This is a genomic window from Pseudomonadota bacterium, from assembly GCA_039033415.1.
GTDB lineage: Bacteria > Pseudomonadota > Gammaproteobacteria > Xanthomonadales > SZUA-38 > JANQOZ01.
In genome coordinates this window covers 1-42,535 of sequence record JBCCCR010000043.1, presented here as the reverse complement: position 1 = coordinate 42,535, position 42,535 = coordinate 1, and the positions used below count along the sequence as shown (strand labels likewise).

At 59.6% G+C, this 42,535-nt stretch carries 35 protein-coding genes, 1 tRNA gene and 2 pseudogenes; 15 read left to right on the top strand and 23 right to left on the bottom strand.

What is annotated here, in order from left to right:
- Positions 1-440: 440 nt before the first annotated feature.
- The 3 genes and pseudogenes from AAF358_25065 (at position 441) to AAF358_25055 (ending at position 2,624) form a co-directional block, all read left to right on the top strand.
- Positions 441-1,307, top strand: coding sequence for a phage integrase N-terminal domain-containing protein (locus AAF358_25065; protein MEM7708844.1), 867 nt, complete (start codon positions 441-443; stop codon positions 1,305-1,307).
- Positions 1,225-1,464 (top strand): annotated as a pseudogene (locus AAF358_25060) (helix-turn-helix domain-containing protein). The gene AAF358_25065 and the pseudogene AAF358_25060 overlap by 83 nt, the downstream one beginning before the upstream one ends.
- Before the next feature lie 62 nt (positions 1,465-1,526).
- Positions 1,527-2,624, top strand: a complete 1,098-nt coding sequence (locus AAF358_25055; protein MEM7708843.1) for a site-specific integrase — start codon at positions 1,527-1,529, stop codon at positions 2,622-2,624.
- Positions 2,625-2,664: 40 nt separating this feature from the next.
- Here the strand turns inward: AAF358_25055 and AAF358_25050 are convergent.
- Positions 2,665-2,740, bottom strand: a tRNA-Thr gene (locus tag AAF358_25050).
- A gap of 131 nt (positions 2,741-2,871) precedes the next feature.
- On the opposite strand from AAF358_25050, the gene AAF358_25045 reads away from it, so the two are divergent.
- On the top strand, positions 2,872-3,654 hold the full coding sequence (locus tag AAF358_25045; GenBank protein MEM7708842.1) for an SH3 domain-containing protein: 783 nt from the start codon (positions 2,872-2,874) through the stop codon (positions 3,652-3,654).
- Here AAF358_25045 and AAF358_25040 read toward each other — a convergent pair.
- From AAF358_25040 to murJ, 5 genes are all read right to left on the bottom strand, one after another.
- On the bottom strand, positions 3,623-5,302 hold the full coding sequence (locus AAF358_25040; GenBank protein ID MEM7708841.1) for a diguanylate cyclase: 1,680 nt from the start codon (positions 5,300-5,302) through the stop codon (positions 3,623-3,625). The genes AAF358_25045 and AAF358_25040 overlap by 32 nt on opposite strands.
- 175 nt (positions 5,303-5,477) lie before the next feature.
- Positions 5,478-5,969 (bottom strand): signal peptidase II, encoded by a 492-nt coding sequence (gene lspA, locus AAF358_25035; protein MEM7708840.1) that lies wholly within the window; start codon positions 5,967-5,969, stop codon positions 5,478-5,480.
- Positions 5,966-8,740, bottom strand: a complete 2,775-nt coding sequence (gene ileS / locus AAF358_25030) for an isoleucine--tRNA ligase (protein ID MEM7708839.1) — start codon at positions 8,738-8,740, stop codon at positions 5,966-5,968. Before ileS ends, lspA begins: the two co-directional genes overlap by 4 nt.
- 63 nt (positions 8,741-8,803) lie before the next feature.
- Positions 8,804-9,718, bottom strand: a complete 915-nt coding sequence (locus tag AAF358_25025; GenBank protein ID MEM7708838.1) for a bifunctional riboflavin kinase/FAD synthetase — start codon at positions 9,716-9,718, stop codon at positions 8,804-8,806.
- A 63-nt stretch (positions 9,719-9,781) separates the two neighbouring features.
- Positions 9,782-11,344, bottom strand: coding sequence for a murein biosynthesis integral membrane protein MurJ (gene murJ / locus AAF358_25020; protein MEM7708837.1), 1,563 nt, complete (start codon positions 11,342-11,344; stop codon positions 9,782-9,784).
- Positions 11,345-11,439: 95 nt separating this feature from the next.
- Between murJ and rpsT the strand changes: the two genes are divergently transcribed.
- Positions 11,440-11,703, top strand: a complete 264-nt coding sequence (rpsT, locus tag AAF358_25015) for a 30S ribosomal protein S20 (protein MEM7708836.1) — start codon at positions 11,440-11,442, stop codon at positions 11,701-11,703.
- Here the strand turns inward: rpsT and obgE are convergent.
- The 3 genes from obgE to rplU form a co-directional block, all read right to left on the bottom strand.
- Entirely contained in the window at positions 11,688-12,812 is a 1,125-nt protein-coding gene (gene obgE, locus AAF358_25010) for a GTPase ObgE (GenBank protein ID MEM7708835.1), read from the bottom strand. The genes rpsT and obgE overlap by 16 nt on opposite strands.
- 135 nt (positions 12,813-12,947) lie before the next feature.
- Positions 12,948-13,211, bottom strand: coding sequence for a 50S ribosomal protein L27 (gene rpmA / locus AAF358_25005; GenBank protein MEM7708834.1), 264 nt, complete (start codon positions 13,209-13,211; stop codon positions 12,948-12,950).
- Between the two features lie 3 nt (positions 13,212-13,214).
- Positions 13,215-13,868, bottom strand: a complete 654-nt coding sequence (rplU, locus tag AAF358_25000; GenBank protein ID MEM7708833.1) for a 50S ribosomal protein L21 — start codon at positions 13,866-13,868, stop codon at positions 13,215-13,217.
- Between the two features lie 167 nt (positions 13,869-14,035).
- On the opposite strand from rplU, the pseudogene uvrA reads away from it, so the two are divergent.
- Positions 14,036-16,849, top strand: a pseudogene (uvrA, locus tag AAF358_24995) (excinuclease ABC subunit UvrA).
- A 60-nt stretch (positions 16,850-16,909) separates the two neighbouring features.
- On the opposite strand, the gene AAF358_24990 reads toward uvrA, so the two are convergent.
- A complete protein-coding gene (locus AAF358_24990) occupies positions 16,910-17,359 on the bottom strand; it encodes a hypothetical protein (GenBank protein MEM7708832.1) in 450 nt (149 codons plus the stop codon).
- A 164-nt stretch (positions 17,360-17,523) separates the two neighbouring features.
- Here AAF358_24990 and AAF358_24985 point away from each other — a divergent pair, with 164 nt between their 5' ends.
- The 3 genes from AAF358_24985 to AAF358_24975 are packed head-to-tail and all read left to right on the top strand — an operon-like array spanning position 17,524 to position 22,889.
- Positions 17,524-18,624, top strand: coding sequence for an FIST C-terminal domain-containing protein (locus tag AAF358_24985; GenBank protein ID MEM7708831.1), 1,101 nt, complete (start codon positions 17,524-17,526; stop codon positions 18,622-18,624).
- Positions 18,617-21,085, top strand: coding sequence for a PAS domain-containing protein (locus AAF358_24980; protein ID MEM7708830.1), 2,469 nt, complete (start codon positions 18,617-18,619; stop codon positions 21,083-21,085). Before AAF358_24985 ends, AAF358_24980 begins: the two co-directional genes overlap by 8 nt.
- Before the next feature lie 10 nt (positions 21,086-21,095).
- Entirely contained in the window at positions 21,096-22,889 is a 1,794-nt protein-coding gene (locus AAF358_24975; protein ID MEM7708829.1) for an ABC transporter ATP-binding protein/permease, read from the top strand.
- On the opposite strand, the gene AAF358_24970 is transcribed toward AAF358_24975, so the two are convergent.
- Complete coding sequence (locus AAF358_24970; GenBank protein ID MEM7708828.1) at positions 22,881-23,618, bottom strand: RNA methyltransferase; 738 nt, start codon at positions 23,616-23,618, stop codon at positions 22,881-22,883. The genes AAF358_24975 and AAF358_24970 overlap by 9 nt on opposite strands.
- Before the next feature lie 87 nt (positions 23,619-23,705).
- Between AAF358_24970 and AAF358_24965 the strand changes: the two genes are divergently transcribed.
- On the top strand, positions 23,706-24,527 hold the full coding sequence (locus tag AAF358_24965; protein MEM7708827.1) for an inositol monophosphatase family protein: 822 nt from the start codon (positions 23,706-23,708) through the stop codon (positions 24,525-24,527).
- Here the strand turns inward: AAF358_24965 and secF are convergent.
- The 10 genes from secF to recD all read right to left on the bottom strand — a co-directional run bounded on the left by secF (position 24,513) and on the right by recD (position 35,164).
- A complete protein-coding gene (secF, locus tag AAF358_24960; protein MEM7708826.1) occupies positions 24,513-25,448 on the bottom strand; it encodes a protein translocase subunit SecF in 936 nt (311 codons plus the stop codon). The two genes, AAF358_24965 and secF, sit on opposite strands and share 15 nt — an antisense overlap.
- Before the next feature lie 9 nt (positions 25,449-25,457).
- Positions 25,458-27,317 carry a protein translocase subunit SecD gene (gene secD, locus AAF358_24955; protein MEM7708825.1) on the bottom strand — a complete coding sequence of 620 codons (1,860 nt, stop codon included), beginning with the start codon at positions 27,315-27,317 and terminating at the stop codon, positions 25,458-25,460.
- A 32-nt stretch (positions 27,318-27,349) separates the two neighbouring features.
- Positions 27,350-27,679, bottom strand: coding sequence for a preprotein translocase subunit YajC (yajC, locus tag AAF358_24950; GenBank protein MEM7708824.1), 330 nt, complete (start codon positions 27,677-27,679; stop codon positions 27,350-27,352).
- Positions 27,680-27,772: 93 nt separating this feature from the next.
- The gene (gene tgt / locus AAF358_24945) at positions 27,773-28,873 is read right to left on the bottom strand and encodes a tRNA guanosine(34) transglycosylase Tgt (GenBank protein ID MEM7708823.1); all 1,101 of its coding nucleotides are present in this window, start codon (positions 28,871-28,873) and stop codon (positions 27,773-27,775) included.
- On the bottom strand, positions 28,870-29,883 hold the full coding sequence (gene queA, locus AAF358_24940; protein MEM7708822.1) for a tRNA preQ1(34) S-adenosylmethionine ribosyltransferase-isomerase QueA: 1,014 nt from the start codon (positions 29,881-29,883) through the stop codon (positions 28,870-28,872). The genes tgt and queA overlap by 4 nt, the downstream gene beginning before the upstream one ends.
- Before the next feature lie 63 nt (positions 29,884-29,946).
- Entirely contained in the window at positions 29,947-30,546 is a 600-nt protein-coding gene (locus AAF358_24935; GenBank protein MEM7708821.1) for a response regulator transcription factor, read from the bottom strand.
- The gene (locus AAF358_24930) at positions 30,543-31,703 is read right to left on the bottom strand and encodes a sensor histidine kinase (GenBank protein ID MEM7708820.1); all 1,161 of its coding nucleotides are present in this window, start codon (positions 31,701-31,703) and stop codon (positions 30,543-30,545) included. The genes AAF358_24935 and AAF358_24930 overlap by 4 nt, the downstream gene beginning before the upstream one ends.
- Positions 31,700-32,470, bottom strand: coding sequence for an ABC transporter permease (locus AAF358_24925; protein ID MEM7708819.1), 771 nt, complete (start codon positions 32,468-32,470; stop codon positions 31,700-31,702). The genes AAF358_24930 and AAF358_24925 overlap by 4 nt, the downstream gene beginning before the upstream one ends.
- Positions 32,470-33,378, bottom strand: a complete 909-nt coding sequence (locus tag AAF358_24920) for an ABC transporter ATP-binding protein (protein ID MEM7708818.1) — start codon at positions 33,376-33,378, stop codon at positions 32,470-32,472. The genes AAF358_24925 and AAF358_24920 overlap by 1 nt, the downstream gene beginning before the upstream one ends.
- A 94-nt stretch (positions 33,379-33,472) precedes the next feature.
- Positions 33,473-35,164 (bottom strand): exodeoxyribonuclease V subunit alpha, encoded by a 1,692-nt coding sequence (recD, locus tag AAF358_24915; protein ID MEM7708817.1) that lies wholly within the window; start codon positions 35,162-35,164, stop codon positions 33,473-33,475.
- A gap of 330 nt (positions 35,165-35,494) precedes the next feature.
- Here recD and AAF358_24910 point away from each other — a divergent pair, with 330 nt between their 5' ends.
- From AAF358_24910 to AAF358_24900, 3 genes are all read left to right on the top strand, one after another.
- On the top strand, positions 35,495-36,307 hold the full coding sequence (locus tag AAF358_24910) for an EAL domain-containing protein (protein MEM7708816.1): 813 nt from the start codon (positions 35,495-35,497) through the stop codon (positions 36,305-36,307).
- 19 nt (positions 36,308-36,326) lie between these two features.
- A complete protein-coding gene (locus AAF358_24905) occupies positions 36,327-37,238 on the top strand; it encodes a hypothetical protein (GenBank protein MEM7708815.1) in 912 nt (303 codons plus the stop codon).
- Positions 37,239-37,446: 208 nt separating this feature from the next.
- Positions 37,447-38,064, top strand: a complete 618-nt coding sequence (locus AAF358_24900) for a hypothetical protein (GenBank protein MEM7708814.1) — start codon at positions 37,447-37,449, stop codon at positions 38,062-38,064.
- Between the two features lie 147 nt (positions 38,065-38,211).
- Here the strand turns inward: AAF358_24900 and AAF358_24895 are convergent, their stop codons facing one another.
- Positions 38,212-39,954, bottom strand: coding sequence for an ABC transporter substrate-binding protein (locus AAF358_24895; GenBank protein MEM7708813.1), 1,743 nt, complete (start codon positions 39,952-39,954; stop codon positions 38,212-38,214).
- Between the two features lie 104 nt (positions 39,955-40,058).
- Here AAF358_24895 and AAF358_24890 point away from each other — a divergent pair, with 104 nt between their 5' ends.
- Both AAF358_24890 and AAF358_24885 read left to right on the top strand, forming a co-directional pair.
- Entirely contained in the window at positions 40,059-40,943 is an 885-nt protein-coding gene (locus AAF358_24890) for a DUF6502 family protein (GenBank protein ID MEM7708812.1), read from the top strand.
- Positions 40,940-41,497 carry a hypothetical protein gene (locus AAF358_24885; protein ID MEM7708811.1) on the top strand — a complete coding sequence of 186 codons (558 nt, stop codon included), beginning with the start codon at positions 40,940-40,942 and terminating at the stop codon, positions 41,495-41,497. The genes AAF358_24890 and AAF358_24885 overlap by 4 nt, the downstream gene beginning before the upstream one ends.
- A 20-nt stretch (positions 41,498-41,517) precedes the next feature.
- Here the strand turns inward: AAF358_24885 and AAF358_24880 are convergent.
- A partial coding sequence (locus AAF358_24880; protein MEM7708810.1) for a hypothetical protein occupies positions 41,518-42,535 on the bottom strand: 1,018 nt, incomplete at its 5' end.

Here is a 42,535-nt window from a genome sequence, read left to right as displayed (position 1 = left end):
TGTCCCACAACCGTGGCTACTTCGGCTAAGTGGCAACCCGGGCAGCTCGCTGCCTTCGCCGGTCTCCGGCTGACGCCCTTTTTTGGCGTTCTACTTCGGTGGTGCTTATTCCACCTAAAGGCTCTTCAGAGCGCTTTCTACATTCACGAGAGGAGGTTTTATGTCTCGTTTTCTTTGATGCGGCGGTTTTCCGCCTTTGGCTCGTCCTTGGACGATTTTTTTCAATTCACGATAGGAGGTGATCTTCGTCGTTCTCACCGGGGCCGTAAGGCCAACTGGTAGCCCGATCCTCAGCGCCACAGCGCTAACGATCGGAAGCTAATTGGGCTTCAGGCCTGGGGACTGGTGTCCCGTGACCTTTACCGAGAAAACTCTCGGACTGCGTATCGCTCTCAGGTGCGTAGTGGTCATCCAAACTCACCAAACTGAGATGACGCACCATGAAAGACCTGAACTACCAGCTAAAGCGGTTATGCCGGCAAAACAAAGACGGCAGCTATTCAACACAGGCCAACCGGTCACGGATGTTGGACCAGATGGCCCATCAGCTTCACGAGCTGGGCTATCGGCGTATGGGTGCTCAATCGATCAAGCCGAAGCATATCAGCGCCCTGACTGACCTGTGGAAAGAACAGGGGCTGAGCATTGGCTCCCAGAAAAACCGGCTTTCCGCGCTGAGATGGTGGGCTGGAAAGGTCGGGAAAGGCCACATCATCGCCAGAGACAACGCGGAATATGGCATTGAGACAAGAAGCGCAATCCCAGCAGAGTCCAAAGCGCAGACGCTGACGCCAAGTCAGATCAACGGAGTCGACGATCCGTACATTCGGCTCAGTCTGAGACTCCAGCAGGAATTTGGGCTTAGGCGCGAGGAGGCGATCAAGTTTCGGCCCAGCTACGCGACCCAGAAAGAAGCGATAGAGCTCAAGGCCAGCTGGACCAAGGGTGGAAGATCAAGAACGATACCAATCCTGACCGAAAGACAGCGAGTGCTCCTTAGTGACATTGAGCAGCTGGTCGGGAGCGGCGCACTGATCCCGCCCAATCTGAACTACGTTGAACAACTCAGGAAGTACGAGCGGCACACCAACAATGCTGAACTGAAGAATCTTCACGGGCTGCGCCATGGCTACGCTCAACGACGCTACGAACAGCTTACGGGCTGGAAATGCCCTGCAGCGGGAGGTCCCGATCGCCACCAGCTAACCCGAGAAGCCAAGCACCTTGACCGAAAGGCTCGGCTCACGATCAGCTCGGAGCTCGGTCACGCGCGGGAGCAGATCAGCGCGACTTACCTTGGCCGATAGAGAAGCCTCCGTCCCCTGCCCCACGATCGGAGCCAGCGAAGCTGCTCGGCTCCTGCGTTGTTGCCCCGAGACCGTCAAGCGCCGTGCTCGCGGTGGCCAGCTCCGCGGTCGTCGGGTCGGTCGGTCATGGGTATTTCTGAGATCGGACGTTTTGAACTACGTGCGGGGCTATACTGGTGCTGAGCGGTCGCCGCACCGATCATCAAGGAGAATGCAATCATGCAAATCTACCGACGTGGTAACAGCGGCAATTGGCAAGTCAGCTTCACCGCGCCAAACGGCAAAAGAGTACGCGTCAGTTCTGGGACTGCCGACAAACGGCAAGCCCAGGAATACGCGGACAACCTGAAAGCAGAGACATGGCGCATCCATAAACTGGGCGAACGTCCCCGCCGGTCCTGGAAGGAGGCCGTCGTCCGATTCATCGACGAAACCAGCCACAAGCGGACCCATGGCGATGACAAAGCCAAACTCCGCTGGCTGGACCGCTATTTCGGCCAGCTCTTGCTCGATGAGATTTCGGCGGATGTGATCAGCCAGGTTCGAGGGGACCTCCTTTCAGGCAACGGACCCAAGGCCGGCAAGAGTCACGGCAACACCAACAAGTACCTGGCCCTGGTTCGGTCGTTGTTGAGAAAGGCGGAACGGGAGTGGGAGTGGCTGGAGCGAGCCCCGATGGTGAAACTCACGACCACGCCTCACCGCAGCGAGTCCTTTCGCTGGCTCACTCAGTCCGACGCCCAATCGGTGTTGGGTTCGCTGGAAGCCGAAGGGCTGCTTCATACGGCAGAGATGATGCGTTTCACGTTGGCCACTGGACTGCGCGAAAGCAACGTCACGGGGCTCACCTGGAATCGTGTCGACCTCAGCCGTCGAGCAGCCTGGGTCGATGCGAATGCGTCAAAGTCGGGTCGCGCCCTGTCGGTGCCGCTGAACGATGACGCGCTGGTGGTGCTGCGCAAGCGACGGTTCGAGCATCCTACCCACGTGTTTTCGTTTAACGGGCGGCCCATTCAACGGGCCAACACCCGGGCGTGGAAGCAGGTGCTCAAGAACCTCGGCATGCGGCCACAGCCCGGCTGGCATCCGGAGAACTTCCGATGGCACGACCTTCGCCATACATGGGCCAGCTGGCACGTGATGGCCGGGACACCGCTGGAGGTGCTTCAGCGGCTCGGTGGATGGGCCAGCCTGGACATGGTGTTGCGGTACGCCCACCTGGCGCCGGGGCACATCGCGCCCTACGCGAACAATATTTCGAGCCGAAAATCGGCACAAAATTGGCACAAAACCGAGCAGGAGGCCTCGGCAGTTTAAGCTTTAGCGTGCGTAAACCACTGAATCAGAAAGATTAAAATGGTGCCGGAGCGCAGACTCGAACTGCGGACCTACGCATTACGAATGCGTTGCTCTACCAACTGAGCTACACCGGCAACCGGCGGGACGCGCATTATATTCTTGAGGCCTGGCTGTCACAAGCCGTTACACTTTCGGCGGATGACGATGCCCGGGCATGCGCGTATTCTTGCTCCCTATGGAATGGGCCCCAAAAAGCGGATTAGCGGTGGTTTTGGCTGCGGCCGGTTTGTGCGCTAGCTGCGCCCTGCCCCAGCAGCAGGCGGCAGAAACACCGGAGCCTGAGATTGCCGCTGTCGACGAGCCCGCCATTGACGTGGCGGCGCTGCAGGCCGATAACGCGCTGCTGCGGGAGCAGTCCAACAGCCAGGCTTTTGAGATCCGACAGCTCAAAGAGGAGCTGGCGGCAACCGAACTACGGCTGATTGCGGCCAGCGCGCAGGTGCAGCGCCTCAAGGTGCAGGTGGAGGAATCGCGGATTGCGGCTGATGACGCCATCGCTGAGGTGGTACGAACCCAGGCTCGCCTACGCGGCAACGTCAGCCGGGCTGACGCCGCTTCGAACATTGCCGAAGCCGAGGTGCTGCTGGCCGAGTTTTCCGACAACTCCACGCCGCAGCTGGAGAAGATCCGTGAGCAGCTTTCTGCTGCAGCCATCCAGTTTGAGGCCGGGAATTTCGGCGGCGCCATGTACCTCAGCAATCAGGCCAAGCGAGGGCTCTCCGGCGCCAAAAACCTGGTTGAGGCGCTGAGCCCGGTGCCCAACGAGGAGTCTTTTGGTGATCTGGTGCAGCTCTGGATCACGAAGGACAGCAATCTGCGCCAGGGTCCTGGCCTGGACCATCCGTCAATCACGGTGCTGGAGGAAGGGACCGAGGTTCAGGGCTACTCTTACAGCGGTGCCTGGGTTCGAGTACGCGTCGACGAGATGCTGGAAGGCTGGGTGTTCCAGCCGCTGCTCAGCCAGACGAATCCATCTCCGCAGGAATAACCTTGAGTCCGGGGCTGGTGGCAATCGCGGTGCGATTTCTGCCCTGATCTTTGGCCTCGTACAGCGCGGCGTCAGCTCGCCGAATTAACAGATCGCCGGTCCTGCCGTGTTCGGGGAACGCGGCAACGCCGATACTGGCCGTCAAGTGCAGCTCGTTCTGATCAAAGTGCAGCGGCGTTGAGGCCACCGCCAGGCGCAGCCGTTCCGCCAGCTCGAAAGCGTGCTTGGCGTCCACCTTGGGCAGCAGCACAACAAACTCTTCGCCACCGTAGCGAGCGGCGTAGTCGCTCTTCCGCAAGGTGTCCCGGATGTGCTCAGCGATCTGCCGGATCGCCTGATCACCGGCGACGTGCCCGTACTGGTCATTCAGCGCCTTGAAATGGTCGAGGTCGATCATCAGGATCGCAAATGGCAGCCGCGCGTCTGCGCTGGCTTTCACCAGCCGCTCCAGACGATCGTTCAGGTGCTGACGGTTATACAGCCCCGTCAGCGAATCGGTATTGGACAGCACCTTCAGGCTGCGGTTTTGGGCCCGCAGCTTCTGGCTCGCGTTCTCGACCTGCTTCCGCCCCGCCTCGAGCCGCTCCACCATGTTGTTGAAGACGCGCGTGAGATAGGCGATTTCGTCTTTGCCGCGAACCTTGATGCGCACGTTAAGGTCTCCGCTGGCAACCTGCGTAGCGCCCTGAGTCAGGCGCCGCAGCGGCGCCAGGGTGCGGGTTGAGAAGATGTAAGCAATTCCAGCCATAGCCAGCATCAAAGACGTGCTGATGATTATGGTGAGCTGTCGGAAGCTTCGGATCTCCGCATAGGCTTCGATCGAGTCTCGCTCCGCCAGCACTGCCCAGGGTGTGCTCGGCAGTTCGCTCATCCGCGCGACAACCTCCGTACCGTCCTGATGCCAGAAGTTCACCGTATTGCCGCCGCGAAGACGGGCCAGCAGCGACTCGCCGAGCAGGTCATTGTCATGAACCGCCGAATCTTCGTTGTGGGCAATCACTCGGCGCTGGTCGTCCAGCAGGCAGATCGACTCACCGGTTGCGGCGCTGATGCGGTTCAGCAGGTTTGTCAGCTGACGCACCCTCACGCGGCTGGTTATGAATCCCAGCCGCTCACCGGCGTAGTCCGTCATGTGGTAGCCAACCAGCAGAGAGCTGGGCGGTCCCGGTTGGAATGGAGTTTCCAGATCGTCCAGCACACTCGCCTTCAGCCAGCTCGGCGGCAGCTCCAGCGCCGTGCTCTCGGTGGACACCACCAGCTCGCCGTTCGGCCGGTAAATCGCCAGCCCGAGCACGTCCGGAGAACGTCGCATGACCGAGTCGAGGTAGGTCACAATCGCCTTACGAGAATCCGGTTCAGCGTCCATCGCCCCGGCGATGTTGCTGACAATCGGCGTTGCGCCGCTGTATATCTGCAGCGCCTGCCGACGCTGCTCTAGCCATTTGCTGGCCTCACGCGCGGCATTCTCGGCCGTCATCTGCAGGCCCTGGCTGATCTTGTCCTGCTGCAGCGTCAGGCTGTTGTTGTAGTGGAGCAGCCCGAGCACCACAGACGGCACGAGCGTCGCCATCAAGGCGAAGATCGAAACCTTCGCCTTGATGCTGCGCAGCATCTGGAATTTTGCCGTTGTGGGAGCAGGTTGGCTCACGGTTTTATTGTTTTGACCCCTATGACTGTCGGCAGTCTACCCGACTGAAAAAGAAACCAAGAGAGATTCCCGTCGCAAATTATTGTTTTTTATAGCGAATCGTGAACTATTTCACACAATTACAACATTTGGCGGAAAATATTCCCACAATTTGAGTGCAAATGCCCGCAAAAATTCAGTCCGACTGCTGGTTTTCCGGAGCGTTGCGGAAGCCCCATACCACCAGAAAGACGGCAGCAACGGTGATCGCGGAGTCTGCGATGTTGAAAGCAGGCCAATGCCACTGGCGGTAGTAGACGTCGATAAAGTCGATGACGTAGCCCAGGCGGATGCGGTCGATGACGTTGCCCAAGGCACCGCCGACAATCAGCGCGAGGGGCACGGCGGTGCGCCAGTCAGAGCGCGGGGTGCGCGATAGCCAGACCAGCAGCACTGCGCTGATCACCACCGCCAGCCCGGTAAAGAGCCAACGCTGCGCCCCGCCCGGCACGTTCAGGAAGCTGAAGGCCGCGCCAAAGTTATATAGCAGCGTCCAGTTCAGCCCGGGAAACACCGGAATGCTCTCGAAGCGCTCCAGGCTGTCGACCGCAATCCACTTGGTCAGCTGATCGAGGGCAATAATCACCCCCGACAGCCAAAGCCAGGGCAACGCGCCGCCCGGTTTCATGCAAAGTGCCGGGTTTCGCCCTGGCCGACGACGTTGACCAGGCAGCGACCACACAGATTGGGATGCGCCAATGACATCCCGATGTCTGCGCGCCGATGCCAGCAACGCTCACACTTCTCGTAGCTGCTGCGCGACACGGTCAAAGCGATTTCCTGCTCGTCCACCGTCGCCGTGAGGGCGTCATCAGGCTTGTCCTCAAGCGGGAACAAGCCAGCGCCGGAGGTGATCAAGACAAACCGCAGCTCGTTGTCGATAGGCAGCAGCTTTTGATAGAGCGCTGCCGGCAGATAGACCGACACCTCAGCGTCCAGCGACGCGCCGATGTCACCTTCCCGGCGCAGCGCCTCCAGCTCGGGGCTGACCGCCTCGCGCACCGCCAGCACCAGTCGCCAGAATTCGTCGTCACACGCATCGTCTTCGGGTTTGGCAGGGAGCGCTTCGTACCAGGTTTCCATGAACACGCTGTCGGCCCGCTCGCCGGGCATGGCCTGCCATATCTCCTCGGACGTGAAGCTGAGGATGGGCGCGAGCCAGCGCGCCATCGCTTCCAGAATATGATGCATTGCCGTCTGCGCCGACCGGCGCGCGCGGCTGTCCGGCTGCGTGGTGTACAGACGGTCTTTGATCACATCCAGATAGAAGGCACCCATGTCCACGGAACAGAAGTGATGGATCTTCTGGAAGATCTGGTGGTACTGATAGTCGCCGTAGGCGCTGATCACCGCCTGCTGTAATTCGTGAGCGCGCCCCATGGCCCATCGATCTAGTGCCAGGCAGTCTTCCACCGGCATGACGTCGGTGGCCGGGTCGAATCCATTGAGGTTACCCAGGAGGTATCGCGCCGTGTTGCGGATCCGCCGGTAGGAATCTGACACCCGCCGCAGGATCTCCTCAGAGACAGACATCTCATAGCGATAGTCCGCCGCAGCGACCCAAAGCCGAAGAACGTCAGCGCCGAGCGAGTTCATTACCTTCTGCGGCTCGACCGCATTACCCTCCGACTTCGACATCTTTTTGCCGTCAGAATTGACGGTGAAGCCGTGGGTCAATACCTGTCGGTAGGGCGCGCGGCCATGCATCGCCACGCTGGTCAGCAGCGACGACTGGAACCAGCCCCGATGCTGATCGGAACCTTCCAGGTACATGTCAGCGATTTCTGGCAGCTCTTTCCGCCGAGCCAGCACACAATAATGAGAGGCGCCGGAATCGAACCATACGTCCAGGATGTCGGTGACCTTTTCATAGTCCGCCGCCTCATCACCGATGAGCGTGGTCGGGTCGAGGTCGTACCAGGCGTCTACACCCTCAGCCTCGACCAGGTCGGCCACTTTGCGCATCAGCTCCGCACTATCCGGATGCGGCAGATGGGTTTCCTTATGGGCGAAGATCGCGATTGGCACACCCCAGGTACGCTGCCGGGAGATACACCAGTCGGGACGGCTTTCGATCATGCCCTGCATGCGCTGCTCGCCCCAATCGGGCACCCAGCGTACGTCCGGGATTGTCGCCAGCACGTTTTTGCGCAGCCCTTCCTTCTCCATAGAAATAAACCACTGCGGCGTGACCCGAAACGCTGTGGGCGTCTTGTGCCGCCAGCAGTGGGGATAGCTATGCGTGTAGTCTTCGGCCTTTAGGAGCACGTCGTTTTCGCGAAGCACTTCGATGATGTGATCGTTGGCTTTCCACACGTGCTCGCCGGCAAAGATCGGGGTGCCTTCGACAAACAATCCGTTGTCTCCCACCGGGTTGACCACGGGAAGCTCGTATTGGGCACCCACCTCAAAGTCCTCCTGACCGTGGGCCGGCGCCGTATGAACGCTACCGGTACCCGCTTCGGTGGTGACGTGATCCCCGAGAATCAGAGGCACCTGGCGGTCGTCGAAGGGATGTTTGACCTGCACCAGCTCCAGCGCGGCGCCTTTGGCGGAACCCAGCACCTCTGGCTCACCCTCGGCGCCGTAGCGCTGCAGGCAGGTTTCCGTCAGTTCGCCGACGAGCACCAGCAGGTGATCCGCGCCGAAGCGCACCAGCTGATAATCAAACTCGGGATGCAGAGACACCGCCTGGTTGGCCGGCAGGGTCCAGGGTGTGGTGGTCCAGATGACCACGCTGACCCGCTCGCCCTGAAGGTCGTAGCCAAAACGCTTTGCCAGGTCGCCCGGATCCACCGCGTCGAACGCGACGTCGATGGCCGGCGAGGTTTTGTCCATGTACTCGATTTCGGCTTCCGCCAACGCTGAGCCGCAGTCAAAACACCAGTGCACGGGCTTCGCGCCGCGAACCAGATGCCCTTTATCGATGATCTGCGACAGCGCACGCAGCATGTCGGCTTCGTACTGGAAGTTCAGCGTCTGATAGGGGTTGTCCCAATCGCCGATGCCGCCGAGGCGCTTGAAGCCGTCGCGCTGCACGTCGATCTGCTTCAGCGCATATTCGCGACAGCGCTTCCGAAACTCGGCAGCATCCACCTTCTGCCCGACCTTGCCCACCTTCTTTTCGACCTGGAGTTCGATCGGCAGACCATGACAGTCCCAGCCAGGTACGTACGGCGAGTAATAGCCGTCGAGCATGCGCGACTTCACGATCATGTCTTTCAGGATCTTGTTGACCGCGTGACCCAGGTGAATCGCGCCATTGGCATAGGGCGGGCCGTCATGGAGCACCCAGGTCTTGTCGCGCGAGGCGTTGTGCTCGCGAATTTTCTCGAAATGCCCGCTCTCCGCCCATTGCTTGAGCATCTGCGGCTCACGCTGAGCCAGGTTGCCTTTCATCGGGAAAGACGTTTTTGGCAGATTCAGCGTTTCTTTGTAGCTATTGGTCACTTTCTATCCTTGTCAGGCCGCCAGGAGCTCACGCGCCTGCCTGGCGTCCTCATGCATCTGGACTGTCATCGTATCCAGGTCGTCAAATTTTTCTTCGTCCCGCAGCTTGGCCACCAGCGTCACGTCCAGATGGGTGCCATAGAGGTCACCGCTGAAATCGAACACGTGCACCTCCAGCAGCGTTTCTTTACCGCCCACCGTAGGCCGGGTGCCGATGCTGGCCACTCCAGGCTGCTGCGTCAAGCCACCGCCCGAAACCCGAACGGCAAAGATCCCGTTGATTGGGGTGCTGCGCCGGTGCAGCCGGATATTCGCGGTCGGAAAGCCGAGGGTCCGGCCCAGCTGCTGGCCTCGCACCACCCGGCCGTACATGCCAAAGGGCCGTCCGAGCAGGCGCCCCGCCGCGTCCATGTCGCCGTCAGCCAATACGCGGCGGATGCGCGTACTGCTCACCCGCTCGTCGTCGACACACACCGCCGGCATGGCGACCACCTCAACGGCGCCCCCGAAGCCAAGGCTTTCGACCGTACCGGCCCGATCCCGGCCAAAGCGAAAGCCTTCCCCGACCACCACCAGCTGGGGGTTGATGCCCTTGATCAGGTACTGCACAAACTCATCGGCCGACAGCGACGCCAAATAGCGGTTGAAACGCATCAGCCAGACGGCGTCCAGATGCTGGCGGGATAGCTGTCGAATCCGCTGCGAGGCGTTATAGATTCGACCCGGCGCTTTCTCCGGCGCAAAGTACTCGCGCGCCAACGGCTCAAAGGTAACTAGCACTGCCGCCAGCTCCCTTGCCGCCGCCTCTTTTTCGACCCGGTCGATCAGGGCCTGATGCCCCAGATGGATGCCGTCAAAATTGCCGATGGTCGCCACACAGGCGGGCGCAATCGGCTGGCGCAAATCCAGGTCGCGAAAGAGCTTCACTGTTGGTATGAAAAGCAGCACATAAGCGGTCGAGTATAGCCAGCGGCAGGGGCAAAAACGAGCTTAGTCAGACTCCTGCCAGGACTGCGAGGGTCGTACCGGAACCCGCATGACGAGCGCCAGCAAACCATAGCTTGCTGCAGCTGTGATCACACACAGCGACAGCCATCGAACACGCTCCAGCAGCGTGGCCTCCAGCCACCGCTCCGCGGCCGGTGCGAGGGTCAGAACAATCGCCAGAATGGCCGCACAACCCAGCACCATAAACAGGCTGCTGCGTAGCCAGCGAGCGTTGTGCACGATCACCCCCTCCCGCCGCAGCTGCCGGTACAGCAGCGAGGCGTTCAGATAGCCCGACAGCGAGCTGGCGGCAGCCAGCCCCGCATGCGGTGGCGCGACGGGGTAACGCATGAGCAGCACCACAAACAGCACGTTCAGCACCATGTTGGACACCATGGCGATCACCGCCACCCGCACCGGTGTGCGCGTGTCCTGTCGTGAGTAAAACGCCGGCGCCAGCACCTTGATCGCCACAAACGCCGGCAGCCCGGCGCCGTAGGCGATGACGCTCGCTGCGGTGTTGATCACGTCCGTGTCGGCGAAGCTGCCGTAGTTAAACAGCGTGGCCACCAGCGGCTGCGCCAGCAGGATCAAGCCGAGCGCCGCCGGCAGCGCAATCATCAATCCCAGCCGCAATCCCCAGTCCAGGGCCGCCGAAAAGCCCTGGCCGTCGGCACCGGCGTGAAGCCGCGACAGCGTCGGCAGGATGACGGTGGACAGCGCGATGCCAAAAAGCCCCAGCGGGAATTCCAGCAGCCGATCGGAGTAGTAAAGCCACGTGATGCTGCCCACGGAGATCAATGAGGCGATCAGCGTATCCAGCATGATGTTGAGCTGGGCTACTGACGAGCCAAACAGTGCCGGCAGCATCAGCTTGCGGATCCGAACTACGCCCTCGTGATGCCAGTTCCAGCGCGGTCGTGGCAGCAGGCCCAGACGCATTAGCGAAGGAATCTGGAAAGCGAGCTGAATGATCCCGGCAGCCAGCACGCCCCAAGCCAGCGCCTTGATCGGTTCGGCCATGCGCGGTGCCAACGCCAGCGCGGCGGTGATGAGCGCCACGTTGAGCAGCACCGGCGTGAAGGCCGGGACGGCAAAGCGTCCAAAGCTGTTCAGCACGCCACCAGCCAACGCCGTGAGGCAGATCGCGAGCGCGTACGGAAAAGTGATGCGCAGCATGTCGGTCGCCAGCGCAAACTGGCCGGCTTCGCCGATAAAACCCGGCGCAAAGATGGCGACCAGCACCGGTGCCGCCATCATTCCGACGGCCACGATCACCAGCAGCACCGCGGTCAGGGCGCCGGCGACCGCGTCGAGCAAACCTTTGAGCTCCTCGGGTGAGCGCTGCGCTCGGTATTCGGAGAACACCGGCACAAACGCGAGGGAAAAAGCCCCCTCGGCAAACATGCGCCGCAGCAGGTTCGGGACCTTCAGCGCCACGTAAAAGGCATCGGTTGCGGCGCTCGCGCCGAAGCTTCGCGCGAGCACCACATCGCGCACAAAACCCAGCACCCGCGACAGGAGCGTCATCAGGCTGACAATCCCGGTGGCCTTAAGGAGCTTCAACGCCCAAACCCGGCTCTAGCACGACGACCACAAGGTTGATAAAAACCTCGGACGGCGGCATACTAGCGCGCTTTTTTTGATTCGGAGTTATCACCGTGGCGCACTCAGTATCGGCCCGCAAACGCATCCGGCAGGCCAACAGCCGCCGAACTCACAACGCATCGATCCGTTCGAATTTTCGGACGGTGATCAAGAAGGTCCTCGCGGCGGTTGAAGCCGGCGACAAGGACGCTGCCCAGCAAGCGTATCAGGCCGCCGTGCCTGTGATCGACAAGGTCAGCGCCAAGGGCCTGATTCATAAGAATAAAGCGGCTCGTCATAAGAGTCGGCTGAATAAGGCTATTCAGGCGCTGTCCTGAGCGTCATCCGCTTCCGGGCCGGCCTGCCGGCCCGCAAGCACCGCGTCACCCTCCTCCGTTAGACCAGGCTCAGCGCCGTCCGCTTCCGCTGCTGCCTGCTCGTCGAGCGTTTCCACGGCCGCCATCGAGTCGTTTTTGAGTGCGTCGAGGCCTGTGCCGGACACCGCCGAAACCACGTAGTGTGGCGCCTCCCAGCTCAAGTCCGCCAAAACCTTCGCCACACGATCCGTCAACTCGTCCTCTGCCATGAGGTCGGCTTTGTTGAGAATCAGCCAGCGCGGCCAGCCGACCAGTGCCGGATCGAACTTCTCCAGTTCCTGTTCAATACGCTGGACCTGCTCGGCCGGATCCGAGCCGTCCAGCGGCGCCAGATCAACGACGTGCCACAGGATGCGGGTACGCTGGATATGTTTCAGGAACTGAATCCCCAGCCCGGCCCCGTCAGCAGCCCCTTCGATCAAGCCCGGAACGTCAGCGACCACATAGCTTCGGCCCCGGTCCATGCTGACCACACCTAAGCTTGGATAGAGCGTCGTGAACGGATAGTCCGCCACCTTGGGGGTTGCCGCTGAGACGGCGCGCACCAGCGTCGATTTGCCGGCGTTGGGAAATCCGACGAGGCCCACATCCGCCAGCAGCTTCAGCTCCAGGTGCAGCTCGCGCTCTTCGCCGGGCACTCCGGGTGTGGTCTTGCGGGGGGCCTGGTTGGTGGACGATTTGAAGCGCGCGTTGCCTTTACCGCCTTCCCCGCCACGGGCAACCAGCAGCTTCTGCCCGTCGGCCGTCAGATCGCCGATCAGCTCTTCCGTCTCACAGACCTGCACCAGCGTGCCGATGGGAACCGGGATCATCAGGTCATCACCGCCCGCGCCCGTTCGATTTTTACCAGCGCCGTCCGTGCCTCGCTGGGCGCGGAAGATTCTCTGATGACGAAAGTCCACCAGGGTATTGAGCCGCTCGTCAGCCAGCAGATAAACGCTGCCACCCTGACCACCGTCACCGCCGTCCGGTCCGCCTCGAGGGACATACTTCTCGCGACGGAAGCTCAGAGCCCCGTTGCCGCCATTGCCGGCAAGGACCCTGATCCGTGCTTCATCAACAAATTTCATTCAAGGTCACGCTGTCCAAATCGGCCGCGCCGTAATTATCGGCGACGAAAAGGCAAAAAAAAACGCGGGCCTGGGCCCGCGTCTGGCAAATCGGTGGCATGTGCTCTGAGTTTCAGAGCGCCGCTGCGGCCAGGCTTAGGCCTCGAGCGGCTCCACGGCAACAAACTTGCGGTTCTTAGGGCCCTTCTGGGCAAACGTTACGCGTCCATCAACCAGGGCAAACAGCGTGTGATCTCGTCCGAGACCCACGTTTTCACCAGCGTGGAAGCGGGTGCCGCGCTGGCGAACCAGGATATTGCCGGCTTTCACCGCCTCACCGCCGTAGCGCTTGACGCCCAGATACTTAGGGTTCGAATCGCGACCGTTGCGGGTACTACCGCCTGCTTTCTTATGAGCCATGGATCAGTCCTCGTTCTTGGCCTGCTCAAGCTCCGTCGCCTGAGTGAGCCAGTTATCTCGTTCAATGCGACCCTTAAAGTTCAGCACTTCGTCCACCTGAGCGATCTGCTCCGGCGTAAAGGCCGCAATCTGACTGTAGTGGTAGATGCCCAGCCCATTGAGCTTGCGCTCGAGCACCGGACCTACGCCGGAAATACGCTGCAGGTCATCCGGCTCACCGTTTGGACCGTCCAGGAACTTCAGCGCGGGCGCTTCAGCGTCAGCGGCCGGCTCGGCCTTCGGTTCCGGCTTGGGCTCTGCCTTCGGCTTGGCTTCAGCCTTGGGCTTGGCGGCGGGCTTGCTGCCGGCAGCGCCGACACCCACAATCTCCAGCTCGGTGTAGTACTGGCGATGGCCCATTTGCTTACGGCTGTGCTTACGGCGACGGAATTTGACGATTCTGATCTTATCGCCCCGACCGTGGCCCACAACGCGAGCCTGCACCACGCTACCGCTGACCAGCGGCTCACCGATTGTCACGTCGTCGCCGTCGGCGACCAGCATCACCTGGTCAAGCTCGATTTGGGCGCCTTCGTCAGCATCCAGCTTTTCTACGCGAATCCGGTCACCGGGTTCAGCGCGATATTGTTTGCCACCAGTGGCGAAAACAGCGTACATCGTCGTGCTCCAGAAAAGTTGGCCACAAAAGAGCGAGGATGCTACCGAATGAGCGGCTCTCAGTCAACGATCGCCGCAAGAAATATTAGACACGGTCGAGCTTTGCGCGGGCGCCCCGAACGCGCTTATAGTTATCGGTTTCCCCTCGCAAACGGGCCGCAGGATTTATGGATCAGATCTCCATTCGGGGCGCACGAACACACAACCTGGCGAACGTGGACCTGGAGCTGCCGCGCGACCAGCTGATTGTGTTTACCGGCCTTTCCGGGTCAGGCAAATCATCGCTCGCGTTCGACACGATCTACGCTGAGGGGCAGCGTCGCTACGTCGAGTCGCTGTCCGCCTACGCGCGGCAGTTTCTGTCGATGATGGAAAAGCCCGACGTCGACCATATCGAAGGCCTGTCGCCGGCCATCTCTATCGAGCAGAAGTCCACCTCTCACAACCCGCGATCGACAGTCGGCACCATTACGGAAATCTACGACTACCTGCGGCTGCTGTACGCGCGGGTGGGGATCCCTCGCTGCCCGGATCACGACGAGGTGCTGGACGCGCAAACCGTCAGTCAGATGGTCGATCAGGTGCTCGCACAGCCTGAGGGGTCGCGCCTGATGCTGCTGGCGCCCGTGGTTAAAGAACGAAAAGGCGAGCACGTGCAGGTGTTCGACGAGCTCCGCTCGCAGGGTTTTGTGCGTGCGCGGGTGGACGGGAAGGTGGTTGACCTGGACAACGTTCCCGAGCTGGCGCTGCGGGTGAAACACACCATCGAAGCGGTTGTCGACCGATTTAAGGTGCGGGAAGACATGAAGCAGCGCCTGGCGGAATCGTTTGAAACCGCCCTCAACCTCGCGAACGGCGTGGCGCGCGTCGTGAGCATGGACGATGACGGCACCGAGCTTGTGTTCTCCTCAAAGTTCTCCTGCCCGGTGTGCGGCTACAGCCTGCCGGAACTGGAGCCGCGGCTGTTCTCCTTTAATAATCCCACCGGCGCCTGCAGCACCTGTGACGGCCTGGGCGTGATTCAGGTGTTCGATCCCGACCGCGTGGTTGCGCATCCCGAGCGGAGCCTTGCGGGCGGTGCGGTTCGCGGCTGGGACCGCCGCAACGCTTATTATTTCCAGCTCATCAAGTCGCTGGCCAAACACTACAAGTTCGACATCGAGACACCTTTTAAGGAGTTGCCCGCTTCGGTCCGAAAGGTGGTGCTCCAGGGTTCCGGCGAGCAGAAAATTAAGTTCTCTTATTTAAACGAGGGCGGTGACCGCTGGGAACGCCAGCATCGATTCGAGGGGATTATTCCGAACCTTGAGCGACGCTATCGGGAAACCGAGTCGCCGATGGTGCGCGAAGAGCTCAGCCGTTACATCTCCGAGAAGGTCTGTCCGGATTGTGAAGGCCAGCGTCTCAACCGGGGCGCGCGGCACGTGTTCGTCGGCGAGGACAACCTGCCGACCATGACCCGCCTGCCGGTGGGTCAGGCGCTCGATCGATTCGAGGCGCTCAAGCTCCAGGGCTGGCGCGGAGAGATCGCGGACAAGATTGTTAAGGAGATCCGCGAAAGGCTGTCTTTTCTGGTAAACGTTGGCCTTGATTACCTGACCCTTGAGCGTCAGGCCGACACGCTGTCAGGCGGTGAGGCGCAGCGCATCCGGCTGGCCAGCCAGATCGGTGCCGGGCTGGTCGGCGTGATGTATGTGCTGGACGAGCCCTCCATCGGCCTTCATCAGCGCGACAACGAACGGCTGTTGAGCACCCTGTTCCGCCTGCGCGACCTGGGCAATACGGTCATTGTGGTCGAACACGATGAGGAGGCCATTCGCTGCGCTGATCACGTGGTGGATATCGGCCCAGGCGCAGGTGTGCACGGAGGTCAGATTGTGGCCGCCGGCCCCGCGCAGGAGATCGAGCAATGCAAAGAATCGGTCACAGGCCAGTATCTGAGCGGCAAGCGCCGGATTGAAATCCCCGCCGAGCGCACGCCGGTCGACAAAAAACGTATGCTCAAGGTCTTTGGCGCGGCCGGCAATAACCTTAAAAAGGTCAACCTCGAGGTGCCGGTAGGGCTGCTGACCTGCGTCACGGGCGTCTCGGGCTCCGGCAAATCCACCCTGATTAACGACACGCTCTACCGCCTGGCCGCGGCTGAGATCAACGGCAGCAACACCCGGCCCGCGCCGCATCGCAGGATCACGGGCCTGGACCAGTTCGACAAGGTCGTGGAAATCAACCAGAGCCCCATCGGTCGGACGCCCCGCTCCAATCCCGCCACCTATGCGGGGCTGTTTACGCCGATCCGCGAGCTGTTTGCCGGCACCCAGGAGTCGCGTTCGCGGGGATACAAGCCTGGGCGCTTCAGCTTCAACGTTCGCGGCGGACGCTGCGAGGCGTGCCAGGGAGACGGCATGATCCGGGTGGAGATGCACTTTCTCCCCGACGTGTACGTGCCTTGTGACGTGTGCAAAGGCCAGCGCTACAACCGGGAAACGCTGGAGGTGCGCTACAAAGGCCTCAACATCCACCAGGTGCTGGAGCTGACCGTCGAGGACGCGCTGGAGTTCTTCAGCCCGGTGCCTGTCGTGGCGCGCAAGCTTCAGACGCTGATGGACGTGGGGCTCTCCTATATCCAGCTTGGCCAGGCCGCCACCACCCTATCGGGCGGCGAAGCGCAGCGCGTCAAGCTGGCAAAAGAGCTTTCTAAACGGGATACGGGCAAGACGCTTTATATCCTCGACGAACCCACGACAGGTCTGCACTTTCACGATATCGAGCAACTGCTGGGCGTACTCCACCGGCTTCGAGACCACGGCAACACCATTGTGGTCATCGAACATAACCTGGACGTGATCAAGACCGCGGACTGGGTGATCGACCTCGGGCCGGAGGGCGGCGATGGTGGTGGAGAAATCCTGGTGACAGGCACGCCGGAAAAAGTGGCAGAGCACCAGCCGTCTCACACGGCACGGTTTCTTCGGGAAGCGCTCGGCACGCCCGCCGCACGGCGACGCCGCAAGAGCGCCTAGGGTACGGCTCGGGTTAGCGTCTCAGCTTTGAGCAGGAACGGCGGCGGGGCGGGGCGCGCGGCGGCGAACCGGCGGCTGATCATATTCGGTACTGAGCCACATAATGGCTCGCGGAACGCTGTTGAACGACTCCTGGATCAGCGAACGGGCGTTCAGGCTTTTCCATTGCGCTCGGGCCGGCCCGGCGTTAGGCAGGATGAGCGCCTGACGCCGAAGCCCTTCGTCAACCAGCTGCGGAAACCACGATGCTGCAACCCAATTCCAAAGTTCATCGGGGATTTTCCGCGAGTCTCGAAGGTCGATCGCCCAGCTGACCGAGTTGGTTTGGCAGCGGCTGTCCCGCATTCGGGAGAAGAACGTACTGACCCCGCGAAAGCCGTGCATGCTGTTCCGAACGACGGCCAGCATGCACTCGCTCCCCTCAATCCATGAGATGTCGAAGTCGCTCGAACGCGACAGGCTTTGATGCATCGCTGAATCCTTAGCTCAACACTTTCGCCCAGTCATACTAGTTGAATCGGGAACTTGTCACTGTAAACCAAAGTGTCATCGTCAACTGCATCACACTTTGAAAGACAACACGTTGGGGCAACACGGGCTTTACATAGGCGAAGAATCAATCGAGGATATTCGCCATGTACGTTGATTCGTCAACAGTTGGTGGGCTTGTCGACGCGCTGGCGGCCGTTCCGCGGGCGGCGGATGAACAGCTCATGGTGCTCACGTCGCATGGCGTTCCGGAAGGCCTGCCGGCTCTGGCCAAAGCGCTCCATGCTCGCAACATTCCGGCCTTTGGGGCGGCGTTTCCGGGCATTTTTGCCGACAATGCATTTCATGAGACGGGCGCCATCGGCCTGCCGGTGGCCTTACGCGGCTCGCCGAGAATTGTCGATAACAGCCGGAGCGCCTGGGCGCTGCTTCCCGAAGCCACTAGCGGTGACCTATCGGCAACCAAACACACGGCCATACTGTTTTTTTGCTCCCCGAACTATGAGGTCAGCGAACTGATCACACAGGTTTATGATCGTTGGGGGCCGATGGCCAGCTACCTGGGCGGCGGGGCCGGTTCCGCCTTCTATCGCGGCGGCCCGTCGGTGTTTGCCGGGCCCGATACCACCAACCGCGGCGCGGTGCTCGCTATCGCCAGGATGCACACGACGCTCGACGTCACCCATGGCTGGGAGCCGGTTGCCGGCCCCCTGCTCGCCTCACGGTGCAGTCGAAACGTCATCCACGAACTCAACTGGCAACCCGCGGTCACTATGTACCGCAATACGCTGCCCGGCAGTTTGGAAATCAGTGACGAGCAGGATCTCATTTCCCGCGTGTTCCCCCAGTTCCCGCTCGCTGTCGGCGAGAATGACAGCGGCCAATGTGTGGTTCGGTCGCCGCTGGGTATCGACGACAACGGCGGGCTGGTGTTCGCCTGCGGTGTCGCAGAAAACACCACGCTGTACATCGCGCAGGCGACCCCGGAAAAGCTGCGCGAGGCGACGGAGGAACTCACGGTATTAGCGCCCACCGAAGAAACCGTCCGCTACAGCCTCATGATCAGCTGTGTATCCCGTCAAACCTATCTCGGCCAGTCGCGTTTCGTCGACGAGCTTGAAGCCGTCGGACAGCGAGCCGGCAGCCCGGCTTACGGTATCGCCAGTATTGGCGAAATCGCCAGCAACGGCGAACGGTATTTCGAAACGCATAGCAAAGCGCTGGCGGTGGCCCGGATACATGCGTAAACGCGCCCAGGACCGCCGACAGTCGTCGCTGAGCTTGCCGGGTACAGTCCACGGCCTGCTCAAGCTTTACAACCTTGCCCTGGCGATCCAGGGCAGTAATGACCCCTACCCGCTCTGCCAGACGTTCATCAGCGAAATTGTGCGGAACCTGAAGCTGTCCTACGGAGCGGTCTGGCTTCACGACGATGGGGACGAGGCAGAGCCCCCCGGTCTGGCACGGTTTGCCAGCTATCCTCGCGCTCGTGACGGTGCAGACCGCGTCGCGGCTGATCACCGCATGGTTGAGCTGATTGAGCAGGGAGAGCCGGTCCGGCTAACCGATAGTGACCCCGACTACGCGCAGGTCATGCTGGAACAACGTACCGGCCACGGCGTTCAGGTGCTCTTCAAGCTCCAGCGGATCGGATTGCTCAAGCTTTACTGCACCAACCCCGAGGTGCTGTCGGACGATGAGGTGCATCGACTGCGACGGGTCGTCGATCGCTTCGGCGATGCGCTCCACGGTTCGTTTGCGGCCCGGCGCCTGCGCGAAGAAATCAGCCAGCGGGAGCTAACCGAAGACAAGCTAAGCCAAGCGAGGCTGTTTTCACAGGCGGTGTTTGATGCGTCTCCCGACATCATTTTCCACAAGGACACCAGCGGCCGGATTATCGGCGGCAACCGGGCATTCCGCGAATTCTGGCAGACTGAAACGCCGCCAGGGGGCGTTCCGCACAGCAAAATCTTGACGCCCAGCGTGGCTGCGATCACCGCCTCGCAGGATCAACAGGTCATCGAGTCGGGCACAGCGCAACAGTTTGAACTTCAGACGCCGACACCGTCCGGCAAGCTCGCCACCATGGAAGTCACTCGCGCGCCGGTCTTTGATCACGAAGGACGCATCACCGGCGTGCTGGGGGTTGCGCGCGACGTGACGCAGCGGGTTGAGACGCTGTCTAAGCTGCTCACCCGCAACCGGGCGCTGGAGTCCATCGGCGACGGCGTTGTTATCCTGCTGGCCGGCGGAGACATGCCGGTGCTCTACGTCAACGATGCCTTCGTCCGGATTTGTGAGCGTCCCGCCGACCAGCTCATCGGCATCAACGCCCGAGACGTTAATCTCCTGGACACCGATCTGGAGACGCGGCTCAAGGTTCGCGAGGCGGTGACCAGCAATCGGTCGTACAGTTTTTTCGGGGAAGGCCGTCGCCGCAGCGGTGGGACTATCGCCTGCGAGGTCACCATGGATCCGGTGCTCGATGACCAGGGCGAGGCGACTCATTATGTCGGCATTGTCAAAGACGTCACGGAAAAAACCCGGCTGGCGCGGGAGCTGCAGCAACGACAGAAGATGGACGCGGTGGGGCGCCTGACCAGCGGCATCGCCCACGACTTCAATAACATGCTCGCGACGATTCTTGGTTTCTCCGAGCTGGCGGAGTATCGCGCACAAGAGACCGAAGACCCACAGCAGCAGGAGTTTCTTGAAAGCATCCGCGGTGCGGCTGAGAACGGCCGGGAGCTAGTTTCCCAGCTGCTCACCTTCAGCCGATCGGCGCCAGCGGAGGCCACTTCGGTGGTCAACGCTGATGAGTCGATCCAGGCTTCACTTAAACTCATCCGTCCGCTGCTGCCCGAGCGGGTGACGCTGGACTACACCTGCGAGAATTCGGACACGCTCCTGGGTATCGACGCCGTCAGCCTGGAGCGGCTGCTGATGAATCTTTGTCTTAATGCCCGAGATGCCATGGGTACCAGCGGCTCGATCATGCTTTCGCTGGCAGAAGCGGACCTGACCGGCCGGGTATGCGACATCAGCCTAGCCCGTCTGTCAGGCGAGTATCTGACGCTCTCGGTTAGCGACACGGGCGGCGGTATCGCTGATCACATTCGCTCCCGGATCTTCGAACCGTTTTTTACCACCAAGCGACCAACCCAGGGCACCGGCATGGGGCTGTCGGTGGTCCAAGGTATTGTCCAGGCGCACCGCGGCAACGTCCTGATCGAAACCAACCCCGACATGGGCACCACCATCACGGCAGTTTTTCCAAAGATCGATCCCGAAACGGAAAGGCCGGTGGCAACCGACGTCGCCGCCGCGCCGGGCAACGCGTCGCTCAGCGGAAAACGGATTTTGGTGGTCGACGACGACCGTCAGGTAGCGGCCTTTCTGCGCGAACTCTTTGTCCAAGCGGGCATGAATGTTGAGCTGGCCTACGATGGCTCGATGGGCTTCAAGCTGTTCAGCGACCGGCCCACCGACTTTGACGTGCTGATCACCGACCAAACCATGCCGGGTATGAGCGGCATCGAGCTGATCCAGGAGGTCCGAAGCTTGCGGCAGGAGACGCCCTGCGTGATGCTCACAGCCTTTAGCCAGTTTGCCGATGAGGCCAGCGCCGCTGCGGTCGGCATCGACCGGCTGCTGCGCAAACCTACCGACAACAAAACCCTGCTGCGCACTGTGGCGGAACTGATTTGACCCAAACCTGATGCGCGGAGATCGACGAGAGGCGGACCGGCGGTTCAGCGGGGACTGGCAAGCGCTGGTAAAGCTGGTGCCGTTCTTCATGGAATTCCCGCTGCGGGTATTTCTGGCGATGGGCTTTCTGATCGCCGCCAAGGTAGCGACCGTGCTGCTGCCCATCGCCATGAAACACATCGTCGACTCGCTCGATTCATCAGCCAATCCCGTGCTGGTGGTGCCTCTGGCCCTGGTGCTCGGCTACGGCGCGCTGCGGCTGGCAACGATTATTTTTGGGGAGATCAGGGACACCATTTTTGGCCGCGTGACCGAACGTGCAATGCGCCGGATCGGCCTGAAGGTCTTCAAACATCTGCACCAGCTGGAGCTGGCGTTCCACCTCCAGCGCCGTACCGGCGGACTCGCCCGGGACATTGACCGGGGCACCAACGGCATCAGCTTTTTGATGCGTTTCATGCTGTTTAACATCCTTCCAACGCTGCTCGAGATCGGCCTGGTCGCCATCATTCTGGCGGTCAATTTCAGCTGGGAATATCCGCTCATCGTGTTTGTCGCGGTGGTGATCTACATCGCCTTCTCGGTTGTGGCAACCGAATGGCGCACGGGTTTTGTCCGGGAAATGAATGCCGCCGACAACCAGGCCAATACGCGCGCCATCGATAGCCTGCTGAACTTTGAGACGGTGAAGGTTTTTGCGAGCGCACCTTTCGAGGCCGCTGAGTACGACCGGAACCTGGCGTCCTGGGAGCAGGCCCGGCGGCACAATCGGCTGTCGCTGGCGGCACTCAACATCGGTCAGGCGTTTGTGGTCTCGGGCTCCATGACGGCGATCATGCTGCTGGCAGCAAGCGGCGTGGCCAACGGTGACCTCACGCTGGGTGACCTCGTAATGGTCAATGCCTACATGATGCAGCTGTTTATCCCCCTAAACTTCCTCGGCTTTGTCTACCGCGAGATCAAGCGCGCCCTGGCGGACGTCGAGGCGGTTTTTGAGCTGCTGCGCCAGCCGCCGGCGATTACCGACATCGATGACGCGCCGCCGCTCAACATCACCGAAGGCGCGGTACGATTCGAAAACCTCGCTTTTCGCTATGTTGAAGACCGCGCCCTGCTCAACAACTTCTCGCTGGAGCTCAAGCCCGGCCAAAAGCTCGCGGTGGTTGGACCCAGCGGGTCGGGTAAGTCGACGCTGGTGCGCCTGCTGTTTCGACTCTATGAGCCGGACGCTGGACGGATTCTGATCGACGGGCAGGATATCCGCGAGGTGACACAACAGAGCCTGCGCGAGCAGATTGGCGTGGTGCCCCAGGACACCGTCCTTTTCAACAACACCATCGCCTACAACATCGGCTACGGCGTACCCGAGGCCAGCATGGATGAGATCCGGCAGGCAGCCGCCGCCGCCAATCTGACGAGCTTCATAGACCAGCTTCCCGACGGTTTCGAGACTCAGGTCGGAGAACGGGGCCTCAAGGTGTCCGGCGGCGAAAAGCAACGAATCGCTATCGCGAGGATGCTGCTGAAACAGCCACCGATTATGGTTTTTGACGAGGCCACCTCAGCGCTGGATTCCGCTTCGGAGCGCGCCATTATGGGCGCACTCGATGATCTGGCCGCCAACCGGACCACGCTGATGATCGCCCACCGGCTGGCAACGGTGGTCAACGCCGATCAGATTGTGGTGATGCGTGACGGACACGTGGTTGAGCAGGGCTCTCACCAACAGCTGATCGCCGCGGACGGCCAGTACGCCGCCATGTGGACCCTGCAGTCCGAGCAGCAGGTGCCCGAGTCAGTCTGAGGAATTGGCTGAACGCTGCTTTAGACAGGTGGCAAAGATCCCGCGAAGGATATGAATCTCGGTCTCGCTCGGGGCCGTACGCTGAACCAGCCGTCGGAGCCGCTTTTTGAGCGTGATTGACTGACGCCCTTCTAGAAAACCGATGGCCTCCAGCGTCTGCTCGAAGTGTTCCATCAGCCCCTCAACCTGGTGGGCCGGAGCGGGCTCGTGCTCCGGCATCTGGGGGACAGCAGCCTCACCGGCGGCCAGCGCCGCGACGCGCACCTCGTAGCAGACTACCTGGACCGCAGAACCCAGGTTAAGCGAGCTGTAATCCGGGTTGCTGGGGATATTCACCAGCGCGTGGCAGCGGTCGATTTCGCTGTTGTCCAGGCCCGACTTCTCGGTACCAAAGAGCAGCGCCGTGACCGACCCAGATGTCTGAGCAAACGCCCTTTCTGCGGCCTCCCGTGGAGGCACCTGATCCAGCGGTACGGAGCGAAGCCTGGCGCTGGTCCCCAGCACCAGATGCACGCCTTTAAGCGCCTCATCGAGGCTCTCGACCACACGGGCGTTGGCCAGCACGTCGTCTGCGCCGGAGGCACGGGCCGTGGCTTCAGCGCTCGGAAAGCTGGCGGGATTGATCAAAACAAGCTGCGTCAGGCCCATGGTTTTCATGGCGCGGGCCGCAGCTCCGATGTTCCCAGGATGGGAAGGATGGCTTAGTATGACGCGTATCTGTTCCAGCATCTGCTAATTGTAACTCGCCGAGTGAATCTCCTGCCGCCAACTACGTTGCTGGCGGGGGCTTAAGTCCGCTGCCGCAAGGATCGTTTCATGCCACAACCCGCTATCAACATTGCCATCAGAGGCGCGCGCGCCGCTGCGCGGGTTTTGATCCGCATGCTGAACCGCAGCGAAGCGCTTTCGGTGGTGGAGAAGCAGCGCAACGATTTTGTCAGCGAAGCCGACCATGCCGCAGAGAAAGCCATCATCTATGAGATTCAGAAGGCTTATCCCGATCACGCGGTGCTGGCCGAGGAGAGCGGCTACAGCGGACCGGAAGACGCCGAGACGGTGTGGATCATCGACCCGCTGGACGGCACGCGTAACTACATTCAGGGGCTGCCGCACTTCGCCATATCCATCGGCATCAAGACTCGAGGCAAGCTGGAGCACGCGCTGGTTTACGATCCGACGCGCGAGGAGATGTTCACCGCCAGCCGCGGCAGCGGAGCATACCTGAACGACCACCGAATCCGGGTGAGCAATCGAACCGGCATGGAGGGCGCGCTGCTCGCTACGGGCTTTCCTTTCCGTGCCCGAGAGGCGCTCGACGACTACATGAAAATGTTCCGCAGCGTGTTTGCGATCGCCGGTGACGTGCGGCGGGCAGGCTCAGCGTCGTTGGATCTGGCCTACGTAGCGGCCGGCCGAGTGGACGGCTTCTGGGAGATCGGCCTCAAGCCTTGGGACGTGGCAGCGGGCGCGCTGCTGGTCCGGGAAGCCGGCGGGCTGTGCACCGACTTCGACGGTGCCGACGGGTTTCTGGATTCCGGCAACATCATCGCCGGCAACCTGAAGCTTGCCGGCCAGATGAAAAAGACGATCTCGCCGCTCTATACGGACCCGCTGAAAGCGCTATCAGGGTCCGCTTAGCTCGGCACCCTCTTTCACCGGCGGCATCAGGTCCTGCTTGGTGACGTTCAGCAGCATCAGGGTGCTTCCAGCCACGTAGATGGACGAATAGGTACCAACAATCACGCCGATGATCAGCGCTAGCGCAAAGCTGTGAATGATCTCGCCGCCCAGGAAGAACAGCGCCAGCAGCACCAGCAGGGTCGTCAGTGACGTCATCAGCGTGCGTGACAGCATCTGATTGATCGACTGGTTAAAGATCGAGAGAGGCTCACCCTTCCGAATGGTACGGAAGTTTTCGCGGATCCTGTCGTAAACGACAATCGTGTCGTTCAGCGAGTAGCCGATCACGGCGAGGATGGCCGCGAGCACCGTGAGATCGAAGCCCACCTGCAGAATCGAAAAGATCCCGACCACGATCACCACATCGTGCACCAGCGCCAGCACGGCGCCGACCGAAAACTTCCACTGAAAGCGGAAGATGATGTAAAGCAGAATGCCGATGAGCGCGTAGATCATCGCCAGGCCACCCTTCTCCGCCAGCTCGTCACCCACCTGCGGGCCGACAAATTCCACGCGCCGCAGATCCAACGCCTGCCCGCTGGCCGCCTCGAGCGCTTCCTGGACCGCGCTGCTCAGCTCTGCGCTACCGGTCTCGTCGCTGCTGGCCAGCCGCACGACAATATCGTTGGGCGCACCAAAGGTCTGCACGACCGCATCCGGGAAGCCGGCACCGGTCAGCGCCTCGCGAACCTGCGCCAGGTCTGCCGCCTGCGGGTACTCCAGCTCAAGCAGCGTGCCCCCCGTAAAGTCCAGGCCAAAGTTCAGGCCGCGTAGGAACAGCGAGGCGATGCAGGCCACCACAATGATCCCGGAGAAAATCCAGGCCAGCTTGCGCTGCGCCATGAAATTGATGTTGGTCGTTTTTTTGAGGATTTCCATAGCCGGGCCTTAGATAGCCAGAGATTTGACCCGGGCACGGCGCCCGTAGATCAGGTTGATGACCGCCCGCGTACCCATAATCGCGGTGAACATCGAGGTGATGATGCCGAGTGACAGTGTGACCGCAAAGCCTTTGATCGGCCCGGTGCCGAAGGTGAACAGCACGATGGCGGCGATCAGCGTAGTGACGTTCGCGTCAGCAATCGTTGAGAACGCCTTGTCATAGCCAGCCCGGATCGAAGCCTGCGGCGTATTGCCGTTTTTTAGCTCCTCGCGAATGCGTTCGAAGATCAGCACGTTGGCGTCCACCGCCATACCCACCGTCAGCACGATCCCCGCGATGCCCGGCAGCGTCAGCGTGGCGCCCAGCAGCGACAGCAGCGCCACAATCAGCACCAGGTTGGCGAACAGCGCGAGGTCTGCCACCACCCCAAACAAGCGGTAGTAAATCGCCATGAAGATCAGCACCAGCAGGAAGCCGATCTTGACCGAATTAAAGCCTTTCTCGATGTTGTCTTCGCCGAGACTCGGGCCGATGAAGCTCTCCTGCACAATCTCCACGGGCGCAGCGAGGGCACCAGCGCGAAGCAGCAGGGCCAGCTCCGAGGCCTCCTGAGGGCTGTCGAGACCGGTTGTGCGGAAGCGACGGCCAAAGGGCTCCTGAATGGTCGCCACCGAAATGACCCGCTCGATCACCTCAGGCTCGGTGATGAACTCTCCATCCACCTCTCGGGTGACGCTCTTGCGCTCGACGTAAACCACCGCCATCGAGTTGTTGACGTTCTCCAGGGTGAAATTGCGCATCCGGTTGCCGCCGGTGTTGTTCAGCGTGACGGAGACCTGCGGGGTGCCCTGGGTGGGATCAAAGCCGGCCGCTGCGTCAATCAGCTGCTCACCGGAGACAATCAGGCGCTTGTTGAGCAGCACCGGGTTGCCGTTTTTCTCATAATACAGTCGGCAGCCCGGTGGGATCAGGCCGGTGCCAGCAGCGGCAAACGGGTCTTCACCCATACACACCGCCCGATACTCGAGCGTGGCTGTGGCGCCGATGATCCGTTTGGCGCGCGCGGTGTCCTGCACACCGGGCAGCTCCACCACGATGCGGTTAGCCCCCTGCTGCACCACCGATGGTTCAGCGACACCCAGCTCGTTGACGCGGTTTCGCAGCGTGGTGATGTTTTGCTGCAGCGCGGTGTTGGTGATCTCCGAAATCTTGTCTTCGCTGATCACAAACCGGATGCCAAAGACATCGTCGGTCTCAAAGAACGCCGGCGTCAGCTCGGGGAGCTGAGAAAAGATGGCTGAGCTGGCCCGTTCGCGGTCTTCTTCGGTGCGAAGCTGCACCGACAGACCCTGCGGTGTGAGCTGCGCAGACTTGTAGCGAATGTTATTGGTGCGAAGCAGGTTGCGGACGTCGGCTTCGTAGCGGCCCCGCGCGAGCCGCAGCGCTGTGTCCATATCCACCTCCATCAGGAAGTGAACGCCGCCCTGGAGGTCGAGCCCCATCACCATAGGCTTGCCGCCGACACCCTCAAGCCAGCTGGGGGTGGCGGGCGCCAGGTTGGGCGCTACCGAGTAGTTGTTGCCGAGGTGAGCACGAAGATGCTCAGCGGCTTTTTCCTGCTGCTCGTCGTCGGAAAACCGGATCAGCAGGCGGTCGTCTTTGAGCTCGATCGACTTGCTGACAATCTGCTCGACCCGCAGCGCGTTCTCCACGTCATCCCGCACGGCCTCGGTCATCTCGAAGTTGCCCAAGGCTGAGATCTGGACAGCGCGATCTTCCCCATAGAGATTGGGCAGCGCGTATAGCAGGCCTACGACAACAACGGCCACGATCAGCAGGTATTTCCATGCCGGGTACTGATTCATTTGCGTCTTTCCTGTTGCGGGCGCCGGGGCGGCTAGCTGTTCTTGATGGTGCCTTTAGGCATCACCGCGCCAACGGCATGTTTTTGTACTTTTATGAATGTGTTCGCGGCGATTTCTACCGTGATAAACGCGTCGCCGACCTCCACAATCTTGCCGAGGACGCCTCCTCCCGTGACCACCTCATCCCCCTTGGACAGGCCCTCGACCATGCCCTTGTGCTCTTTCTGACGCTTCATCTGCGGGCGAATCAGCAGGAAATAGAAGATGGCGATAAAGACCACCAGCATGATGATGTTGGCCATTCCGGCGCCAGCGGGAGCGGCCCCGGTTTGGGCCATGGCATTACTGATCAGGAAGTCCACGGATTAAGCACCTTGTTGATCGATTGTCGGTTCGCCGAGGGCGACCTAGCGAGATATGGGGTATACGACAAAAAACACAATCCAAGCCGCCTATTATGACATAGACCGCAATTCGTAAAAGGCCTTCACAAACGCCTCCAGTTCCCCTTGTTCGATGGCCTGGCGGAGCCCCGCCATCAGCTCCTGGTAATAATGAATGTTGTGAATCGTCATCAGCATGGACGCCAGGATTTCATTGCACTGATCCAAATGCTTGAGATAGGACCGGGAGTAGTTCTGGCAGGTGTAGCACTGACAGTCTGGATCGAGCGGCAGCGTATCGTTCTTATATCTCGCGTTGCGGATCCGGATCGTGCCGTGACGCGTGAAAATGTGGCCGTTTCGCGCGTTGCGGGTGGGCATCACGCAGTCAAACATGTCGATGCCGGCCACCACCGCCTCAACGATATCCTCCGGACGACCCACGCCCATCAGATAGCGCGGCCGGTCGATCGGCAGCAGCGGCGTCGTGTAGTCCAGCACCCGCTGACGCTCCTCCGGCGGTTCGCCGACCGACAGCCCGCCAATCGCGTAGCCATCGAAGCCCAGCGCCATTAGCCCTTCAGCCGACCGGGTGCGCAGGGCGTCGTGCATTCCGCCCTGCACGATGCCAAACAGCGCGTTCGGATTGTCGCCGAAGGCGGTTTTGCTGCGTTCAGCCCAGCGCAGGGACAGTTCCATCGACGTTTCCGCGGTGGCAAAGTCGGCCGGATAGGGCGTGCACTCGTCGAAAATCATCACGATGTCGGAGTTCAGGCTGCGCTGCACCGCCATGGACTCCTCAGGTCCGAGAAAAACCTGGCTGCCGTTTACCGGGGACTGGAAGGCAACACCCTGCTCCGAAATCTTGCGCTTGGCGGCCAGGCTGAACACTTGAAAACCGCCGGAGTCGGTGAGAATCGGACCGGACCAGTTCATAAACCCGTGCAGCCCGCCATGTGCCTCAATCACCTCCACCCCAGGGCGCAGCATCAGATGAAAAGTGTTGCCGAGCACAATCTGGGCGCCGGTCTGCGCTACGGCTTCGGGCAGCATCGCCTTGACCGACCCATAGGTGCCCACCGGCATGAAGGCCGGGGTGTCCACCATGCCATGCACCAGGCGCAGCCGCCCGCGCCGGCCCGCGCCGTCGGTTTGAAGCAGATCAAATTTCATTGGATAAACATCGCATCGCCGTAGCTGAAAAAACGATACTGCTGCGCGACGGCGTGTTGGTAGGCGCGCAAAATGGTCTCGCGCCCCGCCAGCGCACTCACCAGCATCAGCAGCGTCGACCCAGGCAGATGAAAGTTGGTGAGCAGCCCGTCGCAGCTGCCCACCTCAACCCCTGGATAAATAAATATGTCGGTTTCACCCTCAAAGGGTTTGACCTCTCCGTCGGTATACGCCGACTCAAGCGCTCGGAGGCTGGTGGTACCGACGCAGATCACCCGGTTGCCGCGAGCTCGCGTGGCGTTGACGCGATCGGCCAGCGACGAGTCGACCCGGAACCACTCGGCGTGCATCTGGTGCTCTTCGATGTTCTGCACCCGCACCGGCTGGAAGGTGCCGGACCCTACATGCAAGGTGAGATAGCCAAGCTCGATGCCTGTCTCGTTCAACCGCTCCAGCATGGCATCGTCGAAATGAAGCCCTGCGGTCGGCGCGGCGACCGCGCCTGGATTGCGGGCATAGACGGTCTGGTAGCGATCATCGTCAGCGGCCTCCGGCGCACGCCTTATATAAGGTGGCAGCGGCACTTCACCATGCTCGTCCAGCAGGTCCATCAACGCGAGGTCGTCTGAGGACAGCTCAAACAGGTCGCCGTGGCGGCCGATCACAGTCAGCCCGGCTTCCTCGATAAAGATCCGGCTGCCGGCCTTGGGGGATTTACTGGCCCGGACCTGGGCGAGAAAGGTGTCGGCAGACAAAATCCGATCCACCATCACCTCAGCTTTGCCGCCGGTTTCCTTCGCGCCGTGCAGCCTCGCTTTGATCACCCGGGTGTCGTTGAAGATCAGCATGTCACCCGCCTCAAGCAGCGCGGGCAGCTGGGCAAATGATTGATCCTCAAAAGCCCCGGTCTTGCGGTCAAGAACCAGCAGGCGGCTGGCGTCCCGCCGGGCCTCCGGCTTCTGCGCAATCAGCTCGTCCGGAAGCTCAAAATGATAGTCGGTGAGATCCATGGCCGGCGGATGGTACCCGAAGCAGGGGCGGGCTCACCAGCGCCGAGCGCAATAACATGAACGCTAAAGCCAGCCTTTCTGTCTGGCCAGCCGCGCCGCCTCGATACGATTTGCCGCACCCAGCTTGCCGATGGCTTCGGAGAGATAGTTGCGGACCGTGCCCTGCGTCAGGTGGAGCGTGTTCGCGATGTGGCCGCTGGTAGCGCCCTCCCCGGCCATTCTGAGCACCTGACGCTCTCGATCGGTGAGTGGATCGCGCTCCGTCCAGGCCTGTGCCGCCAGTTCCGGATCGATCACCCGCCCGCCTCGCTGTACGGTACGCAGCGCGTCAGCCAGCTGGTCCGCCGGCGCGTCTTTCAGCAGGTACCCCATGACGCCGCTGTCGAGCGCCCGACGCAGATAGCCCGGCCGGCCGAAGGTCGTGAGAATCACCACCCGGCAGCCATCGCGATTCTGTAAGGCCCCGGCAAGCTCAAGACCCGTCATACTCGGCATTTCGATATCGGTGAGCACCAGATCGGGCGCCAGCTCGTCTACCTTGGCCAGGGCCTCGCGACCATCCGTGGCTCGGCCGACCACCTCGATATCGTGCTCCAGCTCCAGCAAGGCCGCCAGCGCACCCAGCACCATGCTTTGATCTTCAGCGATGAGGACCCGCATCAGGCGATCGGTTCGGCGAGCGCCAGGGGCGGCTCACTCACCGGAATGGTCATTTGCACGATCAGCCCGCTGGGCGTATTGGCCTCGATATGCAGCTTGCCGCCGGCGGACCGCAGGCGTTCCGACATCCCGCTGATGCCGGAACCCGGTTTGACCCGGCCGCCCCGACCGTCATCACGAACCACCAACCGGATCTGGCGCCCCTCGTGCTTGAGCATGACCGAGCATTGCGAGGCGCGGGAATGGCGGTGAACGTTGGTCAGAGCCTCCCGAAGCACCAGAGCCAAAATGTTTTCGTGTTCCGCCGACATCGACTCCTGGTCGATCTCCGCGTCCAGCCAGATGCCGGTGGATTCCAGCAGCTGGCGCGCGCTCGCCAGCTCCGACTGAATACGACCACCCCGGAACCCCGCCACGGCTGCGCGAACCTGCGCGGTGGCCTGCCGGGAGATGCGCTCGATCTCAGCGAGCTCTTTTTGTGCGTTCTCCGGCTGATCGAGCACCGTTCGCCGCGCGAGCTCCGCCTTGAGCGTGATGCTGGCCAGGGTATGGCCGAGCAGGTCGTGCAGATCGCGGGCGATTCGCTCCCGCTCGGCGGTCCGGGCGAGGCGCTTGATCTCCTCTCGGGAAAGGCGAAGCGCCTCGTTTTTCAGCTCCAGCTTGCGGTAGAACACGTTCACCGCCGTGACCATGTAGCCGATCACCGCGGTAACCAGTGCCTGCGAGGGACGCAGCTCCAGCAGCCAGACCTGGAAAACGCCAACCAGCACCACCAGTGACGCGTAACGCATCGCCACCGCGGGTGGACCGACCTGGGCGGCAAAAGAGCAGGCGAAGATGAAGTACACCGGTGACCCCATGTTCACCGGCGCCGTGAACAGGCCCAGGATCACAAAAACGCCAATAAACGGCAGCACGCGGGTCCCGTCTTGCCTGTAGGCGGCAAAATAGGTCGGCAGAAAGATGATCAGCCCAATCACGGTGACGGCCGCCGTCGTCGGCGAGGCGGTGCCGAACAGCAGCGGGAGAAGCGGAAAACCGAGGTAGATCAGCCAGAGATAAGGCGTATAGCCCAGACATTTATGTTGCGGAATCAGAAAACGATGAACCCGCAGCAGCGTGCGGGTCAGCGTATTGCCTGGCATTGGAAGACTGTTCATGTTGCCTGTGCCGTGCTGAGCGCCTTTTCCCGCCGCAGCCCGGCCGCGGCGACCCACAAGAAGGCGGCGGTGTAAAACACCAGCGCGCCGATATGTATATATATAGAGTGTCCGTCGTCCATGCCAATGGTTTTGGTGGCCAGCTGGTTGAGGTGAAACGGCGGCAGTGCCCAGGCGAGGGTCTGCAGCGACTCAGGCATCACCCGCAGCGGAAACCACAAACCGGACAGCGCCGCCATGGGCAGGTAGATCAGATTGACGATCGGCGCCGCCGCCTGGCCATCAACCCAGCTGCCGATAGCCAGCCCAAGCGCACAGAACGGGACCGCACCCAGCAGCAGGATGGCCGCCAGCAGCATGCCCTGTCCGACCTCCAGCTTCACGCCGCCAAACACTGTGGCCAGCGTAAAGAGGCTTGCGACAATCAGGGCGCTGAAGGTGACGCTCATCAAGACCTTCGACAGAAAATACGCGCTGTGGGGCATGGGTGAAGCAAACTTCAGCAGCATCAGGCCCTGGCTGCGCTCGATGGCAACGCCCACACCAAACCCAAAAAGGCCGGGGCCCATGACGCCAAACACGCCGTAGCTCGCCAGCAGGTAGGTCGCCATCCCGCCGCGTGAGCCGCCGCCAATGCTCATCACCAAAGCAAAGAGCACGTAGAACGCCGCCGGAAAGGTCAGCGAGGGGATCGCAAATCCCGGACTGCGCAACAGGCGAATGAACTCGTAGCGCCATTCCAGGAGATAAACGGTTGCGGCACTCATCACGCAGCCTCCCGAGTGGTGGACAGTTGGTCGGTAAGGTGCAGAAACGCCTGCGACAGGTCGGCCTTGGAGACCTCCAGCTCCGTCAGGTCAGGGTCTGCCTGCAGCAGTGCGCGAACCAGATCCTCCGGTTCGCTGGTCGAAATGGTGACCATGCCACCCTCGCGACGCACGTAGCCCACTCCCGGCAAGGTTGAGATTCTCGACGTCTCAAGCGTGGTGCGGCAGCGAACCTTGCCGCTTGGCACCACCGCTTTGATCTCAGCCGGGCTTCCATCGGCAACAAGCTGACCGTCGTTGATCACAACCACCCGATCGGCGAGCGCATCAGCCTCTTCTAAATAGTGTGTGGTGAGCACCACAGCGCGTCCGCCGCCGGCAAGCTGGCGAACAACCTCCCAGAAGCGGTGTCGTGTGCTCACGTCCATACCCACCGTGGGCTCATCTAAAAACAGCAGCTCCGGATCACCGCAGATGCTCAGCGCGAACATGATGCGCTGTTTTTCCCCACCTGAAAGGTGGGCAAAGCGCCGCCCCATCAGCTTTTCGATCCCGGCGAGCGAGACCACTTCGTCCCTTTCGAGCGGCTTTTGATAATAACTCTGAAAAAGATGCAGTAACTCTCTGACTTTTAACGTATCCGGCAGCCCGGAAACCTGCAGCATGGCACCCGTGCGCTGGCGGACCTGAGCATTCCCGGGCTCGCCACCCAGCACGCGGATCGAACCCTCGGTGGGGCGGAGCAGCCCCATCATCATATGCACGCTGGTAGTTTTTCCCGCGCCGTTGGGCCCGAGGATGGCTGAAACCTCGCCGGCCCGCAGACTCAGGCTGAGGCCATCAACCGCCAGCTGGGCGCCGTAACGCTTACTGACTTCCGACAATTCGATAATGTCCGTTTTTTGCATCTGGCGGGTTCCCCTGCGCGAAACTGCCGTTAGTCTCGCGAATCAGAGGCCTGGCCTGCCAGTCCGGTTCATCACCGGATGGATATGACAACTGTCAGAAAAGGGACTGCTGGATCGGACTGTCTGAGGGTTTTCGGGTCAGATCGGCGAGGCGGCGCGCAAGTCCAGAGCTCCGTGCTCCGGGATTATTGACGGCCCGCGCGATGGCGGTGGGGTCACCGTAAAGCGTCACGCGCGTCCGAGCGCGCGTCACCGCAGTGTAGAGCAGTTCCCGCGTCAGCAGCGGGGAGTCGGCCGGCGGCAGCACGCAGAACACTTCACCAAACTCTGAGCCCTGCGCCCGGTGTACGGTCATGGCGTAAGCCGTCTCGGCCGCAGGCAGCCGCGCGGGCGAAAGTTTCCGAAGCGCTTGATCGGTCGATTCGAGCCAGGCGGTCAGGTCACCACCGCCAGAGCGAAGGAAACCCTGATCGCCGTTGAAGAACCCTTCCTCATATTGATTGCTGGTCAGCGAAAACAAACGACCGGGAAAATTGGCCTGTTCATCCGCGTAACGCCCAGCCAGCTGTCCGCAGCGCTGCAGCCAGCGAAAAACCTGCCGGTTAACCCGCTCAATACCGAAAGGGCCGCGCCGATGGGCACACAGAATGCGTTTGGATTGCAGCCGTCGCCAGGTGTCCTCGGGAGACTCATCCGCAACCGCGGTCAGCCAGTCGGCGCAGATCGGCTCCAACTCGGTTAGCGCCGGGAGCAGTTCAACGTCGTCGCTGGCGGCAATGGCCTCCAGGGTCGCACCTGCATCACCGTCGCGAATGGCGGCGGCCACTGCTTCGATGCCGGAATCCTCGCCGTATCGGAAGTTCTCGTTGAGCGTCTGCACGCAGGTCTCCGCGGTTCCGCCGGCGAGCCCCGCGCAAAGATCGGCCAGCACGCTGCCAGGCTGAACCGAGACTAGCTGGTCTTTATCGCCCAGCAAAACCAGCTGCGCGTTTGGCTCCAGCGCTGAAAACAGCGCGTGCATAAGGGCCAGGTCCGCCATCGAGACCTCGTCGACAATTACCAGGTCTGCCGGGATGGGCCGGCGCTGGTCAAATCGAAACCTCACCCGACTGGGGCTCCACCCAAGCGCGCGATGAAGCGTCCCGGCCGGCGGCAGCGGCGTATCGACCAGCGCGGAGATTGCGCCTGACAGCCGCGCTGCAGCGCGGCCCGTCGGCGCGGCAATCATCAGCCGCTGCGGATCACCGCCTGCCGAGAGCCATTGCCTAATGAGCTGACCGACCAGCGTCGTCTTGCCGGTACCAGGGCCGCCGGAAAGGACGGTAAAGCGGTGGCCAAGCGCATGGCGAAGCGCCGATGCCTGATCTCGCCCGAGCCCAAGGTCGGCCGGAACGGAGGGCGGCGGCAGCGGTTCAGCTTTTGCCAAGGCAGTGATCCAACGGGCCAGCTCCTGTTCCGTGCACCAATCGACGGCAAAGTAGAAAAGCCCCCGATCGAGAACCACCGGCTTGTTCTCAGCGGTGTTCTCCGAGACCAGTCCGGTGGCCAGCAGTGTTTGGGTGGACCAGCCTTCACCCTCGGAGGCTTCATCCAGTTCTATGGCTTTCTCGCTGAGGACCTGCCTGAGCCGTTCCGCAGTGGCAGCTACATAACCCTCTTGCCGCAGCGTCTGTAGTCCAACGCCCAAGGCCGTAGCCAGCGTGGGCTGTGCCCTCGCCTGCCGCGCAAACGACTCTCCGATCATCTGGGGCGCGCCCCCCGGCAGGGGAAAACTCAGGTCGTTCATGGTGCACACCATACCGATAAGCCTTCATCGGAGGCACCAATTGTTCAAAAACTGCACAAATTGGCCATGAGGCACTCGGCCGGAATTAGAGCCAAAAACTCGCCGTTTTTCGTTCAAATTCGCAACTAACTGATTTTAATTACTTTTTCCTGTCGACCCGATGATTTTTCTGCTCGGACTTAGATCTTTTCTTGGGTACTTTCGAGATGATTTGTATCCGGGAGATACAACTGCTTCAGTATTGTTTCAAAAATATTTTTCAAAAAAATGCTTGCATCATTTTTTTAGTCTCTGTATAACTCACTCCATGGACATTTTGAGGACCTATCAGTGCAACTAGGAGCGCACAAGATCCAGACGGAAAATCAACCACTTACGTGGCTGATTAACGCCGAAGGTCAATTAGAAACGGACTTCGCCATACAGGAAATCGTATCCATCAAAGGGCCGATCCGGCCGCCGTGGTACGAGTGGCTGGTACGTCCTCGCGGCATCCACACGGAAGAACTGGTTAACGCCGTTCAATCCATGGATTGGATGGTTGAGTTTGATCTGGCGGTGATTAAAAGCGCATGCCAATGGCTGGAGCTTCAAAACAGCAACGGTCGCACCTGCCGCCTGTCAGTCAACATTTTTGCCGACTCTATATCCGACCCCACATTCGTGCACCGCGTTATAAGCGTCCTAGCCGCTTCCGACGTACATGCCGAACAATTGTGCTTCGAGATCATCGAGCACACCCCCGTTCAGGATCTGCAGGCAGCGATCCACTTCTGCAAATCCATTCGTCGAATGGGATCCCAAATTGCGCTGGATGACATCGGCAGTGGCCACGTTCACGTGGGCCTGCTGGCGCCGGAAAGCCTGGTGGACTTCCTCAAGATCGATCGCTCCGCAGTCCTAGCCGCGAAGCAGTCGAATAGGAAGTTCAAGGCCGTCCAAACCGTCATCGACTTTGCTGAAAGCGTCAACGTACCCGTCGTACTTGAGGGTATCGAGACTCAGGAAGACCTGAATTTGATTGAGCGCTTCGGCGCTGAGTTTTATCAGGGTTATTTGCAAGGCAAGCCACAACTCGTCGACTGGGGGGTCAGCGAGGACAGGAAGCACGTGGCTTTTGCTCTCCGCGAGTTAATCGCCTAACTCCAGAGGACCAGGACCAATGAGCACACAAACAATTCAGACCCCACATTCCACCCTAGCGCCTGATGCGTCGAAGACGATGCTCCTTCTGGAGCAGATTCTTCGGCCCATCATTAAGCTGTTTATGCTGACTTTTCGCGTGACCTATCCAGCGATGGATCGGGTAATTAAAAGTCTATTCATAGACATTGCGCTTGAAGAGGCAGCCAAGCAAGACCCAAAAAGCGAACCGTCTATGGGAACACTTGCTTATTTTACGGGTATTAGTCCACACCTATGTCGGCAAGTGGTGGACGAGCTTGTCGAAAGAGAACGGCCACCAGGTTATGTAGATCAAACTGACGTATGCCCAGAGGCAAAAGTTTTGGGTATTTGGTCTAGTGATCCAATGTGGCTTGACGATGATGGCGAGCCAATGTTGCTGCCCACGTCTGGAAAGTATAACTCTCGTACTCTGCAAACGCTTGTCCGGAAACATGTGGACAATATTGCCTACGGTCAAGTGGTTGATGCTTTGATTGATGCAGGTTGTGTCAGCTTTGTCCGGCACCGCGGGAAGCGATGTTTGAAGATGAAACGTCGGTTTTTCACTCCCGGCGGAGAGGGTCGGACAGACGACCTGCTTCTCCACACAGCGCGATCAATTAGGCATTTGCTTCAAACATTTACGTACAACTTAGAAAACCCGCTGCTTGCGCCAACTAATAACCTATTTCAGCAGGAACGATACATACGTTGCCTCAACGTCAAGGATATTCCTGAATTTAGGGCACGGATGAAGGACTTATTGAGGGACCAAGTTGAGGCGAGTGTATCGCCACTAGAAGAATTTGAGCGTGGCCCGGAGACCAAAGAAAGCGTTCACGCTGGGGTAGGTTACTACTACTTCGAAGACCACGGGTGGGGGCGTTATGAAACGCTCACTGCCTAACTTTAACCCCATAATCAAAAGCTAAATTAGGAGGCTTAAAAATGATCGTATCAACTGGTGGCACAGGACAAATCACCTCGGGTGGAACGGGCCAAGTTCAGTTTGGTGGAACTGGCAAATAACAACTAATAACGAACGCCGCACAAAGCGGTGTCTTGGCTTTAGAAGCTCGAACAATGAGTCGAGCCGAAGCTACTAGGAGGCAGAAATGAGCACTAACATCGAGAAGACAGGAACCGGCGCAATAACGAAAAGCGCATCGCGATGCTTAATCGCAGCCATCACGCTATTGATTGCAAGCGTTCCAGCATTTGGTGCACAGGAATTCCGTTATCAGGGGCTAACGGTCACACTAAACGAAGCAAACGGACACGTTGCTGCGGTATACCAGCAAAAAGAAGCAGGAAGCTTTCTCGTTGGCGCAGGTCAACTTGAAGATGGCTTTGGAACGGTAAGACTGCTCGGGGCAAGCACACTCGCTAAGGTTGACGGAGCAGGCACAGGTGCCGACAAAGTCGATGGTGCCGGCACCGGTGCACAGAAAGTTGATGGCGCAGGGACAGGTGCACAAAAAGTTGACGGCGCTGGTACAGGTGCAGCCAAAGTCGATGGGGCCGGCACTGGCGCAGACAAAGTAGACGGAGCCGGGACTGGTGCAGAAAAACTAGCTCGGACTACGACGCTCGAGCTGCTGCAAACAGAGAAATACGGACTTGTAGCCATTTTGAGGGAAGAACAGAAAGGACATATTTTGAGTGAGACCGTTTTCAACGCACGAAACGGAACGCTCGAACTGCTGGAGGAGATCATGGTCGTCGATTTCTGACGAGCCTTGTGATCCCTTTGACAGCGCAACCGATCGACCCCACATCCCGCTCGGCCTGCAATTTTGGGGGCAGGCCAGCGGGGTGTACCTAAATTCGATTGACCCCACTCCCGCTGTGAGGCGTGTAAAAACCCCGCAGCGGGTTTTTTATTCAAATCCGATGTACATGAAATACCGGCCAATTTTTGTCGCATCGTGACTTGGATTTCCAATAATGCGGCTTTGGCTGATTACCACTCGTTCCCTCGTGGCAGAACCAGAATATGGACAGTCTTCTGCCAATAGTGTCTGCATCTCTGATATGAGTTCCGTCCTAACTTCAGACGGACGCAACGCCTTTACTCTTTCGAATAGCTTGTTGTATTGGCTGTTGTCATAATTGGAGATGTTCGCACCTGGCGACCGGTTTGGGCCATAAAAAAGCTGTAGCACATTTTCAGCATCGCCATAATCCAGTGTCCACGAGCTTTGTGTGATTTGGTGGTTGCCGTCGTGTGCGCCGCGGAGAACATCGCCAAACGAGGCGTAGCGAACTCCAACGATCTGGGATTCGGGATATCCCAGATTCATCAGATTAGACCGAAACAAGTCAAAATTCTGGACCTGAATTCTCGAAGTTGTATGCCCAAAGGTTAGCTCAGGCAGAGGCCGCTCCTTTGACAACTCTTCAAATAGCATCCTTGACTGCAATTGCCGATCTTGCTGATTGAACCTTATGTTCGCATCGAATTCTGGCAGTGTCGGCGGCATAAGGCCGTCGAAGAGCAACGCCTCGCCGCCAAAAAAGACTTTGTTGCGCTTTTCCCAATCGACGCCGCGCGCAATTGCACATCTCAATCGCCGGCGATAATTTTGCTCTACGGGATCGTTTGACAGCCCAAGGATGGGATCCAGCATATTGAATCTGAGCAGAACTACTTCGTTCGCCAAGTAGCGATTCAGTCTAAACCGTGATCTAAAATCACTCGACAAAGTCGCATCCTCTCCTTGTTCAAGCATTGGGTCGAGGTAATCACTGGCGATAACCATCGAATCAAGCTCAGAGTTGTCAAAAGAAATCCACCGGCTCGACGGATCCTCAATGAACTCGATGGTTACACGGTCAGGTATTGGCAATGAGATACCATTTAGTTTTTCCAAGCGCGGATCATGTTTTCCTGCGACGTACCCAGAGTCAGATAGATCAAATTTCCGATCCGGATAATTCTCATTTCTCACTAGTACTACTCTTGCCGAGTCGAACTGACTTACCTTGAATGGCCCCGACCCGTAGGACTGGTACTGGATCCTTTGCTGGTCAGTCTCCCCAATTTCGGTTGGGACAACTGCCGAATATCCTGTGGTTAAGGTATGCAGGAATTGAGGCGATTTCTCGGTGAGCGTAAATTTGATCGTCCGCTCATCAACTATTTCTATTCCGGTAGGAGGACGATCGTAGTTACCATCCCATTCCCGAATTCCCTCTACTAAGTCTCGCCAAAGCCACGCGCCCTGCCCTGGAAGTGATTCATCGAAGTGGCGCAAAAGAGAGAACGCCACATCGCTAGCTGCTACTGACCGACCGCGACCATCGGCGAAAATCTCACTGTCGGCAAAGACACTGTCTTCTCGAATGCTTACGGTTAGTTGCAAGCCGTCGTCTGAAACGGTCGGCATTTCGTTCGCCAGGCCGGGCTTGATATCCAGAGAATCCTTCAGGTACGCATACTCAAAGAGAGTTTCGTATGTTGCTAATACAACTCCAACGGAATAAACGGACGATGCACCGAGGGGATCTATATTGCGCGGCGCCCCATCGAACGCGACCGTGAACGCACGTTCGGGAATATCTGTACTCGAATCTCCACAGCTTGAACAAAAGACTGCAAGAATGAGTATCCAAATACTCAACCTCGCGCTCCTACCGAAGGGAAATTTGATTCCTAAATGAGTCATTGCAATCCATTTTTACCAATTTTGTTGTAAAATCTACATGATAATGCCATAGTTGACCAATGACGTCACAAGAACGCCTCGCATTAGAGTACGCCGTCACCGCAACCGCGCCATTAGTCAGAATCCTTTCGACTCGCTTCCGAGTAACGTACCCCCTATTTGTTGATGCGTTAAAGACTGCATACGTAAGCGCCGCCCGAGAGTCTCTTTCGCAGCAGCGGCGTGACTCGAAAAAAAAGGAATACGGCTTCTTGAGTTTGATGAGCGGCGTCAGCCAGACTGAAGTTAAGCGAATCTCCGAAAAACTTGATTGCCATGAAAGATCGGGAAACAGACCCGTTTGCGCAGAAGCCATCGTGATTTCCGAGTGGAACTCAAATGACTTTTGGCAAACGTCGAACGGTCATCCTGAAGACTTACCTCTCAACGGACCTTATGGCAAAAAGAATTTTTCGACCTTGGTACGGAAGACAATTGGGAATATTAGCTACGGAACAATGGCGAACGCATTAGTTGGTGCGGGCGTCGCGAAAAAAATATCCGTAGATGGAGAGAATCGTCTGCGACTTCTTGCGGCTGAGTTCGAGCCAGCAAATGGAAATGAATTGGACATGTTTAAGGTTGGTTGCGCGATGATCGAGCGGCTCGGTAGGGCAACTGAAGACAACCTCGAGATGTCAAACGAAGACATCCATAACAGGCATTTCCAGCATGATTTCTACTCCTACAAGATTCCATACTCGAAGCTTGCTCAGTTCCGAGCGGCAATGAAGGAGTTGATGAGGGAGTTCTCTTACGATCACCTTGTACCAGCAATGGAGTCGTTTGAAAGCTCCAATGATTTGGACAGTTGTCTAACCGAAACCGGCGTTGGACTTTACTTTTGGGAAAAAAGAAGAGCTGAGCAGTCTTTGCTGCCTTATGAGCAGGAGAAATCAAATTGAAGTTTCTAGTCTTCGTTTTGACGGCGTTTGCCTCGACTTTACTCGCTCAGGAGCGAACCCGGTCCAATCTTGAACCGTTGACTGACGAGGAACTAAACCAGAAGTACACCCTGCTAGAGACCTTCATATTCCCTAAGGCAAGGGGGTTTTTGGTTGCGGTTAACGAGAATTACGAATTTCCCATGCCGGCGGCCGGCCTTTTGTCCGCTCAATCAAAGTACCACCAGGAACAGACGGACATAGCGATTGCCAACGTCGAAACGCTCGTTGCTTCCGTGGAGTATGAATTACTGGATCGGGCGCTTGTAATGGTTGGAGACTTTAGCGGAGATGGAATGCCTGACGTCATGATTCAGCGCAATGTGCCGGCAGATGACGGGGCGAAGGACAGCGCTGGAAATCCCGTTCTACAACCTGTTTGGTTCGTTAACGTGCCCCTGACCGAGATCGCTTACGGCAGGATGCGTAATCTTTCTGACTCAGTCGCTGATCCGGCTTATTCTGGCGTCCAGGGATTTAAGTCGCATCCGGATTTCGCCAACAGTCCGGACTAGCGGACAGCCCTTCCCTGTCTCTACCTTTTTTCGATGAACTCAAAATAGCGCCCCACCATCGCCGACGAATGGTCGGGCATCCCAACTACGTGCTTCTGGCTCAACGCCAGTCCCCGGGGGCTTAGGCTGCCGAAGTAGGCACAGTCTTCCCAGAGCAGCGTATTCATGGACTCGACAAGTTCCGTTCGCTCGGGTGATGGATCGGTTTTGTTGACCCTCCTGTAGAGTTCGTCGAACCGGTCATTGCGATAGTTGCCCAGATTGACACCTGCGTCGCTGTTGGGGCCGTAGAAAAGCTGCAGATTGTTTTCGGCATCAGGGTAGTTCAGCGTCCATCCGATATTGGACACCAGATGCCTGCCGCTTCGGGTGCCGTTAAGAAATTCGCCAAAGGAGCTGTAGCGGACAGCCTTAATTTTGTCGGCTGGATAACCAGCGGCCGCCAGGTGGCTGCGAAAAACGTCGAAGTTTTTCAGGTTCCTTGGGTCACTCGTAAACCCATAGGTGAGATCGGGCAGCATGTTGGCGGTCTGAAACCCTTCCCGGATAGCGGCATCTGATCGGATCGGGCGCTTTACGTCCTGAAACTCCTTGAGGGCTGGTGCGACAACGCCCTGAAATTCCAGCGCCCTGCCCTCAAAAAACGCCAAGTTTCGGTCCGACCAATTCAGCGCGTCCCGCACCAGGCATCGAAGCTCGGCGTTTCGCTGTTGAGTTGAAGCATCCGGGTGAAACCCGAGGGTCTCGTCGTCCATCTTGATCCTCATCAGGATCACCTCGTTCCCCGTCGACACATGCAGCGAAAAACGCTTCGCGTACTGGGGCTGCAGCTGCGCGCTGGAACCCGGCTGTAGCAGGCTGGTCAGAGCTGTCTCATTTAACGGCAGGATGTCGAGCTCACCGTTGTTAAAGGCCAACCAACGGCTGGTCATGTCGGTGACAAAGCTCACCTCGACGCGATCCACCAATGGGAGCAGGCGGCCTTCCAGCTCGGCGATTCTCGGATCGTGGACGTTCGGGTCGAACCCTGCCTCCTTC

Bases quoted from the DNA above. Each gene is read 5' to 3' on its own strand.
- AAF358_25065 (MEM7708844.1), top strand. From the start codon at position 441: ATGAAAGACCTGAACTACCAGCTAAAGCGGTTATGCCGGCAAAACAAA.
- AAF358_25055 (MEM7708843.1), top strand. From the start codon at position 1,527: ATGCAAATCTACCGACGTGGTAACAGCGGCAATTGGCAAGTCAGCTTC.
- lspA (MEM7708840.1), bottom strand. From the start codon at position 5,969: ATGAAACCGGGCGGCGCGTTGCCCTGGCTTTGGCTGTCGGGGGTGATT.
- ileS (MEM7708839.1), bottom strand. From the start codon at position 8,740: ATGAAAGGCAACCTGGCTCAGCGTGAGCCGCAGATGCTCAAGCAATGG.
- obgE (MEM7708835.1), bottom strand. From the start codon at position 12,812: ATGAAATTTGTTGATGAAGCACGGATCAGGGTCCTTGCCGGCAATGGC.
- rpmA (MEM7708834.1), bottom strand. From the start codon at position 13,211: ATGGCTCATAAGAAAGCAGGCGGTAGTACCCGCAACGGTCGCGATTCG.
- rplU (MEM7708833.1), bottom strand. From the start codon at position 13,868: ATGTACGCTGTTTTCGCCACTGGTGGCAAACAATATCGCGCTGAACCC.
- AAF358_24990 (MEM7708832.1), bottom strand. From the start codon at position 17,359: ATGCATCAAAGCCTGTCGCGTTCGAGCGACTTCGACATCTCATGGATT.
- AAF358_24985 (MEM7708831.1), top strand. From the start codon at position 17,524: ATGTACGTTGATTCGTCAACAGTTGGTGGGCTTGTCGACGCGCTGGCG.
- AAF358_24980 (MEM7708830.1), top strand. From the start codon at position 18,617: ATGCGTAAACGCGCCCAGGACCGCCGACAGTCGTCGCTGAGCTTGCCG.
- AAF358_24975 (MEM7708829.1), top strand. From the start codon at position 21,096: ATGCGCGGAGATCGACGAGAGGCGGACCGGCGGTTCAGCGGGGACTGG.
- AAF358_24970 (MEM7708828.1), bottom strand. From the start codon at position 23,618: ATGCTGGAACAGATACGCGTCATACTAAGCCATCCTTCCCATCCTGGG.
- AAF358_24965 (MEM7708827.1), top strand. From the start codon at position 23,706: ATGCCACAACCCGCTATCAACATTGCCATCAGAGGCGCGCGCGCCGCT.
- secF (MEM7708826.1), bottom strand. From the start codon at position 25,448: ATGGAAATCCTCAAAAAAACGACCAACATCAATTTCATGGCGCAGCGC.
- secD (MEM7708825.1), bottom strand. From the start codon at position 27,317: ATGAATCAGTACCCGGCATGGAAATACCTGCTGATCGTGGCCGTTGTT.
- tgt (MEM7708823.1), bottom strand. From the start codon at position 28,873: ATGAAATTTGATCTGCTTCAAACCGACGGCGCGGGCCGGCGCGGGCGG.
- queA (MEM7708822.1), bottom strand. From the start codon at position 29,883: ATGGATCTCACCGACTATCATTTTGAGCTTCCGGACGAGCTGATTGCG.
- AAF358_24930 (MEM7708820.1), bottom strand. From the start codon at position 31,703: ATGAACAGTCTTCCAATGCCAGGCAATACGCTGACCCGCACGCTGCTG.
- AAF358_24925 (MEM7708819.1), bottom strand. From the start codon at position 32,470: ATGAGTGCCGCAACCGTTTATCTCCTGGAATGGCGCTACGAGTTCATT.
- AAF358_24920 (MEM7708818.1), bottom strand. From the start codon at position 33,378: ATGCAAAAAACGGACATTATCGAATTGTCGGAAGTCAGTAAGCGTTAC.
- recD (MEM7708817.1), bottom strand. From the start codon at position 35,164: ATGAACGACCTGAGTTTTCCCCTGCCGGGGGGCGCGCCCCAGATGATC.
- AAF358_24905 (MEM7708815.1), top strand. From the start codon at position 36,327: ATGAGCACACAAACAATTCAGACCCCACATTCCACCCTAGCGCCTGAT.
- AAF358_24900 (MEM7708814.1), top strand. From the start codon at position 37,447: ATGAGCACTAACATCGAGAAGACAGGAACCGGCGCAATAACGAAAAGC.
- AAF358_24890 (MEM7708812.1), top strand. From the start codon at position 40,059: ATGACGTCACAAGAACGCCTCGCATTAGAGTACGCCGTCACCGCAACC.